The 57,111-nt window shown below is 64.5% G+C and carries 52 protein-coding genes and 1 riboswitch (1 of these 53 only partly in view); of the genes, 24 read left to right on the top strand and 28 right to left on the bottom strand.

From position 1 onward, the window contains the following. Together IG169_RS03030 and gloB are read right to left on the bottom strand one after the other, a co-directional pair. On the bottom strand, nt 1-22 hold the 5' end (the start) of the coding sequence (locus tag IG169_RS03030; protein WP_193174687.1) for a cupin domain-containing protein. Its footprint begins 434 nt before the window's first position; the window shows 22 of its 456 coding nt (coding positions 1-22); the start codon lies at nt 20-22; the stop codon falls past the left edge of the window. Then, on the bottom strand, nt 22-786 hold the full coding sequence (gene gloB, locus IG169_RS03025) for a hydroxyacylglutathione hydrolase (protein ID WP_343225556.1): 765 nt from the start codon (nt 784-786) through the stop codon (nt 22-24). Before gloB ends, IG169_RS03030 begins: the two co-directional genes overlap by 1 nt. Before the next feature lie 111 nt (nt 787-897). Here gloB and IG169_RS03020 point away from each other — a divergent pair, with 111 nt between their 5' ends. The 3 genes from IG169_RS03020 (at nt 898) to IG169_RS03010 (ending at nt 3,798) form a co-directional block, all read left to right on the top strand. Further along, nucleotides 898-1,641, top strand: a complete 744-nt coding sequence (locus IG169_RS03020; protein ID WP_193174685.1) for a class I SAM-dependent methyltransferase — start codon at nt 898-900, stop codon at nt 1,639-1,641. A 96-nt stretch (nt 1,642-1,737) separates the two neighbouring features. After that, the gene (hisC, locus tag IG169_RS03015; protein WP_193174684.1) at nt 1,738-2,853 is read left to right on the top strand and encodes a histidinol-phosphate transaminase; all 1,116 of its coding nucleotides are present in this window, start codon (nt 1,738-1,740) and stop codon (nt 2,851-2,853) included. 3 nt (nt 2,854-2,856) lie between these two features. Then, nucleotides 2,857-3,798, top strand: coding sequence for a prephenate/arogenate dehydrogenase family protein (locus tag IG169_RS03010; protein ID WP_193174683.1), 942 nt, complete (start codon nt 2,857-2,859; stop codon nt 3,796-3,798). Between the two features lie 3 nt (nt 3,799-3,801). On the opposite strand, the gene IG169_RS03005 is transcribed toward IG169_RS03010, so the two are convergent. Then, a complete protein-coding gene (locus IG169_RS03005; RefSeq protein ID WP_193174682.1) occupies nt 3,802-4,803 on the bottom strand; it encodes a DUF2125 domain-containing protein in 1,002 nt (333 codons plus the stop codon). A gap of 42 nt (nt 4,804-4,845) precedes the next feature. Here IG169_RS03005 and IG169_RS03000 point away from each other — a divergent pair, with 42 nt between their 5' ends. Beyond that, nucleotides 4,846-5,373: a gamma-glutamylcyclotransferase gene (locus IG169_RS03000; protein ID WP_193174681.1), complete on the top strand. Its 528-nt coding sequence runs from the start codon at nt 4,846-4,848 to the stop codon at nt 5,371-5,373. On the opposite strand, the gene IG169_RS02995 is transcribed toward IG169_RS03000, so the two are convergent. From IG169_RS02995 to ftsE, 4 genes are all read right to left on the bottom strand, one after another. Then, nucleotides 5,354-6,124 carry a lysophospholipid acyltransferase family protein gene (locus IG169_RS02995; RefSeq protein ID WP_246717101.1) on the bottom strand — a complete coding sequence of 257 codons (771 nt, stop codon included), beginning with the start codon at nt 6,122-6,124 and terminating at the stop codon, nt 5,354-5,356. The two genes, IG169_RS03000 and IG169_RS02995, sit on opposite strands and share 20 nt — an antisense overlap. A 134-nt stretch (nt 6,125-6,258) precedes the next feature. Continuing rightward, on the bottom strand, nt 6,259-6,927 hold the full coding sequence (locus IG169_RS02990; protein WP_246717089.1) for a YdcF family protein: 669 nt from the start codon (nt 6,925-6,927) through the stop codon (nt 6,259-6,261). A gap of 155 nt (nt 6,928-7,082) precedes the next feature. After that, nucleotides 7,083-8,120 carry a cell division protein FtsX gene (locus tag IG169_RS02985; RefSeq protein ID WP_246717088.1) on the bottom strand — a complete coding sequence of 346 codons (1,038 nt, stop codon included), beginning with the start codon at nt 8,118-8,120 and terminating at the stop codon, nt 7,083-7,085. After that, the gene (gene ftsE, locus IG169_RS02980) at nt 8,113-8,772 is read right to left on the bottom strand and encodes a cell division ATP-binding protein FtsE (protein WP_193174679.1); all 660 of its coding nucleotides are present in this window, start codon (nt 8,770-8,772) and stop codon (nt 8,113-8,115) included. The genes IG169_RS02985 and ftsE overlap by 8 nt, the downstream gene beginning before the upstream one ends. A gap of 161 nt (nt 8,773-8,933) precedes the next feature. Here ftsE and IG169_RS02975 point away from each other — a divergent pair, with 161 nt between their 5' ends. The 3 genes from IG169_RS02975 to IG169_RS02965 are packed head-to-tail and all read left to right on the top strand — an operon-like array spanning nt 8,934 to nt 10,415. Continuing rightward, nucleotides 8,934-9,497 (top strand): hypothetical protein, encoded by a 564-nt coding sequence (locus IG169_RS02975; protein ID WP_193174678.1) that lies wholly within the window; start codon nt 8,934-8,936, stop codon nt 9,495-9,497. Between the two features lie 4 nt (nt 9,498-9,501). After that, entirely contained in the window at nt 9,502-10,050 is a 549-nt protein-coding gene (gene hpt / locus IG169_RS02970) for a hypoxanthine phosphoribosyltransferase (RefSeq protein ID WP_193174677.1), read from the top strand. Further along, nucleotides 10,050-10,415, top strand: coding sequence for a response regulator (locus tag IG169_RS02965; RefSeq protein ID WP_193174676.1), 366 nt, complete (start codon nt 10,050-10,052; stop codon nt 10,413-10,415). Before hpt ends, IG169_RS02965 begins: the two co-directional genes overlap by 1 nt. A 3-nt stretch (nt 10,416-10,418) precedes the next feature. On the opposite strand, the gene IG169_RS02960 is transcribed toward IG169_RS02965, so the two are convergent. The 4 genes from IG169_RS02960 to argH form a co-directional block, all read right to left on the bottom strand. Further along, nucleotides 10,419-12,980, bottom strand: a complete 2,562-nt coding sequence (locus IG169_RS02960; protein WP_193174675.1) for a TIGR02302 family protein — start codon at nt 12,978-12,980, stop codon at nt 10,419-10,421. A 107-nt stretch (nt 12,981-13,087) separates the two neighbouring features. Next, nucleotides 13,088-14,353 (bottom strand): diaminopimelate decarboxylase, encoded by a 1,266-nt coding sequence (lysA, locus tag IG169_RS02955; protein ID WP_193174674.1) that lies wholly within the window; start codon nt 14,351-14,353, stop codon nt 13,088-13,090. A 25-nt stretch (nt 14,354-14,378) separates the two neighbouring features. Next, nucleotides 14,379-14,555: an LPS translocon maturation chaperone LptM gene (gene lptM / locus IG169_RS02950; RefSeq protein ID WP_193174673.1), complete on the bottom strand. Its 177-nt coding sequence runs from the start codon at nt 14,553-14,555 to the stop codon at nt 14,379-14,381. 92 nt (nt 14,556-14,647) lie between these two features. Continuing rightward, nucleotides 14,648-16,060, bottom strand: a complete 1,413-nt coding sequence (gene argH / locus IG169_RS02945) for an argininosuccinate lyase (protein WP_193174672.1) — start codon at nt 16,058-16,060, stop codon at nt 14,648-14,650. Between argH and tlpA the strand changes: the two genes are divergently transcribed. From tlpA to IG169_RS02910, 7 genes are all read left to right on the top strand, one after another. Further along, nucleotides 16,059-16,772: a thiol:disulfide interchange protein TlpA gene (gene tlpA, locus IG169_RS02940; protein ID WP_193174671.1), complete on the top strand. Its 714-nt coding sequence runs from the start codon at nt 16,059-16,061 to the stop codon at nt 16,770-16,772. The two genes, argH and tlpA, sit on opposite strands and share 2 nt — an antisense overlap. 579 nt (nt 16,773-17,351) lie before the next feature. Then, entirely contained in the window at nt 17,352-20,435 is a 3,084-nt protein-coding gene (locus tag IG169_RS02935) for a helicase-related protein (protein WP_193174777.1), read from the top strand. Nucleotides 20,436-20,447: 12 nt separating this feature from the next. Continuing rightward, complete coding sequence (locus tag IG169_RS02930; RefSeq protein ID WP_193174670.1) at nt 20,448-20,834, top strand: RNA-binding S4 domain-containing protein; 387 nt, start codon at nt 20,448-20,450, stop codon at nt 20,832-20,834. A gap of 65 nt (nt 20,835-20,899) precedes the next feature. Then, entirely contained in the window at nt 20,900-22,231 is a 1,332-nt protein-coding gene (locus tag IG169_RS02925; protein ID WP_193174669.1) for a GH1 family beta-glucosidase, read from the top strand. A gap of 152 nt (nt 22,232-22,383) precedes the next feature. Continuing rightward, nucleotides 22,384-22,722 carry a ferredoxin FdxA gene (fdxA, locus tag IG169_RS02920; RefSeq protein ID WP_193174668.1) on the top strand — a complete coding sequence of 113 codons (339 nt, stop codon included), beginning with the start codon at nt 22,384-22,386 and terminating at the stop codon, nt 22,720-22,722. 355 nt (nt 22,723-23,077) lie between these two features. Further along, complete coding sequence (locus tag IG169_RS02915) at nt 23,078-23,659, top strand: CarD family transcriptional regulator (protein ID WP_193174667.1); 582 nt, start codon at nt 23,078-23,080, stop codon at nt 23,657-23,659. A 187-nt stretch (nt 23,660-23,846) separates the two neighbouring features. Beyond that, nucleotides 23,847-24,719: an RNA polymerase factor sigma-32 gene (locus IG169_RS02910; protein WP_193174666.1), complete on the top strand. Its 873-nt coding sequence runs from the start codon at nt 23,847-23,849 to the stop codon at nt 24,717-24,719. A gap of 3 nt (nt 24,720-24,722) precedes the next feature. Here the strand turns inward: IG169_RS02910 and IG169_RS02905 are convergent, their stop codons facing one another. The 4 genes from IG169_RS02905 to thiB form a co-directional block, all read right to left on the bottom strand. Beyond that, nucleotides 24,723-26,222: a M48 family metalloprotease gene (locus IG169_RS02905; RefSeq protein ID WP_193174665.1), complete on the bottom strand. Its 1,500-nt coding sequence runs from the start codon at nt 26,220-26,222 to the stop codon at nt 24,723-24,725. A gap of 196 nt (nt 26,223-26,418) precedes the next feature. After that, nucleotides 26,419-27,087, bottom strand: a complete 669-nt coding sequence (gene thiQ, locus IG169_RS23955) for a thiamine ABC transporter ATP-binding protein (RefSeq protein ID WP_246717098.1) — start codon at nt 27,085-27,087, stop codon at nt 26,419-26,421. Between the two features lie 65 nt (nt 27,088-27,152). Beyond that, the gene (locus IG169_RS23950) at nt 27,153-28,793 is read right to left on the bottom strand and encodes a thiamine/thiamine pyrophosphate ABC transporter permease ThiP (RefSeq protein ID WP_343225553.1); all 1,641 of its coding nucleotides are present in this window, start codon (nt 28,791-28,793) and stop codon (nt 27,153-27,155) included. Between the two features lie 13 nt (nt 28,794-28,806). Next, a complete protein-coding gene (gene thiB, locus IG169_RS02895; RefSeq protein ID WP_193174664.1) occupies nt 28,807-29,808 on the bottom strand; it encodes a thiamine ABC transporter substrate binding subunit in 1,002 nt (333 codons plus the stop codon). Between the two features lie 49 nt (nt 29,809-29,857). Further along, nucleotides 29,858-29,958, bottom strand: a riboswitch (TPP riboswitch). 87 nt (nt 29,959-30,045) lie between these two features. Between thiB and IG169_RS02890 the strand changes: the two genes are divergently transcribed. The 3 genes from IG169_RS02890 to IG169_RS02880 all read left to right on the top strand — a co-directional run bounded on the left by IG169_RS02890 (nt 30,046) and on the right by IG169_RS02880 (nt 32,997). Then, entirely contained in the window at nt 30,046-30,717 is a 672-nt protein-coding gene (locus IG169_RS02890) for a thiamine diphosphokinase (RefSeq protein ID WP_193174663.1), read from the top strand. A 65-nt stretch (nt 30,718-30,782) separates the two neighbouring features. Next, nucleotides 30,783-31,040, top strand: a complete 258-nt coding sequence (locus IG169_RS02885) for a hypothetical protein (protein WP_193174662.1) — start codon at nt 30,783-30,785, stop codon at nt 31,038-31,040. Between the two features lie 130 nt (nt 31,041-31,170). Beyond that, nucleotides 31,171-32,997, top strand: coding sequence for an ATP-binding cassette domain-containing protein (locus IG169_RS02880; RefSeq protein WP_193174775.1), 1,827 nt, complete (start codon nt 31,171-31,173; stop codon nt 32,995-32,997). A gap of 3 nt (nt 32,998-33,000) precedes the next feature. Here the strand turns inward: IG169_RS02880 and IG169_RS02875 are convergent, their stop codons facing one another. From IG169_RS02875 to IG169_RS02860, 4 genes are all read right to left on the bottom strand, one after another. After that, nucleotides 33,001-33,327, bottom strand: a complete 327-nt coding sequence (locus IG169_RS02875) for a hypothetical protein (protein WP_193174661.1) — start codon at nt 33,325-33,327, stop codon at nt 33,001-33,003. Between the two features lie 85 nt (nt 33,328-33,412). Continuing rightward, nucleotides 33,413-34,981, bottom strand: coding sequence for a phytoene desaturase family protein (locus IG169_RS02870; RefSeq protein WP_193174660.1), 1,569 nt, complete (start codon nt 34,979-34,981; stop codon nt 33,413-33,415). 94 nt (nt 34,982-35,075) lie between these two features. Beyond that, nucleotides 35,076-35,801, bottom strand: a complete 726-nt coding sequence (gene phbB / locus IG169_RS02865; RefSeq protein ID WP_193174659.1) for an acetoacetyl-CoA reductase — start codon at nt 35,799-35,801, stop codon at nt 35,076-35,078. A 101-nt stretch (nt 35,802-35,902) separates the two neighbouring features. Then, a complete protein-coding gene (locus IG169_RS02860) occupies nt 35,903-37,075 on the bottom strand; it encodes an acetyl-CoA C-acetyltransferase (protein ID WP_193174658.1) in 1,173 nt (390 codons plus the stop codon). Between the two features lie 239 nt (nt 37,076-37,314). Between IG169_RS02860 and phaR the strand changes: the two genes are divergently transcribed. Then, nucleotides 37,315-37,911 carry a polyhydroxyalkanoate synthesis repressor PhaR gene (phaR, locus tag IG169_RS02855; RefSeq protein ID WP_193174657.1) on the top strand — a complete coding sequence of 199 codons (597 nt, stop codon included), beginning with the start codon at nt 37,315-37,317 and terminating at the stop codon, nt 37,909-37,911. Nucleotides 37,912-37,965: 54 nt separating this feature from the next. Here phaR and ggt read toward each other — a convergent pair whose 3' ends face one another. Continuing rightward, complete coding sequence (ggt, locus tag IG169_RS02850; protein ID WP_193174656.1) at nt 37,966-39,588, bottom strand: gamma-glutamyltransferase; 1,623 nt, start codon at nt 39,586-39,588, stop codon at nt 37,966-37,968. Nucleotides 39,589-39,666: 78 nt separating this feature from the next. On the opposite strand from ggt, the gene IG169_RS02845 reads away from it, so the two are divergent. Both IG169_RS02845 and IG169_RS02840 read left to right on the top strand, forming a co-directional pair. Further along, nucleotides 39,667-40,095 (top strand): GlcG/HbpS family heme-binding protein, encoded by a 429-nt coding sequence (locus IG169_RS02845; RefSeq protein ID WP_193174655.1) that lies wholly within the window; start codon nt 39,667-39,669, stop codon nt 40,093-40,095. Nucleotides 40,096-40,101: 6 nt separating this feature from the next. Next, nucleotides 40,102-40,443, top strand: a complete 342-nt coding sequence (locus tag IG169_RS02840) for a YrdB family protein (protein ID WP_193174654.1) — start codon at nt 40,102-40,104, stop codon at nt 40,441-40,443. Between the two features lie 20 nt (nt 40,444-40,463). Here the strand turns inward: IG169_RS02840 and IG169_RS02835 are convergent, their stop codons facing one another. The 4 genes from IG169_RS02835 to IG169_RS02820 all read right to left on the bottom strand — a co-directional run bounded on the left by IG169_RS02835 (nt 40,464) and on the right by IG169_RS02820 (nt 42,869). Next, nucleotides 40,464-40,865 (bottom strand): hypothetical protein, encoded by a 402-nt coding sequence (locus IG169_RS02835; protein ID WP_193174653.1) that lies wholly within the window; start codon nt 40,863-40,865, stop codon nt 40,464-40,466. Nucleotides 40,866-40,953: 88 nt separating this feature from the next. Continuing rightward, nucleotides 40,954-41,673, bottom strand: a complete 720-nt coding sequence (locus IG169_RS02830; protein WP_193174652.1) for a carbonic anhydrase — start codon at nt 41,671-41,673, stop codon at nt 40,954-40,956. Between the two features lie 54 nt (nt 41,674-41,727). Continuing rightward, entirely contained in the window at nt 41,728-42,615 is an 888-nt protein-coding gene (gene pdxY / locus IG169_RS02825) for a pyridoxal kinase PdxY (protein WP_193174651.1), read from the bottom strand. Then, nucleotides 42,612-42,869: a hypothetical protein gene (locus tag IG169_RS02820; RefSeq protein WP_193174650.1), complete on the bottom strand. Its 258-nt coding sequence runs from the start codon at nt 42,867-42,869 to the stop codon at nt 42,612-42,614. The genes pdxY and IG169_RS02820 overlap by 4 nt, the downstream gene beginning before the upstream one ends. 186 nt (nt 42,870-43,055) lie before the next feature. On the opposite strand from IG169_RS02820, the gene IG169_RS02815 reads away from it, so the two are divergent. After that, complete coding sequence (locus IG169_RS02815) at nt 43,056-47,867, top strand: NAD-glutamate dehydrogenase (protein ID WP_193174649.1); 4,812 nt, start codon at nt 43,056-43,058, stop codon at nt 47,865-47,867. 19 nt (nt 47,868-47,886) lie between these two features. Beyond that, entirely contained in the window at nt 47,887-49,260 is a 1,374-nt protein-coding gene (locus IG169_RS02810) for an MFS transporter (RefSeq protein ID WP_193174648.1), read from the top strand. A gap of 1 nt (nt 49,261) precedes the next feature. Here IG169_RS02810 and purH read toward each other — a convergent pair whose 3' ends face one another. From purH to htpX, 4 genes are all read right to left on the bottom strand, one after another. Beyond that, entirely contained in the window at nt 49,262-50,878 is a 1,617-nt protein-coding gene (purH, locus tag IG169_RS02805) for a bifunctional phosphoribosylaminoimidazolecarboxamide formyltransferase/IMP cyclohydrolase (RefSeq protein WP_193174647.1), read from the bottom strand. A gap of 104 nt (nt 50,879-50,982) precedes the next feature. Further along, the gene (locus IG169_RS02800) at nt 50,983-52,689 is read right to left on the bottom strand and encodes a heparinase II/III family protein (protein WP_193174646.1); all 1,707 of its coding nucleotides are present in this window, start codon (nt 52,687-52,689) and stop codon (nt 50,983-50,985) included. A 79-nt stretch (nt 52,690-52,768) separates the two neighbouring features. Then, nucleotides 52,769-54,226 (bottom strand): RsmB/NOP family class I SAM-dependent RNA methyltransferase, encoded by a 1,458-nt coding sequence (locus IG169_RS02795; RefSeq protein ID WP_193174645.1) that lies wholly within the window; start codon nt 54,224-54,226, stop codon nt 52,769-52,771. After that, nucleotides 54,190-55,170 carry a zinc metalloprotease HtpX gene (htpX, locus tag IG169_RS02790; RefSeq protein WP_193174644.1) on the bottom strand — a complete coding sequence of 327 codons (981 nt, stop codon included), beginning with the start codon at nt 55,168-55,170 and terminating at the stop codon, nt 54,190-54,192. Before htpX ends, IG169_RS02795 begins: the two co-directional genes overlap by 37 nt. A gap of 118 nt (nt 55,171-55,288) precedes the next feature. Here htpX and IG169_RS02785 point away from each other — a divergent pair, with 118 nt between their 5' ends. Both IG169_RS02785 and IG169_RS02780 read left to right on the top strand, forming a co-directional pair. Next, nucleotides 55,289-55,540: a DUF1674 domain-containing protein gene (locus IG169_RS02785; protein WP_193174643.1), complete on the top strand. Its 252-nt coding sequence runs from the start codon at nt 55,289-55,291 to the stop codon at nt 55,538-55,540. Between the two features lie 367 nt (nt 55,541-55,907). Beyond that, nucleotides 55,908-57,111: vWA domain-containing protein (locus IG169_RS02780; RefSeq protein ID WP_193174774.1), on the top strand; the 1,204-nt coding region annotated here is incomplete at its 3' end.

Here is a 57,111-nt window from a genome sequence, read left to right as displayed (position 1 = left end):
GCTCGGCGGCGAGGTTGTGCATCAGAAATTGTCCTTGCGCTTGCGGATCTCGCCAAAGACAGCCTCGTCGCTGGCGTCTTCCATACCGAGATGGGCGCGGATCGCCGGATCGTCGGCGCGCAGGAACGGATTGGTCGAAAATTCCGCCGCAAGCGTGACCGGCAGCGTCGGCTCGCCGTTTTCGCGCAGCCGCTCGACCTCCGCCGCGCGCGCGATCAGCGCCTCGTTGTCGGGATCGACGGACAACGCAAAACGCGCATTGGCCAGCGTGTATTCGTGGCCGCAATAGAGCATCGTCTCCGGCGGCAGGGTCTTGAGCTTTCTCAGCCCGCCCCACATCTCTGCCGCGCCGCGTTCGAACAGTCTCCCGCAGCCGAGCGAAAACAGCGTATCGCCGGCAAACAGCACGCCCGCCTTCGGCGAAAAATAGACGATGTGCCCAGCGGTGTGGCCCGGCGTCTCGATGATTTCGAAATCATAGGCACCGAAGGAGAACACGTCGCCCTCGCCGACCGCCTCGTCAATGCCGGGAATCTTGTCGGCCTCGCCCTTCGGTCCGGTGACATGGCAGCCATATTTCGCCTTCAGCGCCGGGATTCCCTGCGTGTGATCGGCGTGATGATGCGTCACCATCACGTCGGTGATCGCCCAGCCCTTCGCCTCCGCCATCCTGGCAATGCAATCGGCGTCGGATGCGTCGATCGTCGCGGTGCGCGCGCTCGCCGGATCGTGGATCAGGACACCGAAATTGTCCGACAGGCAGATGAACTGTTCGATTTGCAGCACGTCACACACTCCTTCGCACCCGGGATCGCGCGGCCGCCATTGCCCTTGCCGCCGCGATGCGATTTGTTGCACCTGAGGGAGCACGACGCAACCGGGGAACGCCACCGTCAGATGCATATGGATATCGTCGAAATACGCGGTTTCTATCACAGCCTGCTCGGCCAGATCGCGACCCGCTCGATCGGCATGGGCCTGACACGAATCTGGCAGCCATTGCCCAACGAGCGGCTGCTCGGCCTCGGCTATGCGCGGCCCTGGCTCGACCGCTTCGAGCCGGACACCGAGCGCACGCTCTCCTTCATGCTCGCCGCCCAGGGCGCGGTGAAATGGCCGCCAAACGGCCCGTCGCGCTCCGCGCTGGTTTTCGACGAGGAACTGCCGCTGCCCGATTCCGCCATCGACCGCATCCTGATGGTGCATGCGCTCGAACATGCCGAGAATCCGCGCGAGACACTGATGGAAGCCTGGCGCGTGCTCGCCCCGAACGGCAAGATCGTCCTTGTCGTGCCCAACCGCCGCGGCCTGTGGGCGCGCTTCGAGCACACACCCTTCGGCACCGGGCGGCCGTTTTCCAAGGGCCAGATCTTCAAATTGCTGCGCGAAGCCAATTTCACGCCGGGCCCGATGACCGAGGCGCTGGCCTTTCCGCCGGTCAAATCCCCGACGCTGCTGCGCGTCGCCTTCAGAACCGAACGCATCGGCCTGCGCTTCTGGCCGATCTTTTCCGGCGTCATCATCATCGAGGCGCAAAAGCGGCTGTTCCAGGGCCTGCCGGTCGCCGAGCGGCAGTCGCGCCGCGTCTTCGTGCCGGTGCTGGCGCCGCAGGGCGCCGCGCGCGACGCCGACGCGTCCTGACGGGACAACGCCCTTCTCGACATTTGCCGTGGTCGGCGCTATTGCCCTGCCGTCTGCAACCAGGCCCGAAAAGGCCGAAAAGGAAAGTCCAAGGCGATGTCCGCGCGCGAAAACCCGTCCCGTCCCGTTCCCAATCCCGGCGTGATGGAAATTGCGGCCTATGTGCCGGGCAAGAGCAAGGTCAAGCCGGGCGTCAAGCTACACAAGCTGTCCTCCAACGAAACTCCGTTCGGGCCGAGCCCGGCGGCAATCGAGGCCTACAGGGCCGGGGCGGAAACGCTGGAATTCTACCCTGACGGCTCGGCCACCGAATTGCGCAAGGCGATCGCCGAGACGCACGGCCTCAACCCGGACAATCTGATCTGCGGCAACGGCTCCGACGAGTTGCTCGGCCTCCTGGCGCATGTCTATCTCAAGCCCGGCGACGAGGCGATCTTCACCGAGCACGGCTTCCTCGTCTACAAGATCCAGATCCTCGCCAACGGCGCGACGCCTGTCGTCGCGCCCGAGACCGACCTGCGTTCCGATGTCGACGCCATCCTCGACCGCGTCACCGAGCGCACGAAGATCGTCTTCCTCGCCAATCCGAACAATCCGACCGGCACCTATATCTCGGATGCCGAGGTCAAGCGCCTGCAGGCCGGGCTGCCGAAGCACGTGCTGCTGGTCCTCGACGCGGCCTATGCCGAATATGTCCGCCGCAACGATTATTCCGCCGGCGTCGAACTGGTGTCCGACAACGAGAACGTCGTCATGACGCGGACCTTCTCCAAGATCCACGGCCTCGCCGCGCTGCGCATCGGCTGGATGTACGGTCCAGCCCACATCATCGACGCACTCAACCGCGTGCGCGGACCGTTCAACCTCAATTCGGCGGCGATCGCGGCAGGCGCGGCGGCGATCCGCGACCGCGCCCATGTCGACGAGGCGGCACATTTCAACGACACCTGGCTGCCCGTGCTGACCGGCGCGCTGACCGATATCGGCCTGACCGTGACGCCGAGCGTCGGCAACTTCATCCTGATCCACTTTCCGGACGGCAATCCGGAAAAGTCGGCCGCGGCCGCAGATGCCTTTCTGACCGAGCGCGGCTACGTGCTGCGCGCCGTCGGCGCCTACGGCCTGCCCAATGCCTTGCGCATGACGGTCGGTTCGGCGGAAGCCAACGAGGGTGTCATCGAGGCGCTCAAAGACTTCATGGGCCGCGCCTGAGCCATGCCCCAGGAAAAGCCCCTCTTTGAGCGCGTCGCGCTGATCGGCATCGGCCTGATCGGCTCGTCGCTCGCCCATGTCATCCGCCGCGAAAATCTCGCCGGCGAAATCGTTGTCTCGACGCGCAGCCCGCAAACGCTGCAACGCGCCGAGGAACTCGGCCTCGGCGACCGTTACGAAGCCGATGCCGCCAAGGCCGTCGAGGATGCGGATCTCGTGATCCTGTCGATCCCGGTCGGTGCTTACAGCGCTGTCGCCAAACAGATCGGCCCGCATGTGAAACCGGGCGCGATCCTGACCGATGCCGGTTCGACCAAGGGCTCGGTGGTGCGCGACGTCGCGCCGCATGTGCCCGAGGGCGTGCACTTCATCCCCGGACACCCGATCGCCGGCACAGAGCATTCCGGCCCCGACGCCGGTTTCGCCAGCCTGTTCGAAGGCCGCTGGGCGATCCTGACGCCGCTGCCCGACGCCGATCCGGAAGCGGTCGAGAAGCTGACGGCGTTCTGGACGGCCTGCGGCTCGAAGGTCGACACGATGGACCCCGAGCATCACGACCGCGTGCTCGCCATCGTCTCGCACCTGCCGCACATCATTGCCTACAACATCGTCGGCACGGCGGACGACCTGGAAGCGGTGTCGAAATCCGAGGTGATCAAGTATTCCGCCTCCGGTTTCCGTGACTTCACCCGCCTCGCCGCATCCGACCCCACGATGTGGCGCGACGTCTGCCTCTCCAACCGCGACGCGATCCTGGAGATGCTCGGCCGCTTTTCGGAAGATCTCGCCGCGCTGCAGCGATCGATCCGCTGGGGCGACGGCGACGCGCTGTTTGACCTCTTCACCCGCACCCGCGCGGTGCGCCGATCGATCATCGAGGCGGGCCAGGAAGTCGACGCGCCGGACTTCGGCCGTCACCCGGAAATCCAGACCCCGGGGGAATAGACGTCAGTCGATCGGCGGGATCGTGCCCACCGGGAGGAAGCCGATGACCGCCTTGCCGTCCGTGATCCTGACGGGAAGCTTCAGTTCGGGCGTCCCGTCCGGCCCGGCCTTCGGCGGCATCGCGGCGAACGCATCGAACTGGGTGGAATATTCCGGGAAGACCGGCTTCATCTCCTGCGCGAAACCGGCCGGATCGACAAGAAACACGTCGAGTGTCGCGTTTACCCGCCCGTCCATGCCGATTTCGAACGGTCCGCTGACGAGCAGGCCGCGCTCCGGCGTCAGCAACAGCGCCATCCGGTGGATTTCGCCCGAAACGCCGCGCAGCGACGGCACGCCTTCCGCCGCCAGCGCCACGCCGTTTGTGATCGTCAGGTTGGCGTCGCCGGACAGCGCCGGAAGATGCCGCCCGCCGGCAAGCCTTGCGTCGATCACGAGGCCCTCGTACCGCCACGCCAGATCGACATTGTCATCGACCCTGCGCAGATGCGTCTCGGCATGCGCGGCGGCAAGCGCCCGCTCGATCCCGGCAACCGCGACCGTCAGGTCGTCGACCACCGCCGACGCGTGCTGCGGCACCGGGTCGTCGAGGACGGCGCTGGCCTGCGCGAGCGTCCAGTCGAATTTCATCGCCCCCGCAATGTCGCTGGTCACCGTGACCGGGCTGTCGAGTTCGGCGATGATGTTGCGCGGCTCGTAGACCTGCGCGGCGGTGCGAAATCCGCCGGCCTTGACCGTCAGACCGTCCGCCGGCCGCGCGACGTCGAATGACGTGCAGAAGACCTCGAGCCGGAACGGATAGCCGCGCACCTCTCGGTCGGCGCAGTCTACGGTCGTGCCGCGCGCCTGCTCCTCGGCGACCATCCGGTCGGCCTCGGAACCGACCCGACCGGCAAGCCAGTACCATCCGTAGGAATAGCCGATCCCGGCGACGACGATCCCGAGCGCCAGGAGGCGAATACGCCGGCCGGCATTGTAGGGCGGTTTTGATTTGTTGTTTGACATGCTAGATGCCCTTCGCCCCCGAATGTGGAAACAGTTTGCTCAATGGATGATTTCTGGGTTTTCGGCTACGCATCCCTGATGTGGAAGCCCGGTTTCGACTATGTCGAAAAGCGCCGCGCGCGTCTGCACGGCTATCACCGCAGCCTCTGCATCATCTCGCTGGAACACCGTGGCACGCCTGAACGGCCCGGCCTCGTCATGGGGCTCGACCGCGGCGGTTCCTGCGTCGGCGTCGCCTTCCGCGTGGCGGACGAAAACCGCGAGCCGGTGCTCGCCTATCTGCGCGAGCGCGAACTCGTCACCAATGTCTATCTGGAACATTCCGGCTCCGTCACGCTGGAGGGCAACGGCAGGGCCAGGGCGCTCGCCTATGTCGCCGACCGCGATCACGGCCAGTATGCCGGCAGGTTGAGCGTAGACGACGCGGTGGAACGCGTCTGCGGCGCTGTTGGCGGCATGGGGCCGAACGAGGACTATGTCATCAACACCGCCGACCATATCCGCACGCTCGGCATCCGCGACCACTGGCTCGAACATGTCGTCGCCGGGATCAGGAAGCGGAAGGGCTGACGGCTTTTTCCCGCAATTGCGCGAGCCGCTTTTTCGCCGTTTCCGGAAACGGCGGTGATGCCGGATTGTCGGCAAGTGCCAGCAATTGGCGATCGCATTCACCCTCGATGCGCCCGACCAGTTCGCGGCGGAATTCCTCGCGGCTGAGCCCCGGCTGGATCGGCTTGAGGATTTCCACCTCGATCCGCCCCGGATAGCGCAGGAACGACCGCCGCCGCCAGTAGAGCCCCGCATTGTGCGCGATCGGCACGACCGGGATATCGAGTTCCTCGTAGAGATTGACGATGCCCATCTTGTAGTTGGGCTCGGCGCCGGGCGGACGGCGCGTGCCCTCCGGATAGATCACGATCTGCCGCCCCTGCCCGACGGCGCGGCGCGCCCCGCGATTGACCGACGCGATCGCCTGGGTGCGATTGCCCCGGTCAATCGGGATCATGTCCATCTTCTTGATGTACCAGCCGAACAACGGGATCCACATCAATTGCCGCTTGAGGATGTAGACCGGGTCCGGCCACCACGGCAGGAAGGCGAAGGTGTCCCAGGCCGACTGGTGCTTTGGCGCGATGATGTAGCTGCCCTCGGGCAGGTTTTCCTTGCCCCGCACGACGTGGTCGGTGCCGACGATTACCTTCATCAGCCACAGATGCGTCTTCGCCCAGAACTTCGGCACGAACCAGGCGCGCTTGCGCGGCGCCAGGAAGAAGAATGGCGTGAACGCGATCATGTAAATGAGCGTGACCGCGTAGAACATGAAATTGAACAGGAGAGATCGAACCGCCAGCAACGCCGCACCCGGTAATTGAGAGAATTTGCCCTGAGGCCGCTGCCGAAAGGCGATACACGCCGCGCGCCAATAAGGCAAAGGCTTCGATCGCGTGAAAACCGTCAGTTCGGGGTCGAAAGCGCTGCCTTTTCCACCGCCGCCCGCGAACCGGATACCGGCGCCAGCACGGTTCGCACGCGCGCCGCGCTGTATTTCAGATATTCGCCGAACAACACGCGGTAGCGGCGGACCCATTCCTCGCTGCCGACCGCTTCGTTCTCGTCGCCGAAAACCGCGTGCGGGATCAGCGTCACGCCCTTCATCGCATGCCGCAATTCGAGCAGGCTGCGCGGCATGTGGTAATCATTGGTGACGACGATCAGCGAATGAAAGCCATGATCGGCGGCCCATTGCGCCGTTTCCGCCGCATTGCCGATCGTGTCGAGGGCATCGTGATCGATGTCGACGCAACAGGCGAACTGCGCCTCGTCCACCGCAAAGGTCTTCAGCAGCACCTTGCGCGAAGCGGAAGGATGCACGCCGCTGATCAACAGTCGCGCGCCCATGTCGTCGTTCAGAAGCCTGACCGCCTCGTCGACGCGGGCATGCCCGCCGGTCAGCACGACGATGGCGTCCGCGCGCTGGTCGGCCGGCGCCGACCGGTAATGAGCGACATTGACGAGGAACAGCAGGAAACCGCCGGCAAAGAACACGAGCGCGATCGCGGCCGCCGACGCCAAAAGGCGCGCCATCAGCCCGAAACGGCGCGCGCGCCCTCCCGGTTCCGTCATCGGAGTTTCGCCTTGAACTGCCGTGCCACCACGCCCCTCGGTGTCAAGCGCTTCGTACATGACGCAATGGTTAACCTCCAATTGCGGCGTGGCATAGGCGAAAATCCAGAGTATCGACCAGCGTTTCGGTACAAAATCGATTTGAACGCGACGATTCAGTCAAGCCGGCCCGGGTCCGCGCGCCTGTCATCGATGTCGTGCAACGCCCGCAACACCGTCACGCGGGTCGTCATCGCGGTCAACGCGCCCACCATCACGATCACCGCGATAACGCCGGCATAGGCGCCGTAACCGATCGAGAAATCGCCGAAAAACGCCGAGGCCTGCTCGCCTTCCGGCGTGATGATGTTGCGCGCCGACCACCAGCTGACGATGACGAAGACGACCGTCGCGGCCCCGCCGCCGGCGACACCGCCCCAGATGCCCGAAAACAGAAACCGCGTCTGAAACTGCCGCGCAATGAAGCCGGCCTCCGCGCCGACGAAATGCAGCACCTCGATGATCTCGTGATTGCCCGCCATCGCGCCGCGCGTCGCGAAGATCACTGTCAGAACCAGCGCCGACAGGACGAGCGCCAGCACGCAAAGCCCGATTACCGTCATCGTGCGCGCCATGCCGACCAGTCGGTCGACCCAGGTGCGGTGATCGTCGAGCGAAGCGTTCGGAATGGCGTCGTGGATCACCGTCCTCAACGCCGCGAAGTCCGGCGGATTGTCCTCGTCGATCGTCACGACGACGAGGCGCGGCACCGGCAATTCGTCGAGTCCGAGCCCGGAGCCCAGCCACGGTTCCAGAAGCTTGACCGTTTCCTCGCGGCTGATGACCCGCGCGCCGCGCACGCCGGGAAACTCCGAGGCGAGCACGCGCGCCTTTTCCAGCGCGGCATCCATGTCGAGATCGTCCGAGGGGCGGATCTGGACGGTCGCCTCGCGCGCGATCTGGCTTTGCCATGTGGATGCGCTCTTGTTGACGAGCGAAACCGCGCCGACCGTCACGCAGGCGAGAAACGACATGATCGCGATGACGAGGATAAGCGCTTGGCTGGCAACGCCGGATTTCGGTACGATCGGCGCAAGCGTACGCAGCCCCGGCAGGCGCTGCGCCGTCGCCGGCGGCACAGGACCGCCCTTCGCCGGATCGTCCCTTGCCGGGCCGGGCTGTTTTTTCGCGGCAATGGGTCCGGTCTCACTCATAGATTTCGAGCTGCCCCTGACTGAGAATCATCCGCCGTGCCTCGACCTGGTCCATCAGGCTGAGGTCGTGCGTGGCGATCACCACGGCGGTGCCGAGGCGGTTCAGTTCGAGGAAGAGGCGCAGCAGCCGGCGGGCCATCGGCGTGTCGACATTGCCCGTTGGCTCGTCGGCGAGCAGGATCTCCGGCTGGTCGATCAGCGCCCGCGCAATCGCCACGCGCTGCTTCTCGCCGCCCGACAGCACAGGCGGCAGCGCATGCACCCGCTCGCCGAGCCCGACCCATTTGAGCAGTTCGAGGACGTCGTGCTGGTAGGACGATTCCTCCTTGCCGCGCACCCTGAGCGGCAGACCGACATTCTCGTAGATCGTCATGTGGTCGAGCAGGCGGAAATCCTGGAAGACGACGCCGATGCGCCGGCGCAGCAACGGCAGTTCGGTGGGTTCGATGGTCGCCATGTCCTTGCCGAAGACGGTGATCAGGCCGCGCGTCGGCCTCAGCGACATGAACAACAGGCGCAGCAATGTCGTCTTGCCCGCGCCGGACGGACCGGTCAGGAACTGGAACGACTGCTTGGGGATATGGAACGAGACGTCGCGCAGGACTTCCGGCCCCATCCCGTAACGCAGCCCGACATTCTCGAATTTGATCAAGCGCCCCGTCCGAATCGCGAATAGTGCATATTCGAAGGATTAGAGCACTTGGCCACCGAATTGAACCGGCATGCGCGCCGACGGCCCCCGTAAAAACCTTCGATTAACCAAACCCGCGTAGACCCGAATCATGGCGGTTCCGCGTTTAAAGGAGCGCAATCGTGGCGCAGGACATTATTGATGCGGAATTCGAGACGGTCCGCCGCGACGGGGAAGTGCATCCGACACGGCTTGCGCGCGACCCGGCGCCCGCCCCTGCCCCGACCCGTGACGACCAGATCGGCATCCTGAAATCGGCCGCCCGCAAGAGCGTCCGTCCGGGCATGCGCGCCCACGCGCTCTATCTCGTCGCCGTGACACTCGCCGCCTTCGCCGCCTTCTACGTCTCCGGCGGATACGTGCTGTTCAGGACCGCCGAAGCCGCACCCGCCCTTGGCCGCCTCGCGCTGGAGGTCGCGCCCGCGCCGCAAGAGACCGGCATGCGCCAGAGGGCCGACGTCGTCACCGTCTCGGCGACGATCCGCAACGGCACGGCCAGCGAAAAACGCATTCCCGACGTGCTTTTAACCTTTTCGTCCGACAGCAGCACGAAAAACCTCGTCTACCGGGTCCCGCGCGGCGAAACGCTGCAACCCGGCAAAACCCTTGCCTTTACCGTGAGAATGCCCAAGAAACCGGGATACGCGCAGGCTCCCCGCCTGACATTCGACAACAGCGGAGTGTGACATCATGCCGGTCGTACGGGGCAAGCGGATAGAGGTTCTCTATTCCGCCTCCACCATTGCAGCGCGCAATCTCGAACTCGCCAAGGAAATCGCCGCGCGCGACTATCGCGACCTGCTCGTGATCTCGGTCCTGAAAGGCTCCTTCATCTTTTCCGCCGACCTGGTGCGCGCCATGCACGACGCCGGCATGGAGCCGGACGTGGAATTCATCATGCTGTCGACCTACGGCGCCGGCACGGAAGCCGGCGAGGTGAAGATCCTGCGCGATGTCGACAGCGATGTCAGCGACCGCGATATCCTGCTCGTCGACGACATTCTCGAATCCGGCCGCACGCTGACATTTGCCCGCGATCTGATGCTCGAACGCGGCGCCAGGAGCGTCGGCGTCGCCGTCCTGCTCGACAAGTCGATGCGCCGCCAGGCCGATACGCCGTTGCAGCCCGATTTCGTCGGCTTCGAATGCCCGGACCATTTCGTCGTCGGCTACGGCATGGATGTCGGCCACGCGTTCCGCGAACTTCCCTTCGTCGGCATCGTTGCCGGAGACGCGTGATGGCATCGATCCTGATCGTCGAGGACGATGATTCCGTCCGCGCCTTCACCGCGCGCGCCCTGCAGATCGACGGCCATGCCGTCGAGCAGGCCGACGACGGCGACACCGGGCTGGAAAAAGTCATCGCGAGCAATGGCGGCTACGACCTCGTCCTCTCCGATATCCGCATGCCGGCGATGGACGGCATCGCCATGGCGCGCGAGATCGCCAAGAATTTCCCCGATCAGAAGATCCTGCTGATGACCGGCTATGCCGAGCAGCGCGAACGCGCCCGCGATGTCGAAAAGATCATCGTCGACGTGGTGCAGAAGCCGTTCACGCTGGCCGAAATCCGCCAGGCCGTCTCGAAGGCGCTGGCGGCCTAAGCCTCAGTTCAGTTCCAGCAGCCGCTCGAGATAGTCCTTCTCGAGCTGCGGCGACAGCGCGTTGCCGAGACGTTTGCGGATCGCCTCGAGGATCTCGCGGGCGCGGCGGATGTCGATTTCGTCGGGGACCTTCACCGATTCGCCGAAATCCGGCCCGGCCGAACGCTGCGGCCGCCCGAGCGGATCGCGGTCGAGGCCGTTGCGGTTGCCGCCGGGCTGGGTCGCCCCGTTGCCGCCGTCCATCGCCTGCTGCATCTGCTGCATCATGTTGTCGGCGCCGCGCCTCAGCGCATCCATCGCCTCGCCCTGGCTGGAGAAGGCCTGATCGCCCTCGCCCTGTTCGAGCGCCTGTCCGGCCTCTCCCATCGAGCGCCCGGCGTCGCCGAATTCGTTGCCCGGATTGATGCCCATGCCGCGCAAGCCGTCCATGAACTGGTCGAGCCGGTCGCGCAGCCCCTGCTGGCCGGGCGCGAGCCCCTGCAGGCCCTGGCCACTGCCGTTTTGACCGAATTGCTGGCCGTTCTGACCGGGACCCTGCTGGCCCATCTGGCCTTGCTCGCCCTGCTGACCCGGACCCTGCTGCTGGCCTTGCTGACCGTCCTGGCCCTCGCCGCGGCGGTTCTGCCGATAGGTTTCGTTCATCAGTTCCTGCTGGCGGCGCAGGATTTCGCCGAGCTCGTTCATCTGCTGCTGGGCCTGGCTCTGCTGGTCGCCCTGCTGCATCCGGTGCTGGCCCATCTGCAGATTGTTCATCATGTCCTGTAGCTGCGACAGGAGATCCTGCGCCTGATTGCGCGCGCCGTTCTTGGCGAGTTCCTCGATCTTGTCGAGCATGTCCTGCAGATCCTGCATGTTCATCTGCTGCATGTTTTCCGACGGCATCTGCCGGGCGAGATCGGGATTGTTCTCCATCTGGCGGGCGAGTTCGCGCATATATTCCTGCATCGCGTCGCGCAGCTCGGACATCAATTGCTCGATTTCCTCGTCCGACGCGCCGTTTTCGAGCGCGTCCTTCAGCGCCTGCTGGGCCGCCTGCAGCCGCTTTTCCGCATCCGACAGGTTGCCGTCCTCGATCGTGCGCGCCAGCTCCCACATATAGTCGACGACGCCGCGCAACGCGTCGTCATTGCCCTCTGCTTCCCGAAGCCGGGCACGCGCCGTGATCAGGCCGAGAAAGTAGCTGGCGTTCTTGATCGTCTCTTCCGGGTAGAGCATCAGCGTGTCGAGAACGTCGACGATGTCGGGCGCCGCATTGGCGTCGAGCGCCAGGTTGCGCCGCTGCTCGATGATCGCGCGCGCAAGCGGATTGGCGAAGGGCCGGCCCGGCAGAACGAAGGTCTTCGTTTCGCTGCGCCCGGTCTGGCCGCGGTCGTCCTCGGCCTCCAGCGTCATCTTCACCCGCGCACCCGCCCAGGGATGCTCGCCGAGATCGCGCATCGTCTTGGCGGCGCCGTCCTCGGACGACCGGCGCGGCAGCGACAGCGGCACCTCCGGCGCTTCGTAGAGCGGATGTGCGCCCTCGTGCTGCTTGTCGGCAAGCGCCACGATGCCCCGCGCCTTGGCGACGCGGTAATCGTCGAGCGCATAGTATTCGACCGTCATCGTGCCGTTGGCGGCCCGGGTCGGGTCCTTGGCGAACGTGATCGTCGGCGCGTTGTCGGGCAAGACCGTGAACGACCAGTCGCGCAGTGTGTCGCCGTCGCCGGAAACCGCCAATTCGCCGGAACTGTCGAGCGTGACCTCGAACCGCCGCGACAGGGCCGCCTGCGGCTGGCCCTCGCCGGCGCTTGTGCTAAGCGGCGTTTCGGGCGCCGGCCAGGTGACGGTTTCGAGCCCGCTTCCCCCTGCAATGCGCACGACAGCGATACTGCCCTCCGGCACCGTGAAGTCCGTCTTTTGCGCATTCTGGTCCGAGGTCAGGAAGATCGGCGCGATACCGGTATAGGAAGGCGGCGTGATCCAGGCATCGATGCGCGGCGGCAACGCCTCCGTGGCGCTGTGGCTGCGGAACGCGTCGCCGAGGCGGCCGCCTGTGCTGCCGAAGGACCAGGCGAACGCGACGACGGCCAGCAGGGCGACGGCGGCACGCAGCGCATAGGGATCACGCGCGGGAATGTCCGTCTTGGCGCCGGCGCCGTGCAGCCCGTCGATCCGGCTGGCCATGCGGCGCTGGTGCTCGCGCCAGAGCGCAGCGGCGAACCTGTCGCCGGCGCCGGCGGAAAGCGTGTCGTCCTGCGCCGTGATCGGCGCGTGCGGAAGCGCGTTTTCGTTTTCGAGCCGCCGGTCGATCTCGTAGGGCGACGGCAGCCGCATGCTTCTCAGCGGCCACAGGCTCGCCAGCGCGGCAAGGCCGAGCCCGGCGGCGATCGCGATACGCGCCACGTCGCCGACTGCGCGGAAGACGCCGAACCAGGACAGGATCATGAAAAGAGCGACAACCCCTGCCAGCGGCAACAGCCGCGGCAGCAGCCGCTCGGCCACGATGGCGGCATAGGTCGCCGTCCGGGCAAGCCGGAGCCTGCGCGAAAGCGTATGCGGGGCGGAATGCTCGGTCTCGACTGCCATGCGCCTCATCTCTACATGCCCAGAAGGTAGCATTCTTCGTGGCAAAGACGAGGCGAAAATCGCCGGATACCGTTCACGGATATGTCAGCCGTTGGGGATAATCCCGCTCAGAACCAGTCGGGCACGCTGTCGAGCCCGATCAGATCCTCATAGGTCGGCCGCCGCCGGGCGACATGGAACCGGTCGCCCCGAACGATCACCTCCGGCACCAGCAGCCGCGAATTGTAGGTGCCCGCCTGAACCGCGCCATAGGCGCCGGCCGAGCCGAACACGAGCATGTCGCCCGCCTCGACGCGCGCCATGTCGCGGTCCTTGGCGAGAAAATCGCCCGATTCGCAGACCGGACCGACGATATCCGCGCGCATCCGCGCGCTGTCGGGACCCGCATCCTTCACGGGAAAGACCTCGTGCCAGGCGTCATAGAGCGTCGGTCGGATCAGGTCGTTCATCGCCGCGTCGACGATGACGAAATTTTTCTCGTCCGCTTGCTTCACATAGATCACCGAGGTGACGAGGATGCCGGCGTTTCCGGCGATCATGCGGCCGGGCTCGAACACGGCCGTGACGCCGAGCGGCCGGATATGCTTCTTGACGATCTCGCCATAGGCGGCCGGCAGCGGCGGCGGCGCATTGTCGTTTTTGTAGGGAATGCCGAGACCGCCGCCGAGATCGACGTGATCGATGGCGTGGCCGTCGGCGCGCAACTGCTCGACCAGTTCGGTCAGCAGCCTGAACGCGTCATCGAAGGGCTGCAGTTCGGTGATCTGGCTGCCGATATGCATATCGATGCCGGAGACGCGCAGGCCCGGCAGCTCGGCGGCGCGGCGATAGACATCGCGCGCCCGGAGCCAAGAAATGCCGAACTTGTCGCCCTTCTTGCCGGTCGAGATCTTGTGATGCGTCTTGGCATCGACGTCCGGATTGATGCGCAGCGACACTGGCGCGGTCCTGCCGGCAGCGGCGGCGCGCGCCGAAAGCAGTTCCAGTTCCGGCTCGGATTCGACGTTGAAGCAGTGGATATCCGCTGCGAGCGCGAAATCCATTTCCTGCGCGGTCTTGCCGACGCCGGAGAACAGGATCTTTTCCGGCGGGATGCCGGCAGCAAGCGCGCGCCGCAATTCGCCTTCCGAAACGACATCGGCGCCGGACCCGAGCTTCGCCAGCGTCGTCAGCACCGCCTGGTTGGAATTCGCCTTCATCGCGTAACAAACGAGCGCATCGATATCGGCGAAGGCCTCGGCGAAGACGCGGTAGTGCCGCTCCAGCGTCGCGGTGGAATAGCAATAGAACGGCGTGCCGACCGATGCGGCGATATCCGCCAGCGGCACGTCCTCGGCGTAGAGAACGCCGTCACGATAGTCGAAATGGTTCACCGGCTTGGCTCGCGTCAGGAAATCGTCAGATCAGCGGATCGAGGATGAAGGGCTTGTCTTCAGCCGGCGCACCCGGCTGTTTGGCCTTCTGGGCGGCCGCGGCAGCCGGGGGCAGTTCCGGATCGCCGGCACGGCCGCAGGCGGCGAGGCTCGTCGCGAGCGCCGCAAGGAGAAGAATGCGCTTGATCCCGGTAACACCCATCGTCGTCAACCTGTTCCGCTTCGACCCGCCACGCGGGCCGGAAATTTCCTAGCGCGGCAGCGCGCAAATGAACACCCCTGCCCGCGTGCCGTTCAGGCGAGTTTGGCGAGCTTCTTTTTCCAGGCACGGATCTGGCGGCGCACCTCCTGCGGCGCGGTGCCGCCATAGCTTTTCCGGCTCGCCGCCGATTTCTCGACTGTCAGCACGGAATAGACCGCATCGGTGATGCCCTCGTGGATCGAGCGCAGGTCGTCGAGCGACAGTTTTTCCAGCCCCTTGCCCTGGGCCTCCGCCATCGCGACGGCGCGGCCGGTGACGTGATGCGCTTCGCGGAACGGAATGCCCAGTTCGCGCACCAGCCAATCGGCAAGGTCGGTCGCCGTTGAATAGCCGGATCCTGCCGCCTTCCTCATCGCCCTGGTGTTGACGGTCATGTCGGAAACCATGCCGGTCATCGCGGCGATCGCCAGTTCCAGCGATTCGGCAGCGTCGAAGACGGCTTCCTTGTCTTCCTGCATGTCCTTCGAATAGGCGAGCGGCAGGCCCTTCATCACGGTCAGAAGCGCGACCAGGTTGCCGTTGATACGGCCGGTCTTGGCGCGCACCAGCTCGGCGGCGTCCGGGTTCTTCTTCTGCGGCATGATCGACGAGCCGGTCGAAAACGCGTCCGACAGCGTGACGAAGCCGAATTGCGGCGTCGACCAGATGACGATCTCCTCGGCCAGCCGCGACAGATGCGTGGCGCAGATCGAGGCAGCGGCCATGAATTCCAGCGCGAAATCGCGGTCGGAAACCGTGTCGATCGAGTTGCGCGTCGGCTCGGCGAAACCGAGCGCCTTCGCGGTCTGGTGCCGGTCGATGGCAAAGCCGGTTCCGGCCAGCGCCGCCGCGCCGAGCGGGCATTCGTTCATGCGGGCAAGGCAGTCGCGCATGCGCGAAAGGTCGCGGCCGAACATCTCGACATAGGCCATGCAGTGATGCCCGAAAGTGACCGGCTGCGCCGTCTGCAAGTGAGTAAAGCCCGGCATGACAGAACCGGCATGCTCCTCGGCGCGCGCCAGAAAGGCCTCGATCAGGCCCTTGAGGGCTGCGGCGGTCTTTTCCGCCTCCGCACGCACCCACATGCGGAAATCGAGCGCGACCTGGTCGTTGCGCGAGCGCGCCGTGTGCAGCCGTCCGGCCGCCGGACCGATCAGGTCGGAGAGCCGCGCCTCGATATTCATGTGGATGTCTTCCAGCTTGCGCGAAAAGACGAAGTCGCCCTTTTCGATCTCTGACCGGATCGTGTTCAATCCGTGAACGATCTTGTCCCGGTCGTCCTGCGAAATTATGTGACAGTCGGCAAGCATCGTGGCGTGGGCGATCGAGCCGTCGATATCCTGCGCGAAAAGTTTGCGATCGTAATCGATGGAGGCGTTGATTTCCTCCATGACCGCCGCCGGGCCGGACGCGAACCGCCCGCCCCACATCTGATTGGAGCCCTTGGTCTTGGTATCGTCGGACATGAAAGAACAAACCCCGGAAACGAATAGCGCCAGGACGGCGCGGAGCCGCCCGTCCATCGGAAAAATCGCGGCCATCGCGATTGGCCTCGGCGCCGTCGCCGGCGCCGCCGGGGTATACGCCACGGGCATGCTTTCTGGCAATGGCGGCTCGCTGGCCGGCGACACCTCGGGCGGACAATGCAAGGCCGCCATCGCCGAGGGCGAAAAGCTGAAGCCGTTGCTGACCGGCGAGATCGCCGGCATGGCCAACCGCACCCAGGCAAACAACCTCTCCGCGCTTGCCTTCAATGACGGCGACGGCAAGCCGCTCACACTGGCCGATACCGGCGGCAAGACACGCCTCGTCAATCTCTGGGCATCCTGGTGCGCGCCCTGCCGCGAGGAAATGCCAGCACTCGACAAGCTGCAGGCGGAAAAGGGCGGCGACGACTTCCAGGTGGTGGCGATATCCGTCGACGGCGGATCGGACGAAAAGCCGCGCAAGTTCTTCAACGAGATCGGCGTAAAAAACCTCTCCTTCTTTCACGACCCGACAATCGGCGCCTTCAACACGATGAAAAAGGAAGGCCTCGCCTTCGGATTGCCGGTCACCGTGCTGGTCGATTCGCAAAATTGCGTCATCGCCAACATGAACGGCCCGGCCGAGTGGGCGAGCCCCGATGCGCTACGGCTGATCGACGCCGCCATCGCCGGATCCGGCGGCAAAGGTTAACGTGGACGGTGCCTGCGGCACATTCCCCTACGCAATGAATCGCTAAAGTTGTGCTTGAATCGTCCCGGCAGGCGCTACATGTGGTGAGAACAAATCAGGAAACAGGTCGAAAAGCTGATTCGTCGCCGATTCGTTCCGCCTCGGTTCTGTTCGTTAACGAAATCTTGCCGAAGCGCTAACAGACATGGTTAACAGAGCATGAAGATAATCGAGAGAATTCAAACTGTTACCATGAGAGGCAATTCCGGCGAGCAGCCCGAACCCAACCGGTTAACGGAATCCGTTCTTTTGTTCCACAATAGCAATTGTGCGATTCAGGAACTGGTAGCAGTGACCATGCCAATCGCAACATCTGGTAGGGAACAAAGCTGCAACCTATGAGAGTCTCCGATTCGTCTCCGATTCGTTCCAGACTCGTTCTGGTTGTTAAGTTGTACAACCCTGGAGTGGTGGAGAGCCCGTAATTTCGCGTAATTTGCACCCTGTAATTGCTGAATCGGCGTGTTAAAGCCATGAAGGTCCCCTTCGCGGGCGATACCGCGCCGGAATCCCCCGGACTCGAACATCGTGACAGAGTCAATGCCCTCGGACATCTTTAGCGGCCACACGGTCAAGGCGGTGCTCGGACCGACCAATACCGGCAAGACCCATTATGCGATCGAGCGCATGGTTGCGCATTCGAGCGGCGTGATCGGCCTGCCGCTGCGCCTGCTGGCGCGCGAGGTCTACGGACGGGTCGCCGAGAAGGTCGGCGTCAGCCAGGTGGCGCTGGTTACCGGCGAGGAGAAGATCGTCCCGCCAAAGGCGCGCTTCCAGGTCTGCACCGTCGAGGCGATGCCGCCCGAGACCGATGCCGCCTTCGTCGCCATCGACGAGGTGCAGCTGGCCGGCGATCTCGAACGCGGTCACATCTTCACGGACCGCATTCTCAACGTGCGCGGCCGGGAGGAAACGCTGCTGCTTGGCGCCGGCACCATGGCCGGCATCCTGCGCCAGCTGCTGCCCGGCATCGACATCGTCAGCCGTCCGCGCATGTCGCAGCTTGTCTATGCCGGTTCGAAGAAGATCACCCGCTTGCCGCGCCGCTCGGCGATCGTCGCCTTCTCCGCCGACCAGGTCTACGCCATCGCCGAACTGATCCGCCGCCAGCGCGGCGGTGCGGCTGTCGTCATGGGCGCGCTGTCGCCGCGCACGCGCAACGCCCAGGTCGAGCTCTACCAGAGCGGCGACGTCGATTTCCTCGTCGCCACCGACGCCATCGGCATGGGGCTCAATCTCGATGTCGACCACGTCGCCTTCGCGCAGCTGCGCAAGTTCGACGGCTACACCTACCGCGACCTCAATCCCGCCGAGATGGGCCAGATCGCCGGCCGTGCCGGCCGCCACATCCGCGACGGCACGTTCGGCGTCTCCGGCCACGCCCTACCGCTCGGCGACGAGACCGTCGAGCGCATCGAAACGCATGAATTCGATTCCGTGAAAGTGCTGCAATGGCGGTCGCGCCAGCTCGATTTCTCGTCGATCGCCGATCTGCGCGCCTCGCTGGAAACGCCGCCGCAGATCCCCGGCCTGACCAAGGCCCTGCCGGCCATCGACCAGCGCGCGCTCGAATTCCTCGCCCGCGACGTTGCCGTCGCCGACATCTGCAAGGGGCGCGAGCAAGTCGCGCTTCTGTGGGACGCCTGCGTCCTGCCCGACTACCGCAAGATCGCGCCGGCCCAGCACGCCGACATCATTTCGCAGATCTTCTTTGACATCGTGCGCCGCGGCCATGTCGACGAGGACTACATGGCCGAGCAGGTTCTGCGCTCCGACCGCACCGACGGCGAGATCGACACATTGTCGGCGCGCATCGCCCAGATTCGCACCTGGACCTATGTCGCGAACCGGCCCGGATGGCTCGCGGACCCCCTGCATTGGCAGGAAAAGACGCGCGCAATCGAGGACAAGCTGTCCGATGCGCTGCATGATAGGTTGACGAAACGCTTTGTAGACCGCAGGACATCCGTGCTCATGAGGCGCCTGCGAGAGAACGTGACCATGGATGCAGAAATCAGCGCAACCGGCGATGTAACGGTTGAAGGCCACCATGTTGGCCAGTTGGACGGATTCCGCTTTTCCGCCGACAAATCCGCCGAGGGCGAGGACGCCAAGGCCGTCAAGGCCGCAGCGGCCAAGTCACTCGCGACCGAGTTCGAGGCACGTGCCGAGCGCTTCGCCGCGGCCGGCAACGCCGACTTCGCGCTCGGCATGGACGGCATACTGCGCTGGCTCGGCCAGCCCGTCGCGACCTTGGCCGCGTCGGAGGAATGGCTGAAGCCGCGCCTCATCCTGCTCGCCGACGAACAATTGACCGGGCCGGCCCGCGACAAGGTCGCCGCGCGCGCAGAGCGCTTCGTCGCCCATCATATCGAGACGCATCTCAAGCCCTTGGTCGATCTCGGCCGCGCCGACGAGCTTTCCGGCATCGCCCGAGGCATCGGTTTCCGCCTGATCGAGAATTACGGCATCGTCCCGCGCCGCGAGATCACCGACGAGATCAAGTCACTCGACCAGGACGGCCGCGCGGCGCTGCGCCGTTACGGCGCGCGCTTCGGTTTCTACCACATCTTCGTCCCGGCGCTGATCAAGCCGGCGCCAGCGGGCCTGCTGACGCTGCTCTGGGCGCTGCAGAACGACGGCAAGGACAAGCCCGGCTATGGCGACGTGGTGCATCTGCTTTCGACCGGACGCACCTCGCTTGTGCCGGACGCGAGCTTCGATGACGCCTTCTACAAGCTGGCCGGCTACCGGCACCTCGGTTCGCGCGCGGTGCGCGTCGACATCCTGGAACGCCTCGCCGACCTGATCCGCCCGGCGCTGCAATGGCGCGACGGCTCCGGCACGCTGCCCGACGGGGCCGTCGGCGGCGGACGCTTCTTCGTCACCCCCGCCATGATGTCGATCCTCGGCGCAACGGCGGAAGACATGGAAGCCGTGCTCGGCAGCCTCGGCTACCGCCACGACAAGGTCGAGCCGGCCGAATTCGAGGCAAAACTCGCGGCACTGAAGGAAGCCAGCGCTCCGGCGGCTGAAGCCCCCGCGGAAGCGCAGCCGCAGGCAGCTTTGGAAGAACAAGCAGCCGAGGCACCCGCGGAACCCCCGGAGGGCGAGGCGCCGGCGGCAGAGCCGGTGGCGGAAGTCGCCGAGACAGAGGCGGAACAGCCTACTCCCGCGCCGGAAGAGGCGACGGCGCCGGCTGCGCCCGAGCCGGCGGCGGAAGCAACGCCCGCACAGGCACCCGAAGAGCCAACTGCCGAACCGGCTGAAGCCGCGGAGCCCGCCGAGACGCCGGAACCGGAAGATGAAACCAAGCCCGTCATGGTCTGGTACCAGGTGCGCGGCGAGCGCAACCGGCGCGGCAACCGTCCGCAAGGTCAGCGCCAGGAAGGGCAACGGGGAGAAGGCCAGCGCCACGAAGGCGAGCAGCGCAACCGGAACAAGGGCGCACGCGGCAAGTTCCGCGGCAACAAGCGCGACGGCGACCAGCCGCACGGCAAGGGACCGGGCAAGGGCAAGGGCGAAGCCTTTGCCTCGTCGCGGCCGCCGCGCCGTGACAAGCCGCTCGATCCGGATTCGCCCTTCGCGAAGCTCGCGGCGCTGAAAGACCAGATGAAGAAATAGTGCCGGGGCAGGATGAGCGCTGACAGGCAGCGCATCGACAAGTGGCTGTTCTTCGCCCGCGTGGCGAAATCTCGAACGCTCGCCGCAAAACTCGCCCAGGGCGGGCATGTCCGCGTCAACGGCAACAAGATTTCCCAGGCAAGCCAGGAGATCAAACCGGGCGACGTCCTGACCGTGACGCTCGAGCGCCGGGTCATCGTCTATCGCGTGGTCGACTGCGGCACGCGCCGCGGACCGGCGACGGAAGCACGCATGCTCTACGAAGACATCTCGCCGCCGCCACTGCCGAAGGCCGACAACGCGCTCGACCGGATGGCCGGCAAGCGTGAGCCCGGCGCGGGCCGCCCCACCAAGAAGGAACGCCGCGCCCTCGACAAATTGACCGGCGAGGACGATTGACGCATGCCGCCTCGGCCGCGATAAGGCGACTGCAACGTTAAAGTCAGCTTCATGAGGCGGGTCAGATGAGCTTTTCCTTCCGGCGTACGGATTTCCCCGACGGCTTCCTGTTCGGCGCGGCGACCGCCGCCTACCAGATCGAGGGATCCTCCTTCGGCGACGCCGGCCCGTCGCACTGGGATACCTTCGCCGCGACGCCCGGAAACGTCGTCAACGCCGAAACCGGCGCGATCGCCTGCGACCACTATCACCGTTACGCCGAGGATCTCGACCTGATCCGCGCCGGCGGTTTCGACGCCTACCGCTTCTCGACCTCCTGGGCGCGGGTTATGCCGGACGGCAAATCCGTCAATGCCGAGGGCCTCGATTTCTACGACCGGCTCGCCGACGCGATCCTCGAACGCGGCCTGAAGCCCTATCTGACGCTCTATCATTGGGACCTGCCCGCCGCGCTGTCCGACCTCGGCGGCTGGCGCAACCGCGACGTTGCCTCCTGGTTCGCCGACTATGCCGGCATCGTCATGCGGCGGATCGGCGACCGCATGGCGGCGACCGCGACGATTAACGAGCCGTGGTGCGTTTCCTGGCTCAGCCATTTCTGGGGCATCCACGCGCCCGGCCTGCGCGACATCCGCGCCGCGGCGCGGTCGATGCATCACGTCCTGCTGGCCCATGCCCGCGCGCTCGAGGCGATGCGCGCGGCGGGTCATTCCAACCTCGGCATCGTCCTCAATTTCGAGCACGCCAATCCGGCCAGCGACCGGCCGGAAGACGTCGCCGCGGCGAAACGCTATGACGGCTTCTACAATCGCTGGTTCATCGAGGCGCTGACGCGAAAGTCGTATCCGCAGGAGATCCTGGAGGCGTTTGGTGACCATATGCCGCAGGGCTACCAGGACGATCTGCAGGCGATTGGCGCCCCGATCGACTGGCTTGGTGTCAATTACTACACCCGCACCAACGTCGCCCATGATCCGGCGAGCGCCTGGCCGTCGCTCAAATCCGTGCGCGGCCCGCTGCCCAAAACCGACATGGGCTGGGAGATCTACCCGGACGGCCTGCACGGCTTCCTGACGCGGCTTCACCGCGACTACACCAGTGACACGCCGATCATCGTCACCGAGAACGGCATGGCATGGGACGACCGCGTCGAAGGCGGCCGAGTCGACGATGCCGAGCGGATCGCCTATTTCGACACGCATCTGGCCGCCGTTCGCCGCGCCATCGCCGACGGCGCGCCGGTCAGGGGCTATTTCGGCTGGTCATTGCTCGACAATTACGAATGGTCGTTCGGCTACGGCAAGCGCTTCGGCATGGTTCATGTCGATTATGAGACCCAGAAGCGCACACCCAAGGCCTCTTTCGAGGCTTTCCGCCAGGCGATCGGCGGCAATTAGGCAGGAATTCCAATCATGGCGCGATTGACGCCAAATCCTTTCCCTCGCGCGCGTTTTTGCCCACTTGCACGCGTCCGGCAAAGCCGTTACCCATCCGCACCGGACCTCGCGGCCGCCAGCCGGCCGGTCATCGCTTACGCTGGAGCATGCCCGTGACCTATATCGTCACCGATAACTGCATTCGCTGCAAATACATGGATTGCGTGGAAGTCTGCCCCGTGGACTGCTTCTACGAAGGCGAAAACATGCTTGTCATCCATCCCGACGAGTGCATCGATTGCGGCGTCTGCGAGCCGGAATGCCCGGCCGACGCCATCCGCCCCGACACCGAACCGGGGCTGGAGCATTTCCTGCAGATCAACACGGAATATGCCGACAAGTGGCCGAACATCACGATCAAGCGTGATCCGCCGTCCGATGCCAAGGAAATGGACGGTGTGGAAGGAAAATACGAGAAATTCTTCTCGCCCGAACCCGGCCAGGGCGACTAGCCGGCAGACCGCCTCGCCCCACTTCCGCTTGAATTCCCGGATACAGGCCCCATATTACTTTCAGCAGGCTTGGCGTCGCGGACGCCACGGAGGCCTGTATTTTGTGCAACGCATTGAAAAACGCCGTTTTTTGTGATAGACATATAAAAATGTCATCACACGTCACGCTTTTGAGCTGTTTGACGCTCCCTCTATGAAGGAACGCAACGTAACCGGTAGTTAAACGGGCAGGTCTTCTTGACCTCATTCCGGCTCCCGGGAGCGTTGATCGCGTGTGTGTGGAATGGCGGACAACAGGCTCTGGTCCCCGATCCGGAATCGGCCGGCGGGCACCCAGACAGGGAGTAAGCAAAGTATGGCGGCTGCCTCTAAGAAAACGTCTCAACGGCAGGGATTCAAGACCAACGAGTTCATCGTGTATCCGGCCCATGGTGTTGGCCAGATTGCGACGATCGAGGAACAGGAAGTTGCGGGCCACAAGCTCGAACTGTTCGTGGTCGAGTTCCAGAAGGACAAGATGCGCCTGAAGGTTCCGGTGGCGAAAGCCATCTCCATCGGCATGCGCAAGCTGTCCGAGCCGGGTTTCGTTGAACGCGCGCTGAAGATCCTTCAGGGCCGCGCACGCATCAAGCGCACCATGTGGTCGCGCCGTGCTCAGGAATACGATGCCAAGATCAACTCCGGTGACCTGATTTCCATCGCCGAGGTCGTGCGTGACCTCTATCGCGCGGAAAACCAGCCGGAACAGTCCTATTCGGAACGCCAGCTCTATGAAGCGGCCCTCGACCGCATGGCCCGCGAGATCGCGGCCGTGAACAAGATCTCCGACACGGAAGCCGTTCGCCTGATCGAGAGCAATCTCAACAAGGGTCCGAAACGCGGCGCCAAGGCCGAGAACGACGAGGCCGAAACGGACGCGCAGGAAGAAGCTGCCTGATCGTTTCCGATCCGCTCACAAAATCGTGAAACCCGGCCCTTGCGGCCGGGTTTTTTGTTGCACTGGAAGGACTTGCGCCAACCGGCCGTTTCCGCGCGAAGAAAAATTCCACCCGGTCTGTAATCCGCACGCAACAAAAAGGCGTATTTTGGATTAACATTCAGGAGGCAACAATCGGGAGAACGGCATGAGTTCCGAACTTGCACGCAGAACGATGGTCAAGGCCGCAATGGCCGCGCCTTACCTGGAGCGCGAGGAGGAGCACGATCTTGCCGTCCTTTGGAAGGAAAAGCAGGATCAGGACGCCCTGCACAAGATCACGACCGCGCATATGCGCCTTGTCATCTCGATGGCCTCGAAGTTCCGCAATTTCGGTCTCCCGATCAACGACCTGATCCAGGAAGGCCATGTCGGCCTGCTCGAGGCGGCCGCCCGTTTCGAGCCTGAGCGCGAAGTGCGCTTCTCGACCTATGCGACCTGGTGGATCCGCGCCTCGATGCAGGACTACATCCTGCGCAACTGGTCGATCGTACGCGGCGGTACCTCGTCCGCCCAGAAGGCCCTGTTCTTCAATTTGCGCCGACTGCGCGCCCGCCTGTCGCAATCCGGCGCCGCCACCTCCGCGCCGGCCATGTATCGCCAGATTTCCGATGCGCTGGGCGTTTCCGAGAAGGACGTCGCGCTGATGGATTCGCGCCTGTCAGGCCCGGACACCTCACTCAGCGCACCCGTCTCCGACGAGGAAAGCGGCAGTGCCGCGCGCATGGATTTCCTCGTCGACGACCGTCCGCTGCAGGACGAGGTGGTCGAGGGCCTGATCGACGACCGCCGCCGCCACGACTGGCTGTACGGCGCACTCGACGTCCTCAACGACCGCGAACGGCTGATCATCACCCAGCGCCGCCTGTCCGAGGACGGTGCGACCCTCGAATCCCTCGGCAACGAACTCGGGATATCCAAGGAGCGGGTCCGCCAGATCGAGAACCGGGCGCTCGAAAAGCTGCGCGGCGCGCTGGTGCGCGGCAATCCGGACATGGCAGACCAGCAGCGTTACGCCTGATCCTCAGTCGGTGACGGTCTTGTAGCTGCGCCCCGGGGTGACCGCCTCGCCGGGCTTCAGGCCGTTGAGCACCCTGAACAGCTCCTCTTCGCGCGAGACTCCGCGCATGCGCGCGGCAAGCGTGCGGGCGCTATCGCCCGGCTGCGCCTTGAGAATATGCACCGACAGCGGCTTCAGCGCGCTCTTTTCGGCCGCCGTGAGCCGCCGGAAACTGTTGGTGACCGAAGCGGCCAGCGCATCCAGTTGGCCCGAGCCGCGCGGCATCGCCGTGAGAATGCGGTAGACCGACTTGCCGGCCCTGACCACGGTAATATCGAAATCCCACATATCCGCGGTCGCCCGGGCCGAGGCCGCCGGCATTCCGTTGACCTGCATCATCCGGACGCTGTTCGCGTCGAGACCCTCCACCCAGCCGCTGCCGATATAGGTGGCAAGCGATTGTCCCGGCGGGACGTCGACGCCATCGAAGCGGATCGCCGCATTGTCGGAGGCGCGCGCCCCGAGAACCGCTTCGGCGCGGTTGTCGATCTCGAAGCCCTCGGGAAACGTGAAAGTGATGCCGAGTGCCGCATGCGAATATGTCTGGCCTCGAACATAACCCTCTTCGGCGGAGTCGCCGAACAGCATGCCGTCTATGCCGGCGAGATAGCCATCATGGTCGCGCTCGCCGTGGCCCGGCGGCCCGTATTTGCGCGCCTGGCCGATGGCCAGTTCGATACGCTGCGGCGTCGACGGGTGGGTCGCGAGGAAATCGAGGCTGGTGTCGTTTTCGCCAGACGCGTTGCGGAACTCGGTATAGGCCGCCATGGTTTCCTGGAAGGCCGCCGCGGCATAGGGATCGAAGCCCGCCTCGGCTATCGACTTGATGCCGATGGCGTCGGCCTGCAGTTCCTGGTTGCGCGAGAACTGGGCCAGCCGCAGCTTGCCGCGCACCAGCGCCCGCCGGCCGGCATCCTTGTCGGAGAGCACATCCGAGACGATGCGCCCGGCAAGTTCGACCTCCGCCTCCTTCTGCTGGCGCAGAATGCCGTGATTGGCGGTCACATGCCCCATCTCGTGCGCAATCACTGCCGCGAGTTCCGCCTTGTCATTGGCGAGTGCCAGCAGGCCGCGCGTGAGGTAGAGAAAACCGCCCGGCAGCGCGAATGCGTTGACGTTGGGAGAATTCAGGATCGTGATCTGGTAGACTTGGCTCGGATTGTCGGAGACGGTGACCAGCTTGCCGACGATGCCGGCCACCATGCGTTCGAGCTTGGGATCGGAATATTCGCCGCCATAGGTCGCGAGGATCTTCGGATGTTGCGCCTCGCCGACGCGGGCCAGCCTGGAGGAGCGCACATTCTGCGCGATGATCGGGCTGTCGGACGGTTTGATCGAGGAATCGCCGGTTAGATCGGCGAGATTCTGGCATGACCCAAGCAACAATGGCAGCGCCAGCACCGCGGGCACAAGCCGTCCGCGGCGCAAACGCGAATCCCGGCGGCCGAATACCGCCGTTGCCATTGAGAACATCCTGTACATCATGCGGAAATACTTGTCCGGCACTCGAATCGGTCGGGATTGCCCCTGGAACCCGTATTTCGGCTTACAGGCACACCGATGCAAGTCACAAGTGTTTTAAAAGCCCGTGTCCAGGTGAAGGTCCGCGACGTCGATTTCACGCGTGACCGCATGACAGCCAATTTTGGCGAAACCACGGTCATGTCGATTCGGCCGAGCCGAGATAGTCCCGGATCGCCTGCGGCGCGGTCCCGGGATCGAGAAGCGTCTCCGTCGGCCCGCCGGCGACCACCGTTCCCGCGGCAAGAAAGACGGTCTGCGGCGCGATGCGCCGCGCATCCTCGGGAAAATGCGTGACCATGAGCGTCGTCATGCCGCGTTCGGAGTGAATCCTGGCGACGAGGTCCAGCATCTCCAGGCGCAGCGCCGGCCCGAGCGAGGCGAAAGCCTCGTCGAGCAACAGCACCGGCTTGCGCCGCACGATCACGCGGGCGAGCGCGACGCGCTGGCGCTCCCCGCCCGACAATTGCCCTGGCAGCCGCGCTCCGTAGCCGCCAAGCCCGACCGAGGCAAGCGCCTCCTCCGCCGCGTCGCGGTCGGTCGGGTCGAGCCGCAGCGACGGCGACAGGCCGAGCGCGACATTTTCGAAGACGCTCAGATGCGCGAACAGATTGTTTTCCTGGAACACCATCGAGACCGGCCGTTCCGAGACGGGCACGCGCGCCATGTCCTCGCCGTCGAAGCGGATCGCGCCCGATTGCGGCACCTCGAATCCCGCGAGCAGGTTGAGCAACGTCGACTTGCCGGACCCGCTCGGCCCGACAAGCGCCGTGATCGCGCCCGCGGCAAAATCGCAGTCGAAGCGCATTTCCGTCCGCTCCGGCGCATAGCGGAAGCGCACATCGTCGCAACGTATGGTGACAGCCTGAATACTCACGTTTCGCTGCGCTCTCTTGCGCTGTCTTCCTTGCCGGCACGATCGGCGATCATCATCAGCGCCATTGTCATCGCGCAGAGGATCAGGGCAAGCCCTGCCGCGTCCTGCGTGCGATAACTGCCCATGCGCTGCAGGATCAGATAGGGCAGCGTCTGCACGTCCTGCGACCCGAAGATCGCGATGACGCCGAGATCGCCGAGCGAAAGCGCCAGCGAAAAGGCGAAGGCGAGCAGGGTCGCGCGCCGCACCAGCGGCCAGGTCACCAGCCGCAGCCGCGAAAACCCGCGTAGGCCGAGTTGCAGGCACAGCCGGTCGTAGCGTTCCGCCGCGCCCGTCACCGCCGGCAGGATCAGCCGGATCGCGAACGGCACCGCCATTGCCGCGTTGATCGTCACGACCATGACCGGGGCCGCCGCATAGGCGCTGGAGAACTGGCGGATCACGACGAACCAGCCCGCCGCGATCACCACCGGCGGAACGACGAGGATCAGGCTCGACGACTGGCCGATCGCCCGTTCGGCGCGCGTTCGTTCGCCCCGGAAGCGCCGTCCCGCTGCCGCCCGCGCCATGCCCGAGGCAAGCGCCAGCGACAGGCTGACCGCGAGGCATGCCGCCAGCGTGCCGAGGATGAGGCTGGTCGCAAGCGCCCGCTGAAACCCGGCCTGCCCGAAAAGCCCCATCAGATCGGCCGACAATCCGCGCCAGATGATGACGGCGAAGGGAAGCAGGACGAAAAGCGTGCCGACGAGGATCGTTATCGCCGAAACGGCCTGCCCCGGAACATGCCGCCGGACGAGGAACGGCCTCAGCGCCCCGACGGTCAGTCCGGCCGAGACTTCGCCGCCGGCCCGCGCCAGCAGGCCGAAGGCGAGCGCCGTGACCGCGATCTGGACGCCGGCGAGCAGCACCGCGCGCGCAATGTCGAAATCGAAGGTCAGCGCCTGGTAGATCGCCACCTCGAGCGTCGTCGCGCGCGGCCCGCCGCCGAGCGTCAGCACGACGGTGAAGGAGGTCACGCACAGCATGAAAATCAGCGATGCCGCCGACGCCAGCGCCGGCCGCATGAACGGCCAGACGACATGCCGGAACCGCGCTCTGAACCCCATGCCGAGCTGATATGACAGCCGGTCGTATTCGCCCGGCATCGAGGCAAGCCCGCCGAGCACGATACGCACGGCGAGCGGCATGTTGAAAAAGACATGCGCGATCAGGATGCCGGTCAGCCCGTAGATGGAGGGAAAGCCGAGGCCGGCGCTTTCCACCATCCGGCTGACCGCGCCACGTTCGCCGTAAAGGCCGACGATTGCGAGGACGGCGACGATCTGCGGTAGCGCCAGCGGCAGCGCGAACAGCCGCAGGACGAGACCGCGGCCCGGAAAACGGCGCATTTCGTAGAGCGCGGCGGCGACAGGAACGGCAAAAAGCAGCGACAGACCGGTCGAAAGCGCCGCCTGGACCAGCGTGAAGCGCAGGCTGCGCCAGACGACCGGATCGCCAAGCGCGCCGGCAACCGCGCCGCCGCCGCCCGGCAACGCCATGATCGCGAGCGGCAGGAAGGCGCCCGCCGCAAGCAGCACGAGCGCCAGGACCGATATCCAGGCCGCCGTGCCGGCGCCTGTCAGACTGCGCGTCGCCACCCTCACGGCCTGCCTATTTGCTCATCACCGAGAGCCACTGCTTGACCCAGTCCTCGCGGTGCTCGGCGACCTCCTCGGGCGTGTAGATCAGCGCCTTTGTCGGCTGCACGAGCTTGCCGAAGGCCGGATCGAGCGGCTTTGACGTCGGCGCCGCCGGAAGCATCCAGTTGGTCTCCGGGATGATGTCCTGGAAAGCGGGACTCGTCATGAAAGCAAGAAATTGCGCCGCAAGCGGATTTTGCGCGCCTTTCCTGGTCTGCCCGGCGACCTCGATCTGCATGTAGTGGCCTTCCGAGAAGGAGGCCGCCTGGTAGCGGTCGCTGTCTTCGGCGATCATGTGATAGGCCGGCGATGTCGTGTAGGAGAGAACCATGTGCGCCTCGCCGGAGGTGAACAGGCCATAGGCCTCCGACCAGCCCGGCGTCACCGTCAGCACGCGCTGCTTCAGTTCCTCATAGGCCTCCGGCGAGAGATCGCCGTAGATCTTCCTGATCCACAGCATCAGGCCGAGGCCCGGCGTCGAGGTGCGCGGATCCTCGATGACGATCTTGCCTTCCCTGCCCTTGAGAAAATCATGCATGCTTTTCGGCGGATTGACGATCGCCTTCGTATCGTAGACGACGGCGAAATAGCCGTAGTCGAACGGAACGAACGTGTCGTCCGACCAGCCGCCCGGCACGGTCACCTTGTCGGTCGAGATCCCGTGCGGCGCGAAAAAGCCGGTTTTTTTGGCTTCCGCCGTCAGGTTGGTGTCGAGACCGAGTACGATGTCGGCATCGGTGTTGCCGCCCTCGAGCCGCAGCCGGTTGAGAAGCGCGACCCCGTCGGCGACGGAAACGAATTTCAGGTCGCAGTCGCATTGCGCCTCGAAAGCCTTCTCGACCTGCGGACCCGGCCCCCAGTCGGCCGTAAAGCTCTCATAGGTATAGACTGTCAGAGTGCCTTCAGCGGCGGCGGCCTGCGAAAAGCCGGCACACGCGAGAGCGGTAAAAAGAATAAGCGAAGTCCTGCGCATTACGCACCTCCTTGGTTCGAGTTGGGATCGAGGCGCGTAACCGCTGGTGCGGAAAAAAGCGTCTAATCCCTCCGCCGGTGCAAACCGGATCAGGTTCGACGGGTTGGCTGATGCCTCTCAGCCGCATATGCGGCACCCCGTTAGAGCGCCTCCGTTGTAGAGGGACGAAGGCCCGTCTTCAAGAGCAAACGCGTATTGCCGCTTGGCGGTTCGAAAAAGCTTCGATAGTGCTGGGCGATGTCCGCTTCACCCACCCAACGTTTCGCGATCTTGCTCGACGGCGCGCTTTCACCGACCGCGCGGCTGCGCAGCCAGCTTGCCGGCTGCCGGGTCCTGGCTGCCGACGGCGGCATTCGCCATGCCGATAGGCTGGGTCTCGATCCGGAGTTATGGCTCGGCGATTTCGATTCCGCCGACGGCCCGCTCGCCGAACGATTCGGCCATGTGCCGCGCAAGGATTACACGACCGAAAAGGCGATTTCGGACGGCCAGATCGCGATTCGTCACGCGCTCGATTCAGGCGCGCGCGAAATCGTTCTCGCCGGCGCACTCGGCGGCGAACGCAGCGACCACGCCTTCTTCAATCTTGCGGCTGCGGCCGATCTCGCCCGCAACCGGCCGGACGTCTCCGTCCTGCTTTCCAGCGGCTGCGAGGAGGCGGTGCCACTCCTGCCGGGCAAGGCTTTCAGGCCGGACTGGCGGGCAGGAACCATTTTCTCCGTTGTGAGTTTTACCGAAATGAGGGGCCTGACCGTAAGAAACGCGAAATGGCCGCTCGACCATGTCGAGGTCCCCTTCGGTTCGACATGGACCTTGTCCAATGTCGCTGGAGATGGGCTGGAAATTCTGCTATCGGATGGTTGCGGTGTCGCAATTTGTCAGCTTGAATGTTTATCGGATCCGGTGTGACATATGTCACAATGTTGATGTTTTCGGCTGGGTAATGTGATGTCGGGAGAAAAGGAGATCACCCCATGAAAATTGCAAAATCCATTGCTGCACTTGCACTTGTCGGCGCGCTCGCCGGCGGTTGCACGACGGCGGAACAGACCGGTACGGCCGGTGCTCTCATCGGCGGCGCCGTTGGCGGCGCGGTGTCCGGAGACCTTGGCGGCGTCGCGATCGGCGCGTTCGTCGGCGGTGTCGGCGGCTACCTTCTGGGCAAGGCGGCGGACGGCCGTTGCCGTTATCGCCGTTCGGACGGCACCATTTTCTACGCTCGCTGCCCATAATCGGCGCTTGAGTGAATTAGGGGGCCGCGGATCGCCGCAAGGCGGTTCGCGGCTCTTGCTTTTCGGTTGCCGCCATCCGAGAAGGCGCTGGAGCGTTTCACCTCCAAACCGATCCCGTTAGACGATGGCCATCTCTCCACCCCTGCTGCGCGCCGAAAGCCTGACGCTGACATTCGGCGGAAGGCCGCTTTTCGAAGACGTCTCCTTTTCCGTCCATGCCGGCGACCGCATCGCGCTTGTCGGGCGCAACGGTTCGGGCAAATCCACCCTGCTGAGGATCGCCGCCGGTCTCGCCGACTCGACCAGCGGCGAGGTAATCACCGAGCGCAACGCAACGATTCGCTATTTGCCGCAATCGCCCGACCTCGAAGGTTTTGCCAGCATCGGCGCCTATGCGCGCGCCGAACTCGGCCCCCTCGACGATCCGTTCCGCGCCGACTACCTGCTCGGCGAACTCGGCCTCGACCCGGACCGCGCGCCGCAAGGCCTGTCCGGCGGCGAGACGCGCCGCGCGGCACTGGCCCGCACGCTCGCGCCCGAACCCGACATCCTGTTTCTCGACGAGCCCACAAACCACCTCGACCTGCCGGCGATCGAATGGCTGGAAGGCGAATTGTCCCGCTCGCGCTCGGCGATCGTGCTGATCTCGCATGACCGGCGCTTCCTCGAAAAACTATCGCGCAGCACCCTCTGGCTCGATCGTGGAACGCTGCGCGAGAATAATGCGGGCTTCGCCGAATTCGAGGACTGGCGCGACAAGGTGCTCGAGGAGGAAGAACGCGAACACCACAAGCTCGGTCGCAAGATCGTGCGCGAGGAACATTGGGTCACCTACGGCGTCAGCGGCCGGCGCAAGCGCAATATGCGCCGCCTCGGAGAACTCGCCGAACTGCGCAAGGCCTTTGGCGAGCACCAGAAGCCGGATGGCACCGCCAGGCTCGCCGCCGCCGATGCCCGCGAAAGCGGCAAGCTGGTCATCGAGGCCAAGGGTATTTCCAAGAGCTACGGCGCCAAGACACTGGTGCGCGACTTCTCGCTACGTGTCCATCGCGGCGACCGGATTGGCCTCGTCGGTCCGAACGGCGCCGGCAAGACAACACTTGTGAAGCTACTGACCGGAGAACTCGCGCCCGATGCGGGCAGCGTGCGCCACGGCGCCAATCTCGAGATGGCCGTCCTCGACCAGCGCCGCGACGCCTTGCGCCCGGAAGAGACGCTGGAACACTTCCTGACCGACGGGCGCGGCTCTTCGCTCATCGTCAATGGCGAACAGAAGCACGTCGTATCCTACATGAAGGACTTCCTGTTCAAGCCGGAACAGGCGCGCACGCCGGTGCGAGAACTTTCCGGCGGCGAAAAGGCGCGCCTGTTGCTCGCCCGCACGCTGGCGCGACCCGCCAACCTGCTCGTCCTCGACGAGCCGACAAACGATCTCGACATGGAGACGCTCGACCTGCTGCAGGAACTGATCGCCGGCTTCCCCGGCACGGTGCTGCTTGTCAGCCATGACCGCGACTTCCTCGACCGGACCGTCAACGCGGTCATCGCCCCCGACGAGACGAAGCCGGACGAAGGGCGCTGGATCGCTTATGCCGGCGGCTATTCCGACATGCTCGCCCAGAAGGGCGCCGCCGGCACGCCGGCAAGCGCGAAACCGAAACCGGCGGCAAAACCGTCTGCGCCCTCGCCCACGCCGGAAAGGCCGCAGGCCGGCAAGTCGAAACTCTCCTACAAGCAGAAATATGCGCTGGAGACCCTGCCCGGCGAGATCGAAACGCTCGCAAAGGACATCGAAGCCCTGGAGGCAAGGCTCGCCGACCCGGCGCTGTTTGCCAAGGATCCCGGCGGCTTCAACAAGGTTGCCGCCGATCTCGGGACCAAGCGCACGCGCCACGCGGCGCTGGAAGAGGAATGGCTGGAACTGGAAATGCTGCGCGAGGAGATCGAGGGCGCCTGAGCGCTACGCGATCGGCTTGCAGCGGTGCCAATCTTCCTGCGGTTGCTCGGTGCCGTCTATAATCCGGTCCACCCGCAGATCGTCCTCGCTCCACAGTTGCATGCGCACGTCATGCGCCTCCTCCGGATCGCCGATCGGCCCGACATAGCGGAAGGCGTGACGCGCATACTCTCCGGTAATCTGCGCGCCCGACGGAGTGCGGATCGAGGGTCCGTCGATCGACATCATCCGCCCGTCGCCGGAACACCAGTCGCCGTCGATGGCATCGGCACGGGCCGGAAACGAAAAAAGAAATGCCGCGAAGAACGCGAAGAGAATTCGTCTGGTCATGTTTGTTTCGAATAGCACAATTATAGGGTGATGCGGGAGACCGCCGCAAGCAACGGAACCTGTAGTTGAAAATACAGCGCCGGCTTTACCCGGATCTGCGACGATGCAGCCAGGCATTGACCATGTCACCCGCCATCGCACCGGTTCCCATCGAACCTGAGTATCCGGCCGCGCCGGCAAAGCTCGACGCCAGAAAAACCCCGTCCAGCGCGGTTTTCGGCGATCGTCCGATGCCGGACCACATCGGCCTGTCGGGAGGCAGCGCCGCAAACCCGTATATCGCGCCGTCCGGCGTGCCAAGATAACGCTGCATCGATGTCGCGGAGACAAAGAAGCGGTGCGTAACCGCCGCCGAAAATCCGGGCCAGTGACGTTCGATCTCGGCCTCGATCGCTGCCGTCCAGGCATCGCGCCGCGCTCGTTCCGCGCTGGCCGTCATGCCCGACCAGTTGCGCGTGCTGTCGAGCCCGGTAACCGTCAGCAAGATGGTATTTCCGTCGCCTATCCCGGCATCGATCGCGTTATAGTTGACCAGCGCGAAAGGCGGCAACTTGCCGCGGGGATCATCACAAAGCAGATCACCGGCAGCCGCATAGTCCGATAAGCTTTTCATCCACTCCGGCAGGACCATCGTAGAATAGTGGCGCGGCAATATTCCTGCCGCATCGGCACGCACGCCGAAATGAAGGCCGAATACCGAGTTCGACACTTCCTTGCCTTCGTAACGCGCAAAGAAGCGCGGGCGCGCCGGCTCCGGAAGCATGTCGTTCAAAGCGTGCGGAGCGCAATTGGCGACTATTGCCGACGCCCGCACAGCGGATACCGAACCGGTCTTCACGTCTCGATATTCAACTTCGCCGGGATCCTCTCCGTCCGGCGGCTGCATTCGTATCGCTTCGCGGCCGGTGAGGACTGCACCGCCGTGGCCGATGATGAATTCCTTCAGCGCACCAGTGAGCGACGCCGATCCGCCCTTCAGGTAGCAACCGCCGGAACTGATATAGCTATATTGCGCGACGGCGTAGTAGATCCACCAAAGCTTCGCCGGATCATTGCCGTAGTAGGGCAGATTTGCCGCAAGCGCGCATTTGACCGCTTCGTTGCCGCCGAGTTCCGAATCGAAAACCTCCGAGACGGAATGTTTCCACTCGGAGACCAGTGGTCCCGCCTTGAACAGCGCGCGCGCCAGATGGGCGACCGATGGACGCTCCCGCGCTTCCGACATGCCGCGCAGCGCCGTTCCGATTGCCTCCATGCGATCAAGCACGCGATTGACGCCGCTATCGCCAAAACGCTCCGACAATGCCTGCCTTGCCTGATCGAACCCGTGACAGAGTTCAAATGGCGTGTCTCCTAGCGGCCCGCCGCGAACGGCATAGAGCGGTCCGACAGGTATCCATTCCAGCTTGTCGAGCAAACCGAGACGCGTCAGCAGGTGGTGCTTGGGATCAAGCGGGTCGCGCGGATCCGCAGTTTCATGCAATGCCGCTTCGATCGTCAGGCCGTCGACATCGTAGACCGAGGCGCAACCTCCAACGTCATCGTGGCGCTTGATCAAGCAAACGTCCCTGCCGGCAGCGGCAAGAACGGCCGCGGCTGCGAGCCCGCCCAATCCGCCACCGATGATAATCGCATCGTGATCGACCGTTTTCATGCCGCCACGATGCGCCTTGCCGTCCGGCGGTCACATGATGCATGTCAACGGCGAGCGCGAAATATCCATCGCGCCCGCGATTTTCCGACCGGTATCAGGAGAAGAACTGGCCGCCATTCGCCGAGATCGTCGAGCCGGTGATGAAACCGGCATCGTCGGCGGCAAGGAAAACGACGCAGCGCGCGATTTCCTCCGGCTCACCGAGGCGGCCGACGGGGATCTGCGGCAGGATGCGCGATTTCAGAACCTCCTCGTCGATCGCCCGCACCATCTCGGTTCCGATATAGCCCGGGCAGATGGCGTTGACCGTGATCCCGGCGCGCGCGCCTTCCTGTGCGAGCGCCCGGGTGAACCCGATATCGCCCGCCTTGGAGGCCGAATAGTTGACCTGGCCGGCCTGGCCTTTCTGGCCGTTGATCGAGGAAATATTGATGACGCGACCGAATTTTCGATCGCGCATGCCGGACCAGACCGGATGCGTCATGTTGAACACGCCGGACAGGTTGGTATTGATGACCGCGTCCCAGTTTTCCTTGGTCATTTTGTGGAACATGGCGTCGCGGGTGATGCCGGCATTGTTGACCAGAACCTCCACCGGGCCGAGATCGGCTTCGACCTGGGCGACTCCCGCCACGCAGGCATCGTAATCGGCGACCGACCACTTGTAGACGGCAATGCCGGTCTCGCTCTTGAACTTGGCGGCGGCTTCGTCATTGCCTGCATAATTGGCGGCGACCGTATAGCCGGCATCCTTCAGCGCGATCGAAATGGCGGCGCCGATGCCGCGCGTTCCACCGGTTACGAGTGCGACACGTCCCATGCTTGTTCCTCCTCCTCGTTACACTTCTCTGAAATCTCGTTGTCAGGAATATCGTTGCCGGAGCGGCGGGCCGTTTCCTGACCCGCCATTCCGTTCGGTCTTTAGCGTTCGACGCACATGGCGACGCCCATGCCGCCGCCGATGCACAGCGTGGCGAGGCCCTTTTTGGCGTTGCGCCGCTTCATCTCGAACAGCAGCGTGTTGAGGATGCGCCCGCCCGATGCGCCGATCGGGTGACCGATCGCGATCGCGCCGCCATTGACATTAACGATGTCCGGGTTCCAGCCGAGATCCTTGTTGACCGCGCAGGCCTGCGCTGCGAACGCCTCGTTCGCCTCGACCAGATCGAGATCGTCGACCGACCAGCCGGCCTTCTCCAGAGCCTTGCGCGAAGCCGGGATCGGGCCCGTCCCCATGATCGCCGGATCGACGCCCGCCGTCGCCCAGGAAACGATACGCGCCAACGGCGTGATGCCGCGTTTGGCCGCTTCCTCTTCGCTCATCAGCACGGTCGCCGCCGCGCCGTCATTGATGCCGGACGCGTTGGCCGCCGTCACGGTGCCTTCCTTGTCGAAGGCCGGACGCAGCTTGCCGACGCCTTCGAGCGTGACGCCGTATTTGATGTACTCGTCGTCCTCGACCACCGTGTCGCCCTTGCGGCCCTTGACCGTGTAGGCGACGATTTCGTCCTTGAACTTGCCGGCCTTCTGGGCCGCTTCCGCCTTGTTCTGCGATGCCACCGCGAAAGCATCCTGGTCATGGCGGGTCAGCTGCCACTGGCGCGCCACGTTCTCCGCCGTGTTGCCCATGTGATAACCGTGGAAGGCGTCCATCAGACCATCCTTCAGCATGGTGTCGATCATCTTCATGTCACCCATCTTCACGCCACCACGCAGATGCGCGCAATGCGGCGCCATCGACATCGATTCCTGCCCGCCCGCGACGATGATTTTCGCGTCGCCGGTCATGATCTGCTGCATGCCGATGGCGACGGTGCGCAGGCCCGATCCGCAAAGCTGGTTCAGGTTCCAGGCCGTGGTCTCCTGCGGGCAGCCCGCCCCCATCGACGCCTGGCGGGCCGGGTTCTGGCCTTCGCCGGCGGTCAGGATCTGACCCATGATGACTTCGTCGACTTCGCTCCCGTCGACCCCGGCGCGTTCCAGCGCACCGCGAATGGCGGCGGCGCCCAGTTCATGGGCCAATACATTCGCAAATGCACCATTGAACGATCCGACCGGCGTGCGGGCGGCGCTTGCGATAACCACAGATGTCATAATGGGTACTCCTCGTTAGGGGACGGCAAAAACCGATCCGGTAATTGATTGTAGCGCTTGGCCAGCGACACTCAATGCCTGCCTTAAAAGCATCGCACTGCGCAAGGCCAGTCGGCAATTCGGCCTACACCCTTGGCTGCAGTGCAACAAAACGCTTTGATATGAACCAAATTTGTCACTAGTATTTCCTGCAACAAATAAATATCGGGCCGACAACAGGCCGAACGGGAGAGCGCGACATGGCAGGCAACGACGAGCCGACCGTTATCAAGAAATATGCGAACCGGCGCCTCTACAATACGGGCACGAGTACCTATGTGACGCTGGAGGACCTCGCCAAAATGGTCAAGGACGGGGAGGATTTCGTCGTCCATGACGCGAAAAGCGGCGAGGATCTCACCCATGCCGTCCTGACCCAGATCATCTTCGAGCAGGAAGGCAAGACCGGCCAGGCGATGCTTCCCATTTCGGTCCTGCGCCAGCTCATATCCTTTTACGGCGACCAGATGCAGATGGTGCTGCCGAGCTATCTCGAACATTCCATGACGATCTTCACCAAGGAACAGGAGCGCATCCGCGAGCAAATGGCGTCGATGGTCGGCAAGACCCCGATCGACATCATGGCTTCCGGCCAGCAACTGATCGAGGAACAGACACGGCGCAATATGGAGATGTTCCATAACGCGATGCAGATGTTCTCGCCCTTCCCCGCCGCATCAGGCGAGACGCAGGACGAGCCGGAAGCAAAATCCGAAAAATCGTCGCCAAGCGAACTCAAGTCCATGCGCGAACAGATCGCCGCGATGCAGCGCAAGCTTGACTCGATGGACAAGTGAAACCGCTCGTCCATCCGTTCGAAATGGAACACGCACGGTCGGGTAAGTAATTACTTACCATCCAAGCGCGCAGCCGTCCTTGCGCGGGTCCGATCCGCCGATCAGGAAACCCGTCTCCCTGTCGATCACAACCGCCTGGCCGCCGCCGCGCGGACCGGTTGCCGGCGCGACCGGGTGGCCCATCGCCCGCAGCTTTTCGGCGACATCGCCGGGCAGACCGTCTTCGGCGCGGATGACGCCCTCGTCATCCCAGAAGACCCGCGGATGATCGATCGCGGCCTGCGGGTCCATGCCGTAGTCGAGCATGTTGCCGAGCACATGGGCATGCCCCATCGGCTGATAGGAACCGCCCATGACGCCGAAGGAAATCGCGGGAAGCCCGTCCTTCGTCACCATCGCCGGGATAATCGTGTGCAGCGGACGCTTGCGCGGACCGATGGCGTTGGGGTGGTTTGGGTCGGCGCTGAAGCAGTTGCCGCGGTTTTGCAACGTGATGCCGCTTTCCGGCGTGACAATCTGCGCACCGAAATCCCCGTAGAGGGAATTGATGAAGGACACCGCCATGCGGTCGCGGTCGACGATCGACAGATATACCGTGTCCGAATTCGGCAAACCCGGCAATGTAAGCAATTGATTACGTTTAGCCGGGTCGAACTGCACCGCGAGCGTTTCGGCGAAATCGCGCGAGATCAGCTTTTCCGCGGCAACCGGCATCACGTCGGGATCACTGAGCCAGGCATCGCGGACGCTATAGGCGAGACGCGCCGCCTCGATTTCGCAGTGATAGCGCTCGGCGCTGAGATCCGGGTGGCGGCGCGCCTCCATCAGGTCGAGCAGGTTGAGCATGATCATTGCCACCATGCCCTGGCCGCTCGGCGGCAATTCGCGCAATTCGTGATTTTGGTAAGTAATTTCTAACGGATTGACGAGGGACGTCTTGCAGGCGGCGATATCCTCCTCGGTCAGGAATCCGCCCTTCGCCTGCAACGTCGCGGCGATCTCGGCGGCGATGGCGCCGGTATAGAAGGCATCGGCGCCATTCTTGGCGATCATCCGCAGCGTATCGGCAAGCGCCGGCTGGCGGTGACGTTGCCCGATCCGCGGCGCCTTTCCGTCGATCAGCAAGTGATGGCGCGCGCCCTCGTCCTTGGCAAGCGTTTCGACATGCTTGGCCCAGTCAAAGGCAACACGCGGCGCGACGGCGTAGCCTTCCTCGGCATAACGAATCGCGTCGCGCAGAAGCCGGTCGAAACCGAGCGTCCCGTGCACGGCGAGCAAGGTCTCCCAGCCCCTGACGGCGCCCGGAACGGTGACGGCGTGCGCGGAATGCTCGGGGATTTCCGTGAAGCCGTTTTCCGCATACCACTCGGCATGGGCGCCGGCCGCCGCGCGGCCGGCACCATCGATTCCGGTAACCGTGCCGTCGGGCGTGCAGACAATGGCGAAACAGTCGCCGCCGATCCCGGTCATCTGCGGTTCGACCACCGCGAGCGTCGCCGCCGCCGCAACGGCCGCATCGGCGGCATTGCCGCCCGCCTTCAGCACCTCCAGCGCCGAAACCGAGGCCAGCGGATGCGACGTGGCGACAAGGCCGTTCTCGGCAATGACCGGCGAACGGCCGGGAAGCTGGAAATTGCGCGCCAAGGGTTTACCTCCCGGGAAAAACAGTTTGAACATTTACGAACGGCCTGCGCGTGTTACGAAGCCGGCACAGGCTGTGATGGGAACAGCGGTAAACACAAGAGAACCGGGGCCATGTCAAATCTTTCGCTCGCCAAAGCCAACGAAATCATCGCCGCCACGCTGGCAAAGGGCCAGGACTTGGGACTGAAGCCCCTGTCGGTCGCCGTCCTCGACGCGGGCGGCCACCTGATCGCCTTCCAGCGTTCCGACAATTCGTCATTCCTGCGCTACGAGATCGCCGCCGGTAAAGCCTATGGCTGCCTGGCGCTCGGCGTCGGGTCGCGCTGGCTCAATACGCAGGCTGAAACGCGGCCGCATTTCCTCGAAAACCTGTCGGCGATCTCCGGTGGCAAGATAGTCGCCGTTCCGGGCGGCGCGCTGGTCAGGGACAATGGCGCGATCGTCGGCGCCGTCGGTGTCACGGGCGACACCTCCGACAATGACGAGGCCTGCGCCATCGCGGGTATCGAGGCCGCCGGTTTCGAGGCCGACGCGGGCTGACCCGCGATGCGCGTACTGGCGGCCGTTAACGACATGCTGGCCCTTCTGCTGGAAATCGGCGCGCTGATCGCTATCGCGAATGGTGTGCACCACTCAATCGACCAGCCCGTCTTGCACTGGATCGCCCCGGTCGTCGCCGTGGTCGGGGTCGTGCTGCTATGGGGTCGTTACGCGGCGCCAAAATCCGCTCGGCGGCTTCGCGGCCCCGCCCTGCTTGGCTTCAAGGCCTGCATATTCGCCGCCGCATCCCTCTCGCTTCTCGCCGCCGCCGGCCCGATCTGGGCCGCAACCTACGCGGCTCTCGCGATCATCCAGCTTGCCATCGCGGCCGCCATCGACCGCTTGTAGCGATTGCCGCCAGACAAAGCCTAGTTGAACGACACGTCCCGTCCGGCCGAACGGATCGAGACCGAGAAACCGGCCATCAGGTCGATCGCCGACATCACCATCAAAAGGAAGAACACCGACGTCGCCGCCGACGGCACGACGAGGAATTCGACCAGGAAGGCGACAAAGACGAAGGTCGACAGCAGGTGGTCGATCACCGACGCATTTGACGTCCGCGTCGATTTCAGGATCTCGAAGAACATGAATACCAGACCGACGGCGATGAGCGCATCGCCGAGATTCATCCGCCAGACCCCGCCGGAAATCATCGACAGCGACAGCAGGTCCATGGCGAACGGGTCGCCGCCCGACGCGCCGGCAAGCCCGGCGATGACGAGATTGAAGAGAATGAAGGGTACGATCAGCAAAGGCACGTTCGACACGGCGGAATTCCCTTTCCTGGCTGGCCATCGGATGACCGCTTCCTAGGACGTTGACATGGCGCGGGCAATCGCCGCTCTCGCCATTGCCTCACTTTTGACCGGCGAGTCCCAGCGTTTCAATGGCCGGCTCGAAGACCTTCCGGTCCGGGTCGTAGACCCATAGAACGCCTTCGGAGATGTCGAACCAGGCGCCGTGCAGCGTCAGCCGCCCGTCGGCCTCGCGGTCGCGGACATAGGGAAAGGTGCGCAGGTTCTCGATCGATTCGCGCACCGACATGCATTCCACCGCCGTATGGCGCGGATCCTGGCCGGGATGGATATGCTTGTCCTCGGGGTGGTCGATATGCATGTGCCGCACGGCGTCGTGGCCTTCGCCATGCGCGACCCGGTCGATCGCCGGATCGAGCAGGCTGATCCAGTGGCCGATGGCGTCGCCCTCGTCGAGCATCTGCCGGCGTTCGTCGAGCGCTGCCGCCACGCCGCCGCAACGCCCGTGCCCCATCACCACGATATGCCGCACGCCGAGACTGACGACCGCGAACTCGATCGACGCCACCGAGGAACGGTAACGCCCCTCCGCATTGTAGGGCGGCACCAGATTGGCGACATTGCGCAGGACGAAGATCTCGCCCGGCCCGGAATCGAAGATGATTTCCGGCGCCGCCCGCGAATCGCAGCAGGCGATCACCAGCGCCTCGGGTTGCTGCCCGCTGGCCGCCAGGTCGCGGTAGTGGTCTGAGCGCTTGCGGTAGGTCGAGTGCAGGAAGCCCTGATAACCGTCGAGCAGTTTTTGCGGAAATTTAGCCATGCCGGGGAGGTAGCGCCGTAACGGCATCTGTTCAAGCCGTTTTGTGCGACTCGCTTATGCGCGGCGCGGCGGCGACGGTAGCGGGCCGAGCTGGCGCATCTGCACCATCGACATCGGCCGCAACAGGCTCGACTGGTCTGTCTCCAGCATCAGTTCGTCGGCGCCCCGCTTGCAGGCGCGCGCGACGAGCTCGTAAACCGAGGCGGTGGCAAGCTGCAGCGCCTTTTTCGGCGCATCGCCGGCAAGCAGGCGCGCGAGGAAAAGCGCCGCGGTCATGTCGCCCGGCCCGTTCGGCGGATTGGCGATCTGGCGGTGTTCGGCGAGAACCGCCTGGCCGTTGCTGACGAGAAGATTGCCGGTGCCGCCGGCAAGCAAAGAATGGGCGCTCGTCACCAGCACGTGTTTCGCACCGAGATCGCCGGCCGCCGCCCGGATCTCCTCGTTCGAATCCGCTTCCGTCCCGGTCAGCCAGCCAAACTCGAAACGGTTGGGCGTCACGATGTCGGCGCTCGAAAACAGCCGGTCCCTGATCTCGGCCGCCACCGGCTCCGGCACGTAGAGACCGCCCTGGTCGCCGACAACCGGATCGCAGACATGCAGCGCTTCCGGATTGGCCTCGCGCACCGCCTCGATGAACGCCGCGACCGGCCCGGCCTGCTCGGCCGACCCGAGATAGCCGGTCAGCACCGCGCCGACCTCGCCGATATGTGGCGAAGTGGAAAGTGCCGCCATGAAGGCAGCGAATTCCTCGTCTCCGGGCACGATGCGCGGCGCCGGCCCGTGGCCCGGATGCCACGGCAACATCACCGTCGGCACCGCCCAGACCGGAAACCCGAGCGCTTCGAGCGCGAAGACGGCCGCGCGGTTGCCGACCGACCCGCGCGCGACATGGCTCGATATGACGACCACCGCCGGCCGCACGGAAGAATTTGCTTCGTTCATCGCCGCAGGTAACCGATCAGCCAGATAGCAAGGATGAGAAAGGCGATGGCCGAGAGAGCCCGGCCGGTGCGCCGGCCCCAGACCTCCACCGGATCGTCGGGATCGGCCTCGTCGGCCGCCATGTGGGAGCGGGCGCGGTTGACCGTGCGCGCGAGCGTCGATTGTCCGACGACCTCGGAATCGGCGACGGCGCGCTCGAGAACGCGCTGCGCTTCCTTTTCGCGGGCCAGGTCGTCCGGGTGTTTGTCAGCCATGCTCGAACCGTTTCGATTTGTCGAAGCCGCGCGGACACTATCGCGCGCCGCACATCGCGGCAACAAATCAAGCGCGACCCGAGCGGTTCCGATTTGCCAAAGAATTGTGCTGCATGGCGCAATCGCTTTGTTATGGTAACGCAGCAAATAGCCGCTAAAGAGCCATAATCCAGGCGGGAGGGGACAATGCCGAAAAACGCAAGTGCACCGGTAAAGCGGTACATCTCCGCAGTGATCGAGCATCTCGACCACCCGGACGAACGTCTTAAAGGGCTCGGCTACTCGCTCTTGTCCGACGCCAATATGGAAGACCTCTCCCATATCGACCCGTCCTGCGCCGCCGCGGCACTGCTCAGGACCGCCGACGCGGTGGCGAGCCACGCCCGCGGCGCGTCCGTGGTCCGCGTCGCGCCGGCCTGCGCGCCCAATTGCTGCGTCGTCTCCGTCGTCAACGAAAACATGCCCTTCCTGTTCGATTCGGTGATGGGCGAAATCAACGACATGTCGCACCGCGTGCGCCTCGTCGTGCACCCGATCCTCGAGGTAAAGCACCACGGACCCGAATTCGAGCTGGTCGACCGCTCCAAGGCGACCGCCGACGACGACGTGGCGATCCGCACCAGTGTCATCCACGTGATGCTGGAGGACCTGACCGACGAATCCGCCCGCACCCTCGAGGCCAATCTCACCGGCATCGTCGAGCAGGTGAAATATGCCGTGCGCGACTGGCCCGCGATGCTCGACCGCCATGACGCGATCATGCGCGAGCTGCAGACCAAGGTCCTGCCGGTCACGCCGGCGGACGTCAACGAGGCACTCGCCTTCCTGGAATGGCTGCGCGACGACAACTTCACCTTCCTCGGCATCCGCGAGTACGACTACAAGGGCGGCGAGGCGCGCGGGCAGCTCGTGCGCGCCGACTTGCCGGGTCTCGGCATCCTCTCCGATTCCTCCGTGCGGGTGATGCGCCGCGGCGACGAACCGGTCACGACCACACCGCATATCCGCGCTTTCCTGAACTCGAAAGACATCCTCATCGTCGCCAAAGCGAACATCAAGTCGAAGGTCCACCGGCGGTCCTACATGGACTATGTCGGCATCAAGAAATACGACTCGAAGGGCAAGTTGTCCGGCGAAATGCGTATCGTCGGCCTTTTCACCTCGACGGCCTACACCCGCTCGGTCACGCGCATTCCCTATTTGCGCTCCAAGGCCGACGCGGTCATGAAGCGCTCCGAATTCGAGCCGGGCAGCCATTCCGGCAAGGCGCTGATGAACGTGCTGGAATCCTATCCGCGCGACGAGCTTTTTCAGATCGACGTACCGGCACTGACCAAGAACGCGCTTGCCATCGTGGCGCTGGCCGACCGGCCGCGCGTCCGCGTGCTCAGCCGCATCGATCCCTTCGACCGCTTCGTTTCCGTCATCGTCTTCGTTCCGCGCGACCGCTACAATTCCTCGGTGCGCGAGGACATCGCCAGCTTCCTCGCCGAATCCTATGACGGCCATATCTCGGCCTATTATCCCGCTTTTCCCGAAGGCGCGCTCGCCCGCGTGCATTTCATCATCGGTCGGCGCGAAGGCAAGACGCCGACGCCCGCGCAAGCGAAGCTGGAAGCCCGGATCGAGGCGATTGCCCAGACATGGGAAGACCATTTCTACGACGAACTGGCGGCCGATGGCATCAGTCCGGCCGCGCGCGCCCTGCGCGATGCCGGCTTTCCCGAGACCTATCGCGATACGGTCCTGCCTGCCCAGGCGGTCCAGGACCTGCAGCGCATCGCCCGCCTGTCGTCCTCCAACCCGATCGACGTCGATTTCTTCCGCCCCTTGGGCAAGTCCCACAAGGAAGCGGGCCTGCGCATCTACCATTACGGATCGCCTGTCGCGCTGTCCGAGCGCGTGCCGCTGCTCGAGAACATGGGTTTTCGCGTCATCAGCGAGCTGACCTATGCCATCGACGTGGCATCGACGCTCGGCAACGTCGTCTGGCTGCACGAAATGCAGTTGCAGAGCCAGTCCGGAAAAGCGGTGCCGATGGACGACGACGCCGTGATTTTCGAAAACGCCTTCATGTCCGTATGGAAGGCCGAAAGCGACAATGACGCCTATAACGGCCTCGTTCTCGCCGCCGGCCTGACATCCCGGCAGGTCACCGTGTTGCGCGCCTATGGCCGCTATCTGCGCCAGGCGGGCATTCCCTACGGGCAGACCTACATGGCTGACGCGCTGATCCGTCATCCGCTTCTGGCGCGCCAGCTCTACGACCTGTTCGAAACCCTGTTCGATCCGGCCCGCAACGCCGATCCGAAGGAAGACATCGAGGTGACGGCCAAGCATGTCCGCGCCGCGATCGCCGACCAGCTGGCCGAGGTGCCGTCCATCGACGACGACCGCATCCTGCGGTCCATCCTGACCGTCATCGACGCGACGCTGCGCACCAACTATTTCCGCCCCGGCGCCGACGGCCTGCCGCGCACCTCGCTCGCTTTCAAGCTTGATTCGCGCGCCATCGCCGACCTTCCGGATCCCAAGCCCTATCGCGAGATATTCGTCTTCGGCCCCGATGTCGAAGGCGTCCACCTGCGCTTCGGACCCGTCGCGCGCGGCGGGCTGCGCTGGTCGGACCGCGCCCAGGACTACCGCACCGAGGTGCTCGGTCTCGTCAAGGCACAGCAGGTCAAGAACGCCGTCATAGTGCCGGTCGGCGCCAAGGGCGGCTTTTATCCGAAACGCCTGCCGGCCGGCGGCAGCCGCGACGAGATCTTCGAGGCCGGACGCGCCGCCTACATTACCTTCATCTCGACTCTGCTGTCGGTCACCGACAACCTGGAAGGCGACACGGTCGTCCCGCCCGAGGCGACGGTACGTCTCGATGGCGACGATCCCTATTTCGTCGTCGCCGCCGACAAGGGCACCGCGACCTTCTCCGATACGGCCAACGCGATCTCGCAGGAAATGGGCTTCTGGCTCGACGACGCCTTCGCCTCGGGCGGATCGGCCGGCTACGACCACAAGAAGATGGGCATCACCGCGCGCGGCGGCTGGGAGGCCGTCAAGCGCCACTTCCGCGAGATGGACAAGGACATCCAGTCCGAGCCCTTCACCGTCGTCGGCGTCGGCGACATGTCGGGCGACGTCTTCGGCAACGGCATGCTGTTGTCGAAGCAGATCAGGCTGATCGCCGCCTTCGACCATCGCGACATCTTCATCGACCCGGACCCGGACCCGGCAACGAGCTTCGCCGAGCGCAAGCGCGTCTTCGCGCTCGGGCGCTCGAGCTGGCAGGACTACGATACCAAGGCATTGTCGAAGGGCGGCGGCATCTTCCCGCGCTCGCAGAAGTCGATCACCCTGTCGAAACAGGCCGCCGACGCCATCGGTCTCGGCAAGACAAAGGCCGCCCCGAACGAAATCCTGACCGCGATCCTCAAGGCGCAGGCCGAGCTTTTGTGGTTCGGCGGTATCGGCACCTATGTGCGCGCCTCGACGGAGACCAATCTCGATGCCGGCGACAAGGCCAATGACGCGATCCGCATCACCGCGAAGGAAGTCGGCGCCAAGGTCGTCGGCGAGGGTGCCAATCTCGGCATGACCCAGCGCGCCCGCATCGAATACGGCCTGCATGGCGGCAAGTGCAATTCCGACGCCATCGACAACTCGGCCGGCGTCAACTCCTCCGACGTCGAGGTCAATATCAAGATCGCGCTGAAACCGGCCATGGACGACGGCACGCTGCCGCGCGAGCAGCGCAACAAACTGCTTGCCGACATGACCGAGACGGTGGCGGCGCTGGTGCTGGAAAACAACTACCTGCAGACGCTCGCGATCTCGCTTGCCGAACGCCGCGGCCTGTCGATCCTCTCGCTGCAGGAGCGGCTGATGGAATCGCTCGAGGACCGCGGCGCGCTCGACCGCGACGTCGAATTCCTGCCCAATGGCGAAGTCATCGCCGAGCGCCAGAAGGCCGGCCGCGGCCTAACCCGGGCGGAAATCGGCGTCCTCCTCGCCTATGCCAAGATCGTCCTCTTCGATGATATCGTCAAAAGCCGTCTGCCCGACGATCCGCATCTGGAAGCCGACCTGCTCGGTTACTTCCCGCCGCGCATGGTCAAGGAGTTCACCGACCGCATCAACGCGCACCGGCTGCGCCGCGAGATCATCGCGACCCGTCTCGCCAACGAGGCGATCAACCGCGGCGGAACATCGCTGATCAGCCGTTTCGAGGATGCGACCGGCATGCTGCCCAGCGGCATCGTGCGCGCCCATGTCGCGGTGCGTGACGGCTTCGGCTTCCAGCAGCTTTATGCCGCCGTCGACGCGCTCGACAACAAGATCGCGGGCACGCGCCAGCTCGATATCTACGACGATATCGGCAACTCTTTGCGCCAGGCGACAGGCCATTTCATCAAGAACGGCGAGAGCCATGCCCCGCTCGGCGAATCCGTTGCCGCGCTGCGCGCCGCCACCGCCGAACTGGAGCCGAAGCTGCTCGCCATCATGCCCGACTATCTCGCCGATTGGGTCAAGGAGCGCCGTGACACGTTCAAGGCCGACGGACTGAGCGAGACGATCGCAAAGAAGATCGCGCTGATGCCTATCCTCGCCATGATGCCGGACATCACGAGCGTGTCGAAAGAATCCGGGCGTTCGGTGCTCGATTCCGGCAAGGCCTTCTTCGCGGTCACCGAAATGTTCCGCATCGGCCGCCTCGAACGCCTCGCCTACGACACCTCCACCGACGATTATTTCGACGGGCTGGCACAGAATCGCGCCCTCGACACCATCTACTCGGCGCGCCAGTCGATCACGACCGCCGCCTTCGCGGCAGCCGGTCCGGACAAGTCGCCCGAGGAGGCCGCGGCCGAATGGCTGGAAACCAACCAGCTGCGCATCGCCCGGGTGCAGGATCGCATCGCCGACCTGACAAAGTCCGGCAGCCTGACGGTTTCGCGCCTGACGGTCGCAGCCGGCCTCTTGGCCGATCTCGTTTCTTGAGGACAGGAGCACACCGGCGATGACCGCCCTTGACGTTGATGGAAAGCCGGCCGCCGGTTCGCAACCGGCCGTGTCGAGAAAGGGCATCCTCGGCTGGATGTTTTTCGACTGGGCCCAGCAGCCGTTCCATACCCTGATCATCACCTTCGTCTTCGCGCCCTATTTCGCCGCCCACGTCGCGCCGAATCCCGTCGAGGGCCAGGCGCTGTGGGGTTTTGCCGCCGGCATAGGCGGCTTCGTCATCGCTTTGCTGTCGCCCGTCCTCGGCGCGATCTCGGATGCGACCGGACCGCGCAAGCCGTGGATATTCGGGTTCACCGTCATTTCGGTCGTCGCCGTCTTCATGCTCTGGTTTGTTCCGCCAGACGCCAGCCCGGCAATGATGTATTTCGGTCTCGCCGCCTTCACGGCGGCGCTGATCGGCGTCGAATTCGCCGCCGTCTTCAACAACGCGATGATGCCCGGCCTGGTCGACCGCGAGAAGCTCGGAGGCCTGTCGGGCAATGCCTGGGCGCTCGGCTATGCCGGTGGCCTGATTTGCCTGATCGCGATGCTGGTGCTGATGGTCGCCAGCCCGGAATCGGGAAAGACGCTTGTCGGCCTGACGCCGATCCTCGGCCTCGATCCGGCAACGCTCGAAGGCGACCGCGCCTCCGGTCCGCTGACCGCGGTCTGGAACCTGATCTTCGTGATTCCGCTGTTTTTCTACACGCCCGACGCGGCGCGACGCGAACGGGTTGCCGGTGCCATTACCCGCGGCCTGCGCGAACTGTGGCACACGCTGCGCAACATCTCGAAAGAGCGCAGCCTGTTCGCCTTCCTGATGTCGAGCATGATCTACCGCGACGCCCTGAACGGGCTTTATACCTTCGGCGGTATCTACGCCGTCGGCGTGCTCGGCTGGTCGACGATCCAGCTCGGCGTTTTCGGTATCCTGGCGAGCGTCACCGGCATTCTCGGCTGCATCGTCGCCGGCTGGGCCGATACCCGCATCGGCACGAAGCGCGTCGTGGTGACTATGATCATCGGCCTGATTATCGCCAGCGCGATGATCATCTCGACCAGCGACACCCAGGTGCTGTTCATGTCGGTGCCGGAAGGTTCGAGTGCGCCCGATATCATGTTCTATCTGGCGGGCGCCTTGATCGGCGCGGCCGGCGGCGCGCTGCAGGCCTCCTCGCGCCCGCTGCTCGTCGATCAGGCCGAACCGGAGCGCATGGGCGAGGCCTTCGGCCTTTACGCCCTCTCCGGCCGCGCCACGGCCTTCATCGCGCCCTGGTCGATCGGCATCGTCACCGTTGCCTTCAACAGCCAGCGAATCGGCATCACGCCGATCCTCGTGCTGTTTGTCATCGGCATGCTGTTGCTGATCCCGGTGCGCTCGCGGACTTGAACTAGTGCCGGAAGTGCCGGACGCCGGTGACGACCATGGCGATGCCGTGTTCGTCGGCGGCCGCGATTACCTCATCGTCGCGCATCGAGCCGCCTGGCTGGATAACCGCCTTGGCGCCTGCCTCGACAGCGCTCAGCAGCCCGTCGGCGAACGGGAAGAAGGCGTCGGAAGCGACCACGCATCCCTTCGTCAGCGGCTCGGCAAGGCCCAGAAGATGCGCCGCGTCCTCGGCCTTGCGCGCCGCGATGCGCGCCGAATCGACCCGGCTCATCTGCCCGGCTCCGACGCCGACCGTCGCGCCGTCCTTTGCATAGACGATCGCGTTCGACTTGACGTGCTTGGCGACCCGGAAGGCGAATTTCATGTCGGCCAGTTCCGCGTCAGTCGGTTGGCGCCTGGTGACGCATTTCAGGTCGAGATCGTCGACGACGGCATTGTCGCGTTCCTGCTTCAGAAAGCCGCCCGCGACCGTCTTGACGAAAATGCCCCTGGCGCGCGGATCGGCAAGCGACCCCGCCGTCAGCAGCCGCAAGTTCTTCTTCGACGCGACGATCGCCGCGGCCTCGTCGGTCACGGAAGGCGCGATAATCACCTCGGTGAAGATCTTGACGATCTCTTCCGCCGCTTCCGCGTCGAGCGTCCCGTTGAGCGCGACGATGCCGCCGAAAGCCGAGGTCTGGTCGCAGGCGAACGCCTTGCGATAGGCGTCGGTCAGCGTCTCGCCTGTCGCCACGCCACAGGGATTGGCATGCTTGATAATGGCGACGGCGGGCCTTGCCGGATCGAACTCGCTGACCAGTTCGTAGGCCGCGTCGGTGTCGTTGATATTGTTGTAGGAGAGCGCCTTGCCCTGCAGCAGTGTCGCCGTTGCGACGCCGGGCCGCTTCTCGCCGGTGAGATACAGCCCGGCCGCCTGATGCGGGTTTTCGCCGTAGCGCATCGCCAGCGACAGCGTGCCGCCGGTCGCGTGATTGCGGCTGACCGGGGGCAGCGACAACTGCTCGGCCATGTAGGCGGAGATCATCGCATCGTAGCTTGCCGTGCGCTGGAAGGCGCGGGCCGCGAACGCCTTGCGCTTCTCCAGCGTCGAACAACCCTCGTTTTCGGCCAGCATGGCCGTCACTTCGCCGTAGTCGGCCGGATCGGTGATGATGGTGACATAGGCGTGGTTCTTGGCCGCGGCGCGCACCATTGCCGGACCGCCGATATCGATATTCTCGATCGTCGTCGGATAGTCGGAATCCGCGGCGACGACCTGCTCGAACGGATAGAGATTGATGACGACGAGATCGAACGGCGCAATGTCGTTCTCCTCCATCGCAGCGACATGTTCCGGATCGTCGCGCACGGCAAGCAGGCCGCCATGGACCGCTGGATGCAGCGTCTTGACCCGCCCATCCATGATTTCCGGAAATCCGGTAACCTCGGCGACGTCGATGACCGGCAGGCCGGCATCCGCGATCGCCTTGCGCGTGCCGCCGGTCGACACCAGTTCGACATTGCGCTCGACGAGGTCGCGGGCAAGCTCTATCAGCCCGGCCTTGTCGGAAACGGACAGCAGCGCACGGCGTATGCCGACGCGGTCGGGAGCGGGGATTTTTTTCGAAACAACAGCCATCAGCCGATCTCGCAGTCTGGAAAATGGGGAAGTGCGGCTGCTGCTAACACGCGGACGGCCGGTTGCCTATCGCGCATCCCGATTTTGCAACGAAAGATGGAATTCTAGGACGCGTGGAAGCGTCGCAGGGTCCATTCGACAGTGTCGATCTGCGGCCAGATACCCGAAATCAGGATCATTCTGGTGCGTACCGGCCCGGCGACGCCGGCGAAATGGATCGAATCCTCCAGCGTCACGTCGCCGCGATCGGCTGTAAACCGCCACGATTCGCCCTGGTCCGTGGCGAGGCGCACCGAGCGGTGATCGTCCTTCTCGGCGCGGATCGCCGGATGGAGATGGAACCGGATGTCGAACTGATGCTGTTCGGCGCTTGCGCTCCTGTGCCCGCCGGCAATCAGCCGGTCATAACCTTCCAGCCGGTTGCCCTCGTCGCGCAGCGTCAGGCCGCGTTCGTGCCAGAGCCCGAACAGCTTCAGGTAACCGTCATGCTGCGCGGCGAACCCGGGGGCGGCCGTATCCTCGTTGCGCTCGATCCGCACCGTCGACGGACCGGACACCACGCGAAAGCGGCACTCCGGCCACTTCTTGCCGAAGCGGGCGAAGCGCGCCGAGGAGGTGTCGTCGATGACCAGCGTCGAATGCGCCGCCGTCATCCGCGCCAGTTCGCGATAACTTTCCCGGTCGAGCCGGTCGACGCCGCTGTTGACGATCAACCGCTGGCGGCCGTTCGAGAACTCGAATGCCAGGCAACTCGCATGGCCGTTGTAACTGTGCGGCCCCGACGGCGGTACGCCGGTGTCGGCGATGACGACGGAATGACCCTTGGAAAGCCGCTGGTAACCGGAATGCGGCATGTGGCCGAGCGGCTGGGACCCGTTCTGGTCATGCCGCAGCACGGCCGCCGCGAGGTCGAAATTGTTGCTTCCCGCCCCATGGAACATCGCGATGTGCCCGTCGGTATGCCGGAAGAAGCGCAAGGCCGGAAACATTCGGTCAACGGCGCGCACGATCTCCTGCGGCACCGCTTTCGACACCGAAACATAGCATTGCGCAAGCGGCAGCAGATCGGCGAGCAAGCCCGGAAGCGCGTCCGGACAGCGGCTCACATGGCCGCCGTCTGGCAGGATCTGCGCACGCAGCTGATATTCGAGATTGCGCGCCGCACTGCGCTCGAAACGGGAAGACGACGGCAGCACTTGCGACGCGAAACACAGCGCGATGCGCACGGTCAGCGCCTCGAGATCGTCGCCCATCGACGGCGCCAGCCCGCGCAGATAGCGGACCTGGCGGGCAAGCGATGCCATGAAGCGCCGGTAAAACGCGTGATCGCTTTCGAGCAGCAGCAGCCGCGAATACTGCATCCAGGCGATGACCCGCGCCGCGGTGACGCTCAGCCGCCACGGAGTGCCGGAAAGGCTCCTGCCGTGACTCTGGATCCAGTCGTTGACCAATGCGCGGGCATTGGCGGAGGCAAGATCGCTTTCCGCGCCCTTCAGGTGACGCAGCCAGCGAAAGCCATGCAGCGTCTCCTCCCAGTTCGCCGAAGGCGGCTGGACGGAAAAGGGCGACACGCCGCCGGTTTCGACGACCCGGCCCGAGAACGAAAACCGGCCTTCATAGATGTCGCGGGCGACAAGCGGATCGCTCGGTCGCAGATCCGGCGGGACCATGGCAAGGCGTTCCGGCACCGGCCCGATGAACCGCCAGGCAAATACCGGACCCTTCTGGATACGCTGGCGCACCAGAGACCAGTAAATGCGGGCGCCGGACAGCCAATAGCCCGGATCGCTCATCAGTGTGGGTTGGCCCAAACGCCCTCCATCCCGCCGTTACGGCGAATCAAACGATAATGATTCGCACGTATCTTATAAGCAAGGAAGTCAACGGGGCCTAAAGGAGACGCCGGAACCGCGCCGCGAAGAACCCGTCGACACCACTGATCGCGGGATCGCCAAGATCGAGATGCGCGGGCGTCAGCCGCAGGAATCCGTCCGCAGTGATTGCCGCCTCGAAACCCGGCGCTTCCTCGCCGCGCACCGGCACGATTTCGAAATCGCGATGGCTTCCGGCAAAACGCCGCGCCACCTCCTCGCCCTCCAGCGGATCGAGCGAGCAGTTCGAGAACACCAGCAGCCCGCCCGGCGTAACGAATGACGCGGCCTTTTCCAGCATTCGCGCCTGCAGATCCGCGAGTTTTTCGATATCGGCCGGCGATTTGGTGAACGGTACGTCGGGGTGACGACGCACCGTTCCCGTCGACGAGCAGGGCGCATCGAGCAGCACCGCATCGAAGGGAGCGTCCGGTGCGAAGGCGAACAAGTCCGCCGCGATCGTTCTGCAGGCGCCGTCGAGACCGAGCCGTTCGAGATTGGAGACGAGCCGCTTCAGCCGATTTGCCGACAGGTCGAGCGCCGTCACATGCGCGCCGGCATCGGCAAGCTGAGCCGTCTTGCCTCCGGGAGCCGCACAGAGATCGGCCGCGCGTTTTCCCGCGAGGTCGCCGAACAACCGCGCCGGCATGGCGGCCGCGGCATCCTGCACCCACCACGATCCAGCGCCGAAGCCGTCGAGATCGACGATGTCGCGCGATGGCCCGGTGAGGCGCAGCGATCCCGTCGGCAACACGATCGCGCCGAGCCGTTCGGCCCAGTCGGCGGCTTTTTCCTGTTCCTTGCGTTTCAGCGTCAGGTCGATCGGCGCCTCAATCCGGTGGCAGGCATCGATCGCGGCGGCCGTTTCCGGCCCGAAGATCGCATCGAGGCGTTCCGCAAACCACCGCGGCGCCCGTACCGGTGTCTCCGTGAACCCGGCGAGAAGGCTGTCCTTTTCGCGCGCCGCACGGCGCAAGATCGCGTTGACCAGACCCGCAAAGCGCCGTGCCCGCGGATCGGACTGCGCCGCGGCGACCGCGAGGTCGACGGCGCTGTGATCGGGAATGTCGAGGAAGAGGATTTGGGCAAGCCCGGCGATCAGGATGTTGCGCAAGCCCGTCGCCCCGGCCGGCAGCGGCTTGTCGGTGAACCGCGCAATGACGCCGTCGAGATCGCCGTAGTTGCGCAAGCTCGTCAAAAGGATCGCGCGGACAAGCGCCCGGTCGCGCGGCTCCAGCGCCAGATAATGCGGATGGCCGTGAAACTCGTCGGTCAGACCGTCCATCGAGGATTTCGCGTCCAGGATGGCGCCGAGAATGCGATGCGCCGCCTGGCGCGCCGCAAGCCCCGGTTTCTCCGCCGCGTCCGGCAAAGGCCGGTTTCCCGTCTTGCCCTGTCTGTTCCTGCGCGGTCCGTTTCTGCGCTTGGCGCCGGGCGCGCTCAACCCCACGGCCCTTTGTCGCCGCCGCGGCCCCATTCGCGGCCGCCGGTGTTCGGAATGCCCGAGGTTCCGGAACGCGACGGGCGGGGCGAATGCGCGGCCCTTGGCGCCGGTGCGGGCGAGGCGGCGGACTTGTCCATCTCGGCGGCCATAGCCATCAGCGCGCGAATGCGGTTTCCCGTGTCCGGGTGAGTCGAAAACAGGTTGTCGGCCCTTTGTCCGTTCAACGGATTGATGATGAACATGTGCGCGGTGGCCGGATTGCGTTCGGCCGCCACATTGACGGTGCGCCCCGCGGCCTCGGCAATCTTGCCAAGCGCGCTGGCGAGCCACTCGGGATTGCCGCAGATCTCGGCGCCGCGCCGGTCGGCGGAATATTCGCGCGTGCGGCTGATCGCCATCTGCACGATCATCGCCGCGAGCGGCGCGACGATCATCGCGACCAGCACGCCGACAAAACCGAAGGGATTGTTGTTGTCGCGCGAACCGCCGAAGAAAAACGCGAAATTACCGAGCATGGATATCGCGCCGGCGAGCGTCGCGGTCACCGTCATCGTCAGCGTGTCGCGGTGCTGGATGTGCGCCAGCTCATGTGCGATCACGCCGGCGACTTCCTCGTGGCTTAGCCGCTGCAACAGGCCCGTCGTCGCGGCGACGGCCGCGTTGTCGGGATTGCGGCCGGTCGCAAACGCGTTCGGCTGGTCGTTCTTGATGAGATAGACTTTCGGCATCGGTAGACCGGCGCGCTGCGCAAGCGATTCCACGATGCCGTAATATTCCGGCGCGTTGGCGCGATCGACCGCGACGGCGTTGTGCATGCGCAGCACCATCTTGTCGGAATTCCAGTAGGAGAACGCATTCATCGCGAGCGCGATGACGAAAGCGATCATCATGCCGCCGGTTCCGCCGATCAGATAGCCGACGCCCATGAAAAGAGCCGTCATGAATGCGATCAGCATGGCCGTTTTAACGAGATTCATCGATGCGACTCCGGATTCCCGCGACAGGGTGGATTTGGCTTGCGCCGGACTATAATAGTGTGTTCGCGAGAGCGCGTTTTCAACTGCGGGCCAGCGCCCGCCGCAGCCGGAATGCACGATGATTAACGATACCTCCAGAACGGCACGCCTGGAAGAAGGCAGCAAGGAGCCGGATGGCCCGTCGCCCGCGCAGCGCCGCTTCGAGAACCTTCCGCCGGCAGCGCAACGCGCACTGCGCGAAGCCGAGGACAGACGGGCAAGACTGCGGGCCGAGGAAGCTGGCCGGCAGCGCGAGATCGGCGGGCGCGGCGGCAAGGATCCAGCCCGGTATGGCGACTGGGAAGTCAAGGGCGTCGCCGTCGATTTCTGACCGATTCCGGCAGGCGACCTTGTCCAAGCTGTGCCAAATCGGGAATTTCCCGATTAGAAACGTCTCAAAACGACACACTCCGAATCCCGAAAACGGGCATGATTTGCGGGTGTTGCGCAGACGTGAATCGGCATGACGGGATTCGATCGACCGCGTTAACTCGACGTTGACGATGTTTGAATTCCAACCGCCCGGATACCCGCAATTTAGCCATCTGCAAAGGATTTCGGCCTAGCGTCGGCTCGCGAATGGCATGGCGTCTGCTCAGTGAGCGGCAGGATCATGCCAAAAGGAGTGTGTGGCCGTGCGTATCGTATTGAACAGTCTCAAAAACTTCGCCCGCGACGAACGCGGAAACTTTGCCATCATGTTTGCCGTCCTGGGAACGACGCTTCTCATGGGGTCGGCGATGGCCATCGACGTGGCGCGAATGTTCTCCTACCACAACAAGCTGACCTTCGCGGTGGATGCTGCGGCGCTCGCGACGACCCAGGGCCTGACCCAGGGCGACATCGCCCTCGAGGACGCGGAGGCTGCCGTCCGGAAATATCTGGATGCCAATCTCGATGGCCGCAACCTGACGCCGGAAAATGTCGTCATCGACTCGATTGACGTCGACAAGGCCAACCGCACGGTCGAGGTCGACGCACACACGATCATGCCCATGACGATGACCGGCATCGTCGGTTACGACAATCACCGCATCGACGCCAGCACCAAGGCCAAGTTCTCCAACACCGAAGTCGAGGTGGTGATGGCGCTCGACATCACCGGCTCGATGGGCAGCAAGATCAGCTACTACTCGTCGGACACGAAGCTGGACACGCTCAAGACTGCGGCCAAAAATGCGGTCGAGACGCTGTTCACGGATACCGGTTCCGAAGACCGCATTCGCGTCGGTCTCGTCCCCTACTCGGCTTCGGTCAACGTGGCGCCGGTCATCGACAAGATCCAGACCACGCCCGCCCAGGAGTATGTATGCACGACAACCGGGTGGGGGTGGCGCCGCCGGACAACCTGCTCGTGGGTAACCAGCTATCCCGATTGCGTGTACGAGCGCACCGGAACGCAGAAGTTCACGGACGCGTTCGCCGATTCCACGGCGAAGATCCCGCGCTCCACGAACACGTGCCCCAGCGCCGAGATCATGCCGCTGACGGACAACGAGACGGCCCTGAAAAACAGGATCAACAGTTTCTCGGCAAACGGCAGCACGGCGGGTCACATCGCGATCGCATGGTCCTACTACATGCTGTCTTCCAAGTGGAACAGCGCATGGCCTCTGGGATCCGAAGCCGCGGATTACAACGCTCCCGGCGCGCGCAAATACGCGATCATCATGACCGACGGTGAATTCAACACCTTCGAATCCGGGGGCGGTGACGCCGCCACCAACTCCAGGAACTACGCGCTCGGCCTATGCGACTCGATGAAGGGCAGCGGCATCAAGATCTATTCGATCGCCTTCGCCGCCAACTCCACGGCCAAGACCCTGATGCAGAGCTGCGCATCGACCAACACGGCCACGTCGAAATATTACTACGACGCGACCAACGAGACCGCTCTGGACG

Origin of the sequence: Oricola nitratireducens (genome assembly GCF_014904745.1) — a bacterium.
GTDB classification, from domain to species: Bacteria; Pseudomonadota; Alphaproteobacteria; order Rhizobiales; family Rhizobiaceae; genus Oricola; species Oricola nitratireducens.
The sequence above is the reverse complement of the archived record's forward strand: the minus strand, read 5'-3'. Positions and strand labels throughout refer to the sequence as shown.

Coding starts and splice junctions, on each gene's coding strand:
- IG169_RS03020 (WP_193174685.1), top strand. CDS start 898: ATGCATATGGATATCGTCGAAATACGCGGTTTCTATCACAGCCTGCTC.
- hisC (WP_193174684.1), top strand. CDS start 1,738: ATGTCCGCGCGCGAAAACCCGTCCCGTCCCGTTCCCAATCCCGGCGTG.
- IG169_RS03010 (WP_193174683.1), top strand. CDS start 2,857: ATGCCCCAGGAAAAGCCCCTCTTTGAGCGCGTCGCGCTGATCGGCATC.
- IG169_RS03005 (WP_193174682.1), bottom strand. CDS start 4,803: ATGTCAAACAACAAATCAAAACCGCCCTACAATGCCGGCCGGCGTATT.
- IG169_RS03000 (WP_193174681.1), top strand. CDS start 4,846: ATGGATGATTTCTGGGTTTTCGGCTACGCATCCCTGATGTGGAAGCCC.
- IG169_RS02995 (WP_246717101.1), bottom strand. CDS start 6,124: ATGTTCTACGCGGTCACGCTCATTTACATGATCGCGTTCACGCCATTC.
- IG169_RS02990 (WP_246717089.1), bottom strand. CDS start 6,927: ATGACGGAACCGGGAGGGCGCGCGCGCCGTTTCGGGCTGATGGCGCGC.
- IG169_RS02985 (WP_246717088.1), bottom strand. CDS start 8,120: ATGAGTGAGACCGGACCCATTGCCGCGAAAAAACAGCCCGGCCCGGCA.
- hpt (WP_193174677.1), top strand. CDS start 9,502: ATGCCGGTCGTACGGGGCAAGCGGATAGAGGTTCTCTATTCCGCCTCC.
- IG169_RS02965 (WP_193174676.1), top strand. CDS start 10,050: ATGGCATCGATCCTGATCGTCGAGGACGATGATTCCGTCCGCGCCTTC.
- IG169_RS02960 (WP_193174675.1), bottom strand. CDS start 12,980: ATGGCAGTCGAGACCGAGCATTCCGCCCCGCATACGCTTTCGCGCAGG.
- lptM (WP_193174673.1), bottom strand. CDS start 14,555: ATGGGTGTTACCGGGATCAAGCGCATTCTTCTCCTTGCGGCGCTCGCG.
- tlpA (WP_193174671.1), top strand. CDS start 16,059: ATGAAAGAACAAACCCCGGAAACGAATAGCGCCAGGACGGCGCGGAGC.
- argH (WP_193174672.1), bottom strand. CDS start 16,060: ATGTCCGACGATACCAAGACCAAGGGCTCCAATCAGATGTGGGGCGGG.
- IG169_RS02935 (WP_193174777.1), top strand. CDS start 17,352: ATGCCCTCGGACATCTTTAGCGGCCACACGGTCAAGGCGGTGCTCGGA.
- IG169_RS02930 (WP_193174670.1), top strand. CDS start 20,448: ATGAGCGCTGACAGGCAGCGCATCGACAAGTGGCTGTTCTTCGCCCGC.
- IG169_RS02925 (WP_193174669.1), top strand. CDS start 20,900: ATGAGCTTTTCCTTCCGGCGTACGGATTTCCCCGACGGCTTCCTGTTC.
- IG169_RS02915 (WP_193174667.1), top strand. CDS start 23,078: ATGGCGGCTGCCTCTAAGAAAACGTCTCAACGGCAGGGATTCAAGACC.
- IG169_RS02910 (WP_193174666.1), top strand. CDS start 23,847: ATGAGTTCCGAACTTGCACGCAGAACGATGGTCAAGGCCGCAATGGCC.
- IG169_RS02905 (WP_193174665.1), bottom strand. CDS start 26,222: ATGGCAACGGCGGTATTCGGCCGCCGGGATTCGCGTTTGCGCCGCGGA.
- thiQ (WP_246717098.1), bottom strand. CDS start 27,087: ATGCGCTTCGACTGCGATTTTGCCGCGGGCGCGATCACGGCGCTTGTC.
- thiB (WP_193174664.1), bottom strand. CDS start 29,808: ATGCGCAGGACTTCGCTTATTCTTTTTACCGCTCTCGCGTGTGCCGGC.
- IG169_RS02890 (WP_193174663.1), top strand. CDS start 30,046: ATGTCCGCTTCACCCACCCAACGTTTCGCGATCTTGCTCGACGGCGCG.
- IG169_RS02885 (WP_193174662.1), top strand. CDS start 30,783: ATGAAAATTGCAAAATCCATTGCTGCACTTGCACTTGTCGGCGCGCTC.
- IG169_RS02875 (WP_193174661.1), bottom strand. CDS start 33,327: ATGACCAGACGAATTCTCTTCGCGTTCTTCGCGGCATTTCTTTTTTCG.
- IG169_RS02870 (WP_193174660.1), bottom strand. CDS start 34,981: ATGAAAACGGTCGATCACGATGCGATTATCATCGGTGGCGGATTGGGC.
- phbB (WP_193174659.1), bottom strand. CDS start 35,801: ATGGGACGTGTCGCACTCGTAACCGGTGGAACGCGCGGCATCGGCGCC.
- IG169_RS02860 (WP_193174658.1), bottom strand. CDS start 37,075: ATGACATCTGTGGTTATCGCAAGCGCCGCCCGCACGCCGGTCGGATCG.
- phaR (WP_193174657.1), top strand. CDS start 37,315: ATGGCAGGCAACGACGAGCCGACCGTTATCAAGAAATATGCGAACCGG.
- ggt (WP_193174656.1), bottom strand. CDS start 39,588: ATGTTCAAACTGTTTTTCCCGGGAGGTAAACCCTTGGCGCGCAATTTC.
- IG169_RS02845 (WP_193174655.1), top strand. CDS start 39,667: ATGTCAAATCTTTCGCTCGCCAAAGCCAACGAAATCATCGCCGCCACG.
- IG169_RS02840 (WP_193174654.1), top strand. CDS start 40,102: ATGCGCGTACTGGCGGCCGTTAACGACATGCTGGCCCTTCTGCTGGAA.
- IG169_RS02830 (WP_193174652.1), bottom strand. CDS start 41,673: ATGGCTAAATTTCCGCAAAAACTGCTCGACGGTTATCAGGGCTTCCTG.
- pdxY (WP_193174651.1), bottom strand. CDS start 42,615: ATGAACGAAGCAAATTCTTCCGTGCGGCCGGCGGTGGTCGTCATATCG.
- IG169_RS02820 (WP_193174650.1), bottom strand. CDS start 42,869: ATGGCTGACAAACACCCGGACGACCTGGCCCGCGAAAAGGAAGCGCAG.
- IG169_RS02815 (WP_193174649.1), top strand. CDS start 43,056: ATGCCGAAAAACGCAAGTGCACCGGTAAAGCGGTACATCTCCGCAGTG.
- IG169_RS02810 (WP_193174648.1), top strand. CDS start 47,887: ATGACCGCCCTTGACGTTGATGGAAAGCCGGCCGCCGGTTCGCAACCG.
- purH (WP_193174647.1), bottom strand. CDS start 50,878: ATGGCTGTTGTTTCGAAAAAAATCCCCGCTCCCGACCGCGTCGGCATA.
- IG169_RS02795 (WP_193174645.1), bottom strand. CDS start 54,226: ATGGGGCCGCGGCGGCGACAAAGGGCCGTGGGGTTGAGCGCGCCCGGC.
- htpX (WP_193174644.1), bottom strand. CDS start 55,170: ATGAATCTCGTTAAAACGGCCATGCTGATCGCATTCATGACGGCTCTT.
- IG169_RS02785 (WP_193174643.1), top strand. CDS start 55,289: ATGATTAACGATACCTCCAGAACGGCACGCCTGGAAGAAGGCAGCAAG.